We start from the raw sequence: 48,410 nt of genomic DNA on the forward strand, positions 1-48,410 counted from the left end.
TAAAGTTAGTTTGTCTAGCATCTAAAAATAAAAATTGACGTTTCACGTTGTTTGTTTCGTTCAGTTTTCAAAGAACTCATCCGTCGCTCAGAAGCGACTTTATCAATATAACATTTCGTTATATTTTCGTCAACAACTTTTTTCAATAAGTTGTTTTTCGTTTGTTTTGCTTGTTACCTTTCGTGGCAACGAATATAAATATACCAGTTTGATTATTAAAATGCAATAGTTTTTCTAATAAAATTTTTAACTTAGTAAAAAAGTATAAAAACAGCACATTTCTTCTATATAAATATAATTTCTCGCACCATCAAGAGCTACTATCCCTGCGTAGCTCATACTCAAATAAAAAAAGCTTTGGAGAAATCTCCAAAGCTTAGTCTTGTTTATGACGCATAGCAGGGAATAATAATACATCACGAATAGATGGTGCATTCGTTAACAACATAACAAGACGATCAATACCAATTCCTAGCCCACCTGTAGGAGGCATACCGTACTCAAGAGCTTCAATATAATCATCATCCATCATGTGAGCTTCATCATTACCTTGTTCGCGCTCTTTTAATTGCGCTTCAAAGCGTTCTTTTTGATCAATCGGATCATTTAGCTCAGTGAATGCATTTGCATGTTCACGTGCAACGATAAATAATTCGAAACGATCTGTGAATCGTGGATCTTCGTCATTCTTTTTCGCAAGTGGCGAAATTTCTACCGGATGACCGTAAATAAATGTTGGTTGAATTAATTTATCTTCTACTTTTTGTTCGAAGAATTCGTTTATAATATGACCAACTTCCATCGTATCCTTAATACCTACATTATGTTCTTTTGCAAGTTCACGCGCTTCTTCTACACTCATTGGATTCCAGAAATCTGCTCCAGAATGTTCCTTGATTGCATCTACCATATGAAGACGTGTCCATTCTGGTTCTAGATTAATTTCATAATCACCATATTGGATTGTTGTTGTACCTAGTACTTGCTTCGCAATATGCGCAACCATATTTTCTGTTAGTTTCATAATATCTTTATAATCAGCATACGCTTCATATAATTCAATCATTGTAAACTCTGGATTATGACGAGTTGATACACCCTCATTACGGAATACACGACCGATTTCATAAACTTTTTCTAATCCACCCACAATAAGGCGTTTTAAATGAAGTTCAATTGCGATACGCATATATAATTCCATATCTAACGCATTATGGTGCGTAATGAAAGGACGCGCAGAAGCTCCACCTGCAATTGCATGCATCATAGGTGTTTCCACTTCAAGATAACCATTGTCATCTAAGTATCTTCTCATTTCACGAATGATTTTACTGCGAGTAACGAATGTTTCACGGCTTTCCATACTTGTGATTAAGTCTAAGTAACGTTGACGGTAGCGTTGTTCAACATCTTTTAATCCATGATATTTATCCGGTAACGGACGAAGAGATTTCGTTAATAGTGTAAAGCCCGTTGCCTTCACCGAAAGTTCTCCAACGTTCGTTTTGAACACTTTACCTTCAATACCTACTAAATCACCTAAATCTGCTGTTTTAAATAATTCGTACTCTTCATCTCCAACAGCATCTTTACGAACATAAATTTGAACTTGTCCATGTAAATCTTGAATATGTGCAAATCCAGCTTTTCCTTTACCGCGTTTTGTCATAATACGACCAGCGATAGAAACAGAGATTTCTTTCTCTTCTAATTCTTCTTTAGAGAACTCTCCATATAAGCTTAATAAGTCATTTGTTGCATTTGTACGTTCAAATCGTTTACCAAACGGATCGATTCCTTGCTCACGTAAGTTATGTAACTTTTCACGACGAACAAGCAATTGGTCGTTTAATTCTTCGTGGTTCATGTTATCCATGGTATTGATATCACTCCAGCTCTATTAATTTTTACAATATATACAGTATAGCATTTTCTACTCAACTAGAAAAACTGCCAGCAACTAGCTGGCAGTTCTTCTTTCTTTCACGTAATTATAGGAAGTGTATAGAAGAATGTCAATCTTCCCTATCTATTATTAACCAACGTGAATTGTTTGTTGTTTCGCTTCTACTTCTTCTACAAATGCACCTAATACATTCGCAAGGTCCTCACGCGTATTACAAGCATTGATACCATTACGTACAGTTGCATTACCACGAACACCCTTTAAATACCAGGCTGCATGCTTTCTCATCTCTCTTACAGCGACATTTTCGTTCTTTAAATCGATAAGACGATCTAGGTGCAACATACATACGTCAATTTTCTCACGCACTGTCGGTTCCGGCATTAATTCACCTGTTTCCAAATACTTTACCGTACGATAAATCATCCACGGGTCCCCAAGGGCAGCGCGACCAATCATAACACCGTCTACACCAATTTCATCAAGCATACGCTTTGCATCTTGTGGCGTTTCGACATCACCATTTCCGATAACCGGGATATTTACAGCTTGCTTTACTTTTTTAATAATATCCCAATCCGCTTTCCCTTCATACATTTGTACTCGTGTACGTCCATGAACCGCTACTGCTTGTCCGCCAGCACGCTCAACAGCTTTTGCATTCTCAATTGCAAAAATATGATCTGCATCCCAACCAATACGCATCTTAACTGTAACCGGCTTTTCAACAGCATCTACAACTGCCGCTACCATTTCATATATTTTATTTGGGTCTAAAAGCCACTTTGCTCCCGCGTCACACTTAATGATTTTCGGTACTGGGCAACCCATATTAATATCAATAATGTCTGCTGTCGTATATTTATCTACGTATTTCGCAGCATCTACAAGAGTTTCTTTCTCTCCACCAAAAATTTGTAAACTTAATGGCTTTTCTCTTTCATCAATATATAACATATCTAATGTTCTTTTGTTATTAAGTAATATCGCTTTATCACTTACCATTTCAGCACAAACTAAACCTGCACCAAATTCTTTTACTGTTAAACGGAATGCAGAGTTACACACTCCCGCCATCGGCGCTAATACAACCGGGTTTTTCATCTCAATATTTGCAATCTTTAACACTCGACTTACTCCTTCCTTCATAGTCACTTCGGCATTAATTCCTCCACTGAAACCTTTAATGCCTTAGCAACTTCCACTACAAAATCTTGGGAAGGCGATCGATTCCCTCTCTCAACTTCACCTAAAACAGATACAGATACCCCTAACTCTTTCGCAAAACCTTCTTGTGTATAACCTTTTAGCTTTCGAAAAGCACGAATGCGTCTTCCCCATTTTTCTGCTTCCATACCGTTACTCCCTCTCGCCTTTTCATTTCTTCTACTTGTGAACGTGAAATGTTTTGTTTTATATCTTGATTAATCTCTAACAACGGAACGATAACAAAAGCTCTTTCGAACATCCGCGGATGCGGAACAATAAGATTCTCTGCTTCAATATTTTCTTGATTATATAGTAAAATGTCAAGGTCGATGGTCCTCGGACCCCATCTAATTTCCCTTTTTCTTCCTAAATCATTCTCTACTCTTTGTGTAATTTTCAATAATTCTTGCGGTGATAAATTGGTAGAAATTTTTATAACTAAATTTAAAAAGCAACTTTGGTCAGTATAGCCAACTGGCTCTGTTTCATATACAGATGAAATATCGTTAACTTGGATATACGGGTTTTTGTTTAAAAACTGAATCGCTTCAGTTAAATACGTATAACGTTCTCCGATATTTGAACCTAATGCAATGTAAGCTATATTATTCATGGACGTTCTCTCGTAATTTCCACTGCTACAGCACGATAATGCCCAGGTATCGGCGGATCTGGTTTAATTACTTTAATTGTACAGCGGAAAATACTCTCATATTGTTTTAATATATCTGCAGCAATATTTTCAGCGATACTCTCTACAAGCTTATACGTTCTATCTTCAACAACTTTTCTACATAAATCGAAAAGCTCTCCATAATTGACAGAATGCTCTAAGTCATCACTTTCTCCTGCCTGTTTCAAATCCAACTCCACCGTTAAGTCCACTTTAAATCTCTGACCCAATTTATTTTCCTCTGGGAATACACCATGATAACCGTAAAACTCCATATCATGAACATAAATTTTATCCAATTACTTTACCCCCTTACCAATCATCGCATCCATCATCTTAGCCATACGTGCCATTTCCTTCACATCATGAACACGAACAAACTCACAACCCTTTTCAATGCCGAGACAAACGGTAGCTCCTGTTCCCTCAAGACGTTCCTCTACCGGTAAATCTAACACATGTCCAATAAAGGACTTTCTTGAAGTACCTAAGAGAACTGGATAACCCAGTACGTTTAACTGTTCTAAATTACGCATCGCTTCTAAATTTTGTTCAGGTGTTTTAGCAAAACCGATGCCTGGGTCTAAAATGATATTCTCATCTCGCACCCCAGCATCTTTAGCAATTTTGATGCTTTCATATAAATCAGCAATCATATCAGCCATTAAATTGCGGTAATTCATGTTATCGCGATTATGCATCAAGATAATAGGTACATCATAATGAGCTGCAACTTCAGCGATTTTTGGTTCCGCCTTTGCTCCCCAAACGTCATTAATAATATGAGCGCCAGCTTCGATTGCTTGTTTTGCAACTTCAGCTTTATACGTGTCGATAGAAATAGGCAACTCCACTTCTTTTGCAACCGCCTGAATCATCGGAACAACTCGCTTTATTTCTTCTTCCACCGATACTTTAGCAAAACCCGGGCGAGTAGATTCACCGCCGATATCAATAATATGAGCACCTTCATCTCGCATTTCTTTCGCATGGCGCACCGCAGCCTCTACCTCGTTGTAACTCCCACCATCAGAAAACGAATCTGGTGTTACATTTAAAATCCCCATAATTAAAGTTTTTTCATTTAAGTTCAATGTATATTCGCCGCAGCGCAAATCATAATCCCACTTCAAACTACACATCTCCTCTTCGCAATTCATTTCTGCTCCACAATTTCTCTCTCTGCATTTCATAAAGACTCATAAACCTTTTTGTAACCATACCTACTTTACCCGGGAAATCTCGTCCCTCTATATGATAAAGCGGGACAATTTCTTGAATCGAGTTTGTTACGAAGACTTCATCAGCTGAAAGTAATTCATCTTTTGTAAAGAAACCTTCCTTCACTTCGATGCCCAGCTCTTCAGCAACCTTTATAATAAACGCACGAGTGATACCATTTAAAATCCCTGTTTTTAGCGAAGGTGTATACAAAATATCACCTTTCACGAAAAAGAGATTCGAAACAATACCCTCTGCAACATAACCTGTTTCAGTAAGGAAAATACCTTCCTTATTCACAACATTTCCAATTTCACGTTTCCCTAAAATGTTATTTAAATAATGATGAGACTTTAAGCGAGACGCACCCTCTGGTGTATTTCGCACTTGTTTTAAAACAACCCCTTCTTTTTCCACTACATCTTCGGGGGCTGCTAAAGGTTTTATAAAAACAATAACAGACGGCTCTTCATACATTTCCGTTTGCAATCCAATTTCATCTATACCCGCTGATACATTAAAACGTACATATGCATGCTCTAATTCATTCTTAACGAGTAAATTCTGCAAAATAAGCAGTACTTCATCTTTCGTCATTGTCCATTTAATTTGCAATGCATCCAGTGCATCTATTAAACGGTCATAATGATCATCCAATAAGAAAGGATGACCATTATAAATACGAAATGTCTCAAAAACTCCAAGACCATATAAATAACCATGATCATAAGGAGAAATTCTCGCTTCACTTGCTTCTACATACTCACCATTTACGTAAATTAACACGATGTCACACTTGGGCTGTATTTACGAATGAAATTCTGCAACAACTCTTTCCCGTGGGAAGTCATAATTGATTCTGGATGGAACTGTACACCTTCAATCGGTAATGTTGTATGACGGAGCGCCATAATTTCCCCTTCTTCTGTCCAAGATGTTACCTCTAAGCAATCAGGTAACGTCTCTTTCTTAACGATAAGGGAATGATAACGTGTCGCAGTAAACGGATTAGGGATATCCGAAAAAATCGTCTTTCCGTCATGATGCATAAGCGACGTTTTCCCATGCATTAAGCGCTCCGCACGTATAACCTCTCCGCCAAACACTTGTGCAATGGATTGATGTCCAAGACAAACCCCAAAAATCGGAATCTTCCCAGCAAAGTATTGAATAACCTCCATACTAATACCTGCTTCATTAGGACTACACGGACCTGGCGAAATCATTAAAAAGTCTGGTTTCATATTCTCAATATCTGAAATAGTCACTTCATCGTTACGTTTAACAACAAGCTCTTGTCCAAGTTCTCCAAGAAACTGCACTAAATTAAATGTAAAAGAATCATAATTATCAATCATTAATATCATTTCTCTCACCTAACCGTTTCTTCGCTACGTTCTTTTGCACGCCATAAAGCAATCGCCTTTTTTAACGACTCTTTATATTCATTTTCCGGATTCGAATCAATTACAATTCCCGCTCCTGCTTGTACATGCGCTTTTCCATCTTTAGCAAGCAGTGTTCTAATTACAATATTCAATTCTGTATCTCCAGAATAACCGATCCACCCGATTGAACCTGTGTAAATCCCTCGACGAACAGGTTCTAATTCTTCAATAATTTCCATCGTACGTATTTTCGGAGCACCAGTAATTGTTCCCCCAGGGAATACAGCCTTCACTAAATCAAAAGCATCTTTATCTTCTTCCACCTCACCACGCACATTAGAAACAATATGCATAACATGTGAGTATTTCTCAATTACCATAAATTCATCTACTTCTACAGTGCCATATTTACAAACACGCCCTAAATCATTTCGTTCTAAATCCACAAGCATGACGTGCTCTGCTCTTTCTTTTTCATTCTCAATTAATTCTTTTGCTAATTCTTCATCCTCTTGCTCATTCGCCCCTCTAGATCTCGTTCCAGCAATCGGTCTTGTACTTACTTCGGTTCCCTCTTTCTTAATTAGCAACTCTGGCGATCCACTAACAATTTGAAAATCCCCGAGCTCCAAGTAACCCATATATGGAGATGGGTTAATCTCACGAAGACTTGTATAGATTTCTAGTGGGTGTGTTTGTAACGTTCTTTCTTGCCTTGTCGACAAGTTTACTTGGAACACATCACCAGCCCCAATATATTCTTGAATACATTCAACCGCCTTCATAAAACTTTCTTCTGTAAAAGCAACTGTTTCACTTTTCTCTTCAGGACATGCAAAAGGTATATTCACTTCTGGCGCTTCTGGCGCCCAAAGAATCTTCCATTCATTTAATCGCTCTTTTGCCTCCTCATGCTTATCTACATAATGTGTAATAATCCATAATACTTTTTCTTTTTGATCATAAACAAACACATCATCAAATAATAAAAAGAATATATCAGGTATATTAATGTCATCCTCCGCATGGGAAGGGAGTTTTTCAATATAACGGATGCAATCATAACTAAAGTAACCAATTGCACCACCTTGAAATGGAGGGTATTCCGGATTATAGTCCGTTTTCCATCGCTCCATATATTCCTGCATTAAATCTAATGGGTTTCCTTGTTTTATTGTTTCCTTACCACTTTCGCTTATATGTAACGTTTCACCCTTCCCTCGGATTACCGCTACTGGGTTCAACCCCACAATGTTATAACGACCGCCACGTCCACTCTCTAACAAAATATGTTGCGGTTTATCCTTAGAAAGAAATTTATACTGCTTAAAGAAATCTAACTGATATGGAATAGAAAGCGCTAAAGATTTTCTTCGTTGCATATCAACACCCCGTCTTCTTTTATCCCACCCTCTTAGATTAACCACCTCAAACTATATTCGTTATATATATAAAGTGGTTATACTCGAAGGCTAGTGAAAATAAATTAATTATACTACCTCTTATTTTACATGAAGTTTTCTAGTCATTCACTCTTTTCCTATTTCCAATCCAAAAAGAAAAAGCATCCTTTTCAAGGATGCTTTTTCAATCACATATAATTAAGACTCAAATTGATAAAGCGGTGTACTTAAATAACGTTCACCGTTACTTGGGATAATAACAAGTACTTTTTTCCCTTTACCTAACTTTTTCGCAACTTCTGTCGCTGCATAAATAACTGCTCCAGAAGAGATACCCACTAAAATACCTTCCTCTTTAGCCACTCTTCTTGCATATTCAAATGCTTGCTCTGCTTTTACTTGAATAATTTCATCATATACCTCTACATCCAATGTCTCTGGGATGAATCCCGCGCCGATTCCTTGGATTTTATGTGGACCCGGTTTCCCACCAGATAGTACTGGTGAATCCGCAGGTTCTACTGCATAAATTTTAATATCTTTATACGCTTCCTTCAGCACTTCACCAGCACCAGTAATCGTTCCACCTGTACCAATACCTGCAATAAACGCATCTAATTGGTCACCCATTTGTTCAACAATTTCTGGCCCTGTTGTTAAACGATGAATTTCTGGATTCGATTGGTTTTTGAACTGTTGTGGTATAAAGTAGCCATGCTCTTTTGCTAATTCAGTCGCTTGACGAATCGCTCCACCCATTCCTTCAGGCCCTGGAGTCAATACTAATTCCGCACCGTAAGCACGTAATAAATTACGACGCTCAATACTCATTGTTTCTGGCATTACTAAAATTGCCTTATATCCTTTAGCGGCCGCTACCATCGCTAAACCAATTCCTGTGTTACCACTTGTTGGCTCAATGATTGTATCGCCTTCTTTTAATAATCCTTTTTTTTCAGCATCTTCAATCATAGCTAATGCAATACGATCTTTAACACTGCTCCCTGGATTCATAAATTCTAATTTTAAGTATATATCTGCGCTGTTTGATTCTACGATGCGGTTCAACTTAACGATCGGCGTTTTCCCGATTAATTCTGAAACTGATTGTGCCACTCGCATTCCTGTCACTCCTAACACCGAGTATTTTTATTGGTTTTATCTATATTTAGATTTTGTCAGAAAATTCCCTGTTTGTCAATCTATTTAGAGGGTGGATTCCCTCACTTCCCTTATTACAAACTCTCAATTAAATTTGTAATATCTTCTTTAGAGAACTTGTATCGCTCATTACAGAAATGACAATGAACTTCTGTCTCTTCTTCTTCTTCGCGAATTTGCTCTAACTCTGTTTTACCTAAACTAATTAACACACTCTCAATACGTTCGCGTGAGCATGTGCAATTAAATTGAACATCCATCGTTTCTAATACTTTCACTTTATCTTCTCCAAGAACTGCATACAGTAACTCTTCTGGAGAAAGCCCTTGTTCAATTAACGTTGATACAGGAGGAATCTTCTGCAAACGATCTTCAATGAATGCAATTGTTTCTTCCTGTGCACCTGGCATAATTTGAAGGATAAATCCACCCGCCGCTAATACGCTGTCATCTCCATTTACAAGAACGCCAACTCCTACAGAAGAAGGTGTTTGCTCAGAAACTGCAAAATAATACGTGAAGTCTTCCCCTAATTCTCCTGAAACAATTGGAGATTGACCAATAAACGGCTCACGCATGCCAATATCTTTAATTACTGTTACAAATCCCTCAGTACCTACCGCTTGATATACACGTAATTTCCCTTGTTCCGTTCCTTCAAAATCAACATGTGGATTCGTTACATAACCACGTACATCCCCATTTGCATGAGCATCTACTAAGATAGGACCAATCGGACCATTACCTTCTACCTTAATCGTTAACTTTTGGTCACCTTTTAACATCGCGCCCATCATTGTACCTGCAGTTAAAGAACGACCAAGTGCTGCCGAAGCTGTTCTCCATGTATCATGACGTCTTTGTGCCTCACTTACTGTGTTTGTAGTACGCACACTATACGCACGCACTTCTCCATCAAATGCTAACGCTTTTACTAAATAATCTTTCATACTCATTTATTCACCTTTCTCATGCTGTAAATTTGCATTACGCTCGTATAACATATACAAACCTTTTAATGTTAAAAATGGATCTACAACGTCAATTACATTCGATTCTTCTGAAATTAATTTCGCCAATCCACCTGTTGCAATAACTTTCGGTTCTTGTTTAGCTTCCTCTTTCATACGCTTAACAATACCTTCCACTTGTCCAACATAACCATAAAGAATACCAGATTGCATTGCACTTACCGTATTCTTTCCAACAACACTGCTTGGTTTTGTAATTTCAATACGAGGAAGTTTTGCTGCTCTACTATATAAAGCCTCTGCTGAAATCATAATTCCTGGCGTAATAACTCCACCCATATAATGCTTTTCTTCGTTAATATAACAATATGTAGTAGCCGTACCGAAATCGACAATAATAAGCGGACTTCCATACAAGTGGATTCCTGCTACCGCATTTACAATTCGGTCCGCGCCTACTTCACGTGGATTTTCATATTTAATATTTAGCCCCGTTTTTATTCCAGGACCTACTACAAGCGGTTTAATTTTAAAATACTTTTCACACATGCGCTCTAATGCAAACATAATTGGTGGTACGACTGAAGACACGATAATACCTTTCACATCTTCAAACGAAAGACCTTCATGCTCAAGCAACTGCTTTACAAGCATTCCATATTCATCTTCTGTCTTATGACGATCTGTTTCCATGCGCCAATGTTGACGAAGTTCCCCCTCTTCAAACACGCCTAGCACAGCATTTGTGTTCCCTACATCCAATACAAAAATCATATTCTCACCACTTATCTTATTTAATCTATATTTGTGCAGTATGTATAAAACTTATAAAAACATCATATCACACATACTTATATAATCAGCTTTTCTATCCTCATCATTTTACAAAAAGATTACGCTCTATTTCAATTTTTAATACCAGATTTACTTAAATTTTTTTCTACTTCATTTCGTTCCACAAATAAAAAAAGGAGTGACTATCGTCACTCCTTCATCTCTTACTTATCTTCTGATTCTTCATCGTCCTTCTTCATATTGATGTTTACTTTCACATCATCTGAAGATGTTGGACGCTCTGGCAATCTGCCGTAATCATATAAATGATTGATTTGCTCTGCATCTAACGTTTCTACTTCAAGTAACGTTTTCGCAATAATATCTAGCTTATCACGTTTTTCAGTAAGAATTTGTTTCGCGCGAGCATAACATTCTTTTATAATAGTTTGCATTTCCACATCGATTTCATGTGCAATTGCATCACTGTAGTTTTGTTCTGAATGGAAGTCTCTTCCTAAGAACACTTGACCACCTTGTGAGCTACCGAATTGCATCGGTCCAAGCTTATCACTCATACCGAATTCCGTAACCATACGTCTTGCAATACCAGTCGCACGTTGGAAGTCGTTGTGAGCACCTGTACTTGCTTCACCAAACACAATCTCTTCAGCTACTCGACCACCAAGTAAACCAGTGATTTTATCAAGTAACTCTGGTTTTGTCATGAAGTAACGATCTTCTTTCGGAAGCATTACTGCATATCCACCAGCTTGACCACGAGGGACAATTGTTACTTTATGAACGATATCTGCTTCATCAAGGACAACACCAATTACAGTATGGCCAGCTTCATGGAATGCAACGATATTACGTTCTTTTTCAGAGATAACACGACTTTTCTTAGCTGGACCTGCAATAACACGATCCGTTGCTTCATCAATGTCACTCATATCAATTTTCTTCTTATCTTGACGCGCAGCCACTAAAGCAGCTTCGTTTAATAAGTTTTCAAGATCCGCACCAGAGAACCCTGGTGTACGAGTTGCAATTGCTCTTAAGTTGATATGATCATCAAGCGGTTTATTACGAGCATGTACTTTCAGCACAGCTTCACGGCCATTTACATCTGGACGATCTACTGTAATTTGACGGTCAAAACGACCTGGACGTAATAACGCTGGATCAAGAATATCAGGACGGTTTGTTGCAGCGATGATAATAATACCTTCATTTGCACCGAATCCATCCATTTCAACAAGTAATTGGTTCAACGTTTGCTCACGCTCATCATGGCCACCACCAAGACCTGCGCCACGTTGACGTCCTACCGCATCAATTTCATCAATGAAAATGATACAAGGAGCATTTTTCTTTGCATTTTCGAATAAATCACGTACACGTGATGCACCGACACCGACAAACATCTCTACGAAATCAGAACCACTGATAGAGAAGAATGGAACGCCTGCCTCACCTGCAACAGCACGTGCTAGTAAAGTTTTACCTGTACCTGGAGGTCCTACTAATAGAACACCCTTCGGAATACGGGCACCAACTTCAGCGAACTTACGAGGATCTTTCAAGAATTCAACTACCTCAACAAGCTCTTGTTTCTCTTCATCCGCTCCAGCAACATCTCTGAAACGAACTTTTTTCTTTTCGTCATTATATAACTTCGCCTTACTTTTCCCGAAGTTCATAACACGGCTACCGCCGCCCTGAGCCTGGTTTAATAAGAAGAAGAATAAAATGAAGATAATGACGAACGGAATGATAGAAGTAAAGAACGTTACCCAAGCACTTGTTTCTTCTGCCGGTTGATACTTAACTTCAGCACCTTGCGCTTTGTCATTAATTTTCTTTTGTAATTCCTCAGTATTTGGTGCATAAGTAACAAATTGTTCTCCTTGGCTAGAGTTGTTAAATTGTCCTTTTACCTCAAACACACCATTTTTCGGTTGAAGTTGCACATTACGCACTTCACCCTTTTCTAGTTTAGTAATGAATTTATCGTAGCTAACTGATGTCGTTTTTTGTGTCGAACCATTAAAATAGCTCACGATTCCAATTACTACTAGGAATATCAGTAAATAAAAGATGGTATTACGGAAGATACGATTCATTCCTAACCTCCTCTCACGGCATAAACACTATAGTAAATCGTAACATAGAAAAACTTTCCTATACAATTGTGACGCCTGTATTTAATTAATTTGAGTAAACACTTGGTTTTAATACTCCTACATAAGGAAGATTACGGTACTGCTCTTTATAATCTAATCCATACCCTACAACAAATTCATGTGGAACAGTAAACCCAACATAATCCGCTTTCAAATCTACCTTACGGCCTGTCGGCTTATCTAATAACGTAACAATTTTTACAGACTTCGCTTTACGATATTTGAATAGGTCTACTAAGTAACTTAGCGTAAGACCGCTATCAATAATATCTTCAACGATTAAAATATCGCGACCCTCTACAGAAGTATCAAGGTCTTTTAAAATTTTCACTTCGCCTGTTGAAACAGTAGAGTGACCGTAACTAGATACAGCCATAAAATCCATTTCAAGATATGTATCTGTTCTCTTTAATAAATCTGCCATGAATGGCATTGCGCCCTTTAATACACCAATCGCAAGAGGTATTGTGTTTTTATAATCCTCTGCAATAACCGCACCTAATTCGCGCACCTTTTCTTGTATTTGTTCTTCAGAAATTAATACTTTTTCGATATCTTGATTCATCATTTCATTATCCTCCCGGAAGACTCCTTGCTTTTGTAGTGAATAATCATATATTTATCCTTCTTTGCCGCCTCTTTCGAGATAGCAAATGCAGATCGCTTCAACAAGGGTACCCAAATAATATTCCCACTTGCATCACAAACGACCGGCCATTCTTCTCTTTTTTCTCTTGGTACTTTTGCTTCGATAAAAATAGTTTTTATCTTTTTTGTGCCATTCATACCTTGTATTGACATGCGATCTCCATTTTCTCTAGAACGAATACGAAGTGGATATGATATATCATTATACTTAGCAACAAATACTGTTTCATTCATGTTACTTGGTATGTCTTCGCTCACCTCTGTTACAAGCTTATCCCCGTTTGATAGCGTAATTGTCCCGGGCACTGATAAATCTTGTAAAAAAGGAGAAACAATTTCTTGTTTAAATCCAAAGCTGCACTCCTCGTATGCGCGAACAATTTTTAAATCACCTGGGAAATCAAGTGAACCCGAAGGTTGTGTCCGCTTAAAAAACTCGATCACTTTGTCAATATGTATAGAAGAAAGAGAAGATGGAATCTTATATTCATAAAGATAGTTTAATATTAGTTGAATCCCTCTTCTTTGTAAAGGCATAGACATGGATTCAAAGGCAGGAATTGATAAGCTAATTTGTTTATCACTTTTTTTTGTAATTACTTTATTCATTTTCTCAAAAGCTAATTCCTGCAAATACGCCTCATCCTCTTGCATCTGCATGCTAAATTTTTGGAATTTCTCATGCACTTGTGAATTTTCTTCTTTCAAATGAGGAAGAACATATTTACGTAATCGATTCCTTGTATATACTTCCTTTTTATTACTTGGATCTATACGGGGAATTATTTTTAGCTTATTACAGTAATCAACAATCTCTTCCTTCGTTACTCCAAGTAACGGCCTAATTAAATATCCATTATGAAAAGGACGCTTCACTGCAATTCCTGCATATCCTTTCGGAGTACTCCCTCGTACAAGGCGCATTAAAATCGTCTCTACTTGATCATCACCATGATGCCCAAGAGCTACATATCTCGCATCATATTTCTTCATTATTCTTTCCAAAAATGCATATCTGCATTCTCTAGCAGCAACCTGTGCATTCATTCCGTGTTGCTGTTGATATTGCGACACATTAATCCTTATCGTTTCGCAAATAACTCCCAGCCCTTTACAAAGGTCCTGCACAAACTGTAGGTCCTCATGAGATTCATCACCTCTAAACATATGGTCCACATGTGCCACTACAATTTCGAACTGTTTTGCTGCTCTTTTTTCTAACAAATAATATAGAAGAGCCAAAGAGTCAGGACCACCAGAAACCCCTACAACAATTGTTGAACGTTCCTTTAATACATCATGCTGCTTTACAAAGTCATCTACCTTTTCAACAAATGTATCTTTCAACTTCGTAATCACCTTTCATTAAACAAGAACAGCAACGTTAGTTACCTTGTTTATAATGGTACAACTTTTACAAACATTGTGCAAAAAAAAGATATACAAAAATTACATTTTTATCTTACATCATCCGTACATATTCACAAAAGTAATAACATTATCTTTTAAAGTAAAAAAACCTAGGCATCCACCTAGGTTTTTAGAAAGAAACATCACACTTAAAATTTATTGTGCCTGCATTCCTACAATTGGAATCGTAGCCCACTTCGGCATATTTTTCTTCACTTTCGCCACAACGATAGTCATATCATCATTTATATAACCATCACAAGAGCGAATCACCTCTTCCATAATGATATCAGCAATTTCTTGCGGATCTTCGGTTTGTAATTCTTTAATTTTTCGTTTCATCCATAGTTCATGATTTTCTACATGTTGCGCTCCCTCGAAAATCCCATCGCTCATCATAATAAGGATATCGCCCGTTTTTAATTGTTCACCTACTACATCAACTTCAACATCCTCAATAATGCCCATCGGCAAATTACTTGCCTCAATTTTCAAAATATTATTCGCGCGTTTCACAAAACTCGGCGTCGATCCAATCTTTAAAAATTTCGCACTCGCATCCCGCAAATCCACCATAGCTAAATCTAACGTCGTAAACATCTCTTCTGTTGTTCTTAAAGAAAGAATAGAATTGATAGATTTAATCGCTATTTCCTCATCAATGCCTGATTGAAGTATTTTTTGTAATAATTTTACCGTTTCTTTACTCTCCATATGAGCTCTTTGCCCATTTCCCATACCATCACTGATTGCAAGTGCATATTTACCAACACTTAAATCCATCATCGCATAAGAGTCACCAGAAACAAACCCACCGCCTTTTGCAGCTGTGGCCAACCCAGTATCAAGAGAATACGTTTTTGCCGAACCAAATGATATTAAGCTGTGGCCGTTCGGATAAGAAGATTTTTCTTCATGTTTAACAACAATATTTTCCTTTAGAATGTCAGAAAGCATCGGCGCAACTAACTTTTCACATTCTCCATGTTCATTAGATGCAACTGGAATCAACATTTCAATATCAATACTTCCTCTATCTAAACAATATATATCAACATGCTCTACTTCTACGCCAAAATCACGAAACGCTTGCATAATCTGTTCTTCCTGCACTTGATGATTTTCTCGTTCTCTTTGGATCTCCTTAGCAAAATCCTCCATAACTTTTGATACACCTAATAGTTGCTCCGCTACTATTCTACGGTTTTCTTTCATTTGTTTTCGTAATTTTTGTCCTTCATAGAAGTGATCTAATTCACCCGCTACTAAATCCGTCACTTTCTTCCCTCTCACACAATGCTTGTCCCATTCACGAACTAACTTCCGATTATGCTGCAACGTCCCCTCTTCCGTTTCACTCATTATTTGTTTCATATAATCGTACGTTTTGTCGAAATTAACTACCCAGCATTGGTCCTTTTTAAAGCATGTTTGACATGTTTTTGCAGTAATTGTACTTAAGAACAAATCCGCTTCTGTCTCTTTATCTTCCTCCTCCACGTATCCATATACAGAAAAGCTATTAGATAAAGCAGCAAATACATTGGCAAATTGATTAATTTTATTCGCTGTAACATCACGCATCCTTCTTAAATACTGTTGTTGATCTTGCGAATGTTCCTGTGTGCCTGGCATGAATTTAGCAATACGATCCATAACAAGTTTCGGTGTTAATAAGAAGAACATAATCGCCACACCAGATTCAATTAAAGTTGTCACAATGTTTGTTTGCTTGTCTACATATAGCGTAATCAAGCTCGTCCCAATTAATAAACCTAAACTAACACCTAAACGCTTCCCTTCTTTTAACAAACCACCAAGCAACCCAGAAAAAGCAAGTAGACTAAGTTGAGACAAACTGGAGACATTGGCTAAACTTAATATTAATCCAGTGACGACCCCCACCGTAGATCCTGTAGCAGCCCCCGCAATAAATGCAAACACGAGCACTAAATACCTAGTAAAAATATGTTGAATAGAAGCGTCATATACAAACCAATCTGTTGTACCTGTTAAAACAGATGCTAGTAATATAATTAAACAAACAATTTCTTCTGTCTCTAGCGCTTGTTGTTTACCTTTTCGTTCTACTAAAAGCGGAACACTTTGTAAAAATATCATAGTTAATACGAAGCTAAGCCCTGCCTCAATCGTACTAACGAGTAGATCGTACATGGTGACAGTTTGTTGCGCGAAATATACGACAACTAAATGTGCGGTTAATGCGGAGATAAATACTTGGAATGGAACAAGTCCAACAGTTTTACGTGTAAACCGACTAAAGAAGATATTATAAATGAAGAAAGTAAAAATAGATGCAAAGGTAAAGAATAAATTATCTATCGAAACTGAAAGTGCGCCCCCCATAAGAGCCAAGAACGCGAGCGGCATTTTATCCCGCTTCATAACATAAACAGCAGCAAAAAACGGCAGTGCAAACGGCAAAATGTTTGTTAATATATATGCTCGTCCCAAAAGAAAACCAATAACAACAATAATAAATCCCCATCTAAAGAAAACCTGTTCAAACTTCATTCGCAACTTACTCGTCCACTTTACTGCTCCAAGCTGACTCTCATTCATTGCCAATGCACTTGTATTCATAGTATTCCTTCCTGCTTTAGGCATATTTTTAACACCACCTGCATAGTTTAATTACTGTCATTATAAAAGATGATTATTGGGATTTTTGTCAAAACAACAGTTTTCACTTTTATAATCGTTCGACTTTTTATTCGAAATAACTCTACATATATACACGTTATGTAATTTATTCTCACCATTTTAATTGAACATTCAGAAAATATAGGGTGATTTTGTAGAAGTGTTGTATGTCTTAATTTATTTAACAAAAAAAGATCATGCAAATTTGCATGATCTTTTTAGGATGACCCGTACGGGATTCGAACCCGTGTTACCGCCGTGAAAGGGCGGTGTCTTAACCACTTGACCAACGGGCCGTTAAATTAAATATAGCGGCGGAGGGGATCGAACCCCCGACCTCACGGGTATGAACCGTACGCTCTAGCCAGCTGAGCTACACCGCCATGTCGTCTTATTTAACGGACAATTAGTATCTTACCTCAGATATATTTTAAAGTCAACACATCTTGAAAACTTTTTTTAAAATATATTTTCACATATAAAAAAGCACCCCGAGCAATCGCCCTGGGTACCTCTCTATATGCTAAGAATTAAACGTTCTTATTATCCGCGACGTGCGCCACGGCCACCACGTTTAGATTCTGTGTTACGCTTTAAAGAAGTTAAACGATCTTCACTGTCCTTTAAGAAACGTGCCATCTTTTGCTCGAATGTTTCTTTTGGAGCTCGTTCGTTACCGCCGCCACGGTTATCTCTGTTGAAAGAACGATTACGTTGTGGACGTCCAGAACGTTGTTGATCGCCACCGCCACCGCGTTGGTATTCACCACGTGGACGATCTCCTTCTGTTTTTTCACGCTCTTTCGCTTTTTTAATAGATAGACCGATCTTACCATCTTTTTCAACGTTAATAACTTTTACTTCTACTTGGTCGCCCACTTTTAAGTGATCGTTAATATCTTTCACATAATTATCAGCAACTTCACTAATATGAACAAGACCCGTTAAGCCTTCTGGCAGCTCCACAAAAGCCCCAAAATTTGTAATACCTGTTACTTTACCCTGTAACTTGCTGCCTACCTCGATTGACATAAAAAAAATGCTCCTCCTTAGTGGTTAAAAAGTCAAATTTTACTTTATTATATATAATCCTAAAATATAGTGTCAATAAGACATACTCTACTTAGAAACAGGAAAAATTATCTCCCCTTTTCCAGAGAAGAAATAATCCCTTCTAGCAATCTTTAATACGTACTCTTCATCATTTAACTTTTGAACTTCGTCTTTTAGACTCTTTTCTTTATTCGTTAATGAATCCAGTTCTTTTTTCATGTCCTTAACTTTTGCTTCTTTTGCTCTAATGGAACTGTTTTGTTGATAAAACGTTACACCAATACTCGCAATAATTGTAAAAGCAAAGACAAGAAAAACCGCTAAACGGCGATAAAGTCGCTTCCTGTTCTCATCCGTTTGTATTATATGCTCTTTAACAGGATTTGGACTCTGTTTTTCGATTGTTCTTTGTCTCAGTTCCCTCATTTCCGAGGTCCCCCTAACTTCTTTTTTATACGCCCCCATAATTGGAAGATGTGTCCCTTCAATTTTGCTATATATTGCAGGAACCCTACATGTTTCATTATAAAAAGTTTAACACGATTAGGGAGAAGTTTCCATATGAGCGAAGCAATAAATCGAACAGGCCAGAAAAAAACTTTCCATATGAAAAGTAATATCCAAATCACCATTTTCCATAACACATGTCCAATTGAAAGCAGTATACGAAATAAGAATAATATAAATGCAATAAATAGCTGCGCTATAATAATAACAGGTTTTATCATGAGTAGCTTTATAATTTGAACAAAAAAGTGTGTTGTTTGCATAAAAATATAGATGAGAAAATTTAACAGTCTCATGTATATTGCTTTCAATAAGCTTTGATATGCCGCAAAACCACATAATAATGCCAAAAATACATATATACGTAGTTCAGCTTCATTTACAAGAAGCAGTACATAAAAAACGAATAATGCTTGGACAATCCAAAATAGTATATCATGTATAAATACAAGCCAACGTTTACGTTCTTGCCGCTTTAAAAATCGTTGGTATGTATCTAAAGACGCTCCAATCCAAGCACCCATTCCGATCATTGAGAGCATCGTATACAACTGAATTGTTAGACTCATTTAAACAACTTACTAAAGAATCCTTTAGTTTTCTCCCCTTGATTCTCATCAATATACAGCATCTCATGAACTTTCCCTTTAATCGATACAACACCTTTTTCTACATCTAAATTTTTCATTTGCAAATTTTGACCACGAATTGTTAAAAAACCCATTACGGTCTCAAGTAAAAACTCCTCGCTATCAAAACTCTCTACCTGCTTTACACCGGTAATATCAATTACACGCCTGCCACGCATAATAATATCATGCTCTACCGAAATATTTTGTTGATTAGAAGACATAGGTGAGTAACCATTATCCACGTAAATCCCCCCATAGATTTATACTAGCTAATAGTAATGTATGAAGGGATAATTGATTTTAGAACAAGCCTTCTTCAGCCTTTACTTTTTCTTCGCGAACTAAACTATACATATTTGCTGCATCTTCTTTTTTAGTCGTTTCTTTCAATTCGTTTATTTTTACAGTTACTATTTTTTGACCAAAACGAATTGTTAATTCATCAGCTACTTTTACATCTGAACTCGCTTTTGCCACTTGACCATTAATTGATATTCTTCCTTGATCAGCTACTTCTTTCGCTAATGTTCTTCTTTTAATTAAACGTGATACTTTTAAAAACTTATCTAGACGCATATCAAATCCCCCTATTAACGCTCTGTTTGTTTTGCCTCTTCCCATAAAACGTCTAACTGCTCTAATGATAAATCTTGCATCTCTTTATTCATTTCAGCTACCTTTGCTTCCATGTATAAGAAACGACCGACAAATTTCTCATTCGTTGAACGTAACGCCTCTTCGGGATCTATTTTATAATGACGAGCTATATTCACAAACGCAAATAGTAAATCGCCAAATTCACCTAACATTTTCGCCTCATCCATATTTGTAACTTCTTGTTGGAACTCTTGCCATTCTTCTAAGGCTTTCTCTATCATCGGTTGTACATCAACCCAATCGAAACCAACTTTGCCAGCTTTTTTCTGGATTTCATAGGCGCGTAGTAACTGTGGCAAACTTTTTGGAACCCCATTTAAAACAGATTCTTTCACGAATCCTTTTTCTTGTTTTTTAATTTCTTCCCAATTGGCAATTACTTCATCGGCATTATTTACATCCGTATTCCCAAATACATGCGGGTGGCGGCGAACCATTTTCTCAGATAAAGTTCGAATAATATCATCTATAGAGAACCAACCTTCATCCTCCCCGATTTGAGCATGCAACATAACTTGTAATAATATATCACCCAGTTCTTCTACTAAGTGATCATCATCCTCTTCATCAATTGCTTCCAACACTTCATAAGCTTCCTCAATTAAATACTTCTTTAAAGATTGATGTGTTTGCTTTTTATCCCACGGACAACCATCCGGTCCACGAAGGTCTGCAATAATTTCTCTAAGCACATCAAACTGTTGATACAAGGACGCACGTTCTTTAACTGGTGGTACATATACACTCGTTAAATTATTCAACTCTGTTTCATGATCTAACATGTACAACGGCACCTTTTTAACTTGTTCAAATGAAGTCCCTGCAGCTGTTACGATATACACTTCATAATCATCTGATAGCATCTCCATTAATGTTAATTTCACATCAGATGCAACGAATGCGTCATATACTTGGCAAAAGATTAAATGTTGACGTAATTCTAATTGTCCTCTTTCAAATGATGTGGCGTCAATTAATTGGAATCCTTCAATCGGATCAATCTTTAGACTCGCAAACATAGGATCAAGGAAACTTTGTCCACCTTCAATGCGCACTTCAACATTCGCTACTTCACCTTTTTCCAACAGTAGCTGAACCGTTCTTTCCGCTACAAGCGGATGCCCTGGCACGGCATAGATGATTTCTGTGCCTTCAGCTTGTTCTAACAATGTATTTGCGATTGTTTCATATACAATTTCAAATGTATCATACGCTTCATATACACTGTCAAAGGCTGTATATTGTATACCTTCTTTCTCCAACTCTTCTATAACGGGATGTTCCTTCGTTCTAACAAACATGTGATCTGCTTCTTTTATTTTTCGATATACACCCATCGTTAACTGATCTAACTCACCAGCACCTAATCCTAAAATAGTAATGATTCCACTCACAACCTGCCACCTCTATCCACTCTTCTTCAATGAACCTTCTTTTTTCTCTTTTTTCATAAAGGTTCCTATTTCCGCTTTTGTAAATACACGTAATTTTAAAATTAAAAACACATATGTTAATCCACCGATAGCTACACCTAACAATGCCTCAAGTGTTGCAATTCCTCTATGCCTTGTATCAATTACCAATCCAGACATTTGCATCAAACGTATAAATATTATTAATACAAACCCCATACCGATACCACTAATAACTACACCTAACATATTACGCTTATCGATAAGCGATTCGGATACAGCTTGCATAAGTAATGCACTATTTAGCACAGAAATTACAATTAACGCAACTAGTGTTGCAATTGCAGCTCCCTTCACACCAAAATACGGCATTAATGTATAATTTAAAGCTAACTTTAAACAACCCCCAAATATAACGAATATTGCTGGTTTTAATGTTTGTCCTAACCCTTGCAAAATAGAAGCAGTTGTAATCGACAATGAACTAAATAAAATAGATAAAGATAAAATGGATAAAACATCTGACCCATCACTATTTTCAAACAACATAATATTCGTAGGCTGAATAATACAAGTTAATCCAATGGCAGCTGCAAATCCAATAACAAATGTTATTTTCATTGCTAACTTTACCTTTTCTCGAATAAAGGAAAGATCTCCTCTTTCCTTCGCCGCCGTAATAATTGGAATAAGTGACAATGAGAAAGAAGTTGTCACGACAGTACCTAATTGCATAAGCGGGATACTTCTGTCGTAAACACCTTTTAATACCTTTGCACTTTCAGCTTGCTCTCCTGCCCCAATAAGTAAGGAATAGAAGGAAATGGAATCAGCCATTTGTATAAAAATAAGCACTAAGTTACTAATACAAATCGCCAATCCCTGCCAAAACAGAATTTTAATGATCCTCTTTTTTCCCTTAATTCTCTTTACACTCTTGAAAAATATAGAACGAAAGTCATGACGCATATAAAGTACAAGTACGATAATCCCAATTAGTCCGCCTGCGATTGAACCTAACATAGCACCTGCACCGACTGTATATAAATCAAATCCGCGAGCAATTAGGAATAGAGATAAAAATACAATAATAGAAACACGAATTGTTTGTTCTATCACTTGCGAAACAGCTGTTGGCATCATATTATTGAACCCCTGAAAATATCCTCTTGCTACAGATAAAAACGGCATCAATATGAATGAAAATGAAATAACACGTAATAACTTATCTAAGTGTATATCACCCATGGCTGCTGCAATTGTTTCGGCACCAAAAAACAATGTAAAAAAGCCTACGAAACCAATTCCTAATAAAAACCAAAAAGATACACAGATAATTTCTTCTGCTTCTTGTTGTTTCCCTCGCTCTAATCGTTCCGCAACCATTTTTGAAATTATAATGGGGAACCCATAAGTAGCTAAAATTAAACAAAATCCATAAAACGGATAAATTTGTTGGTAAATATAAAAACCAATATCACCCGCTATATTTTGATATGGAATACGGTAAAAAGCGCTTAATACCTTTGTAACAAAACTTGCGATTGTTAATATAATAGCCCCACGCCAAAAGGCTTGATACTTCTTCGATTCCATACAAGAAAACTCCTTTTTCTATTCTCACCCCTCGTATTATATCATAAAGAAAAGGACAAGCTTCCTTGCCTACACGAGTAATAATACGTTCGTGCAACGCTAGAAATGTTCAACGAAAAAAGGTAGCAAAGCGCTACCTTCATTCAATATACATATATCTCCAAATATTTAATTTCTCAAAAAGAAATATCATAATTAGGAAAGATTGCTACTTCTAAAATTCGATATAGCCTTACTGCTCCATTTGTTTCGCTAAAAAGCTTGCAGCTGTATTTACTGACTTATGCTCTACTTCACTTATAATATCCTCTTTAGAGAAGATAACAACAGCTCCAATTGGATCCCCATTCGCAATAATCGGACCAATTGTATAGGAACTCACTTTTTCTGTTACTCCATCAATAATTGAAATTTCGCTTTCATCTGTCATAATTACAGACTTACGCTCTTCCATTGTCTTCTCAATTAAATCGCCAACACTTTTATTTAAGTATTCTTTTTTAGATACGCCTGCTACTGCGATAATAGAATCACGATCGCATACAAGCACATTATGTCCTAAGCTATCGTATAAAGCTTCCGTATATTCCTTTGCAAAATTACCTAGTTCACTAATTGGAGAATATTTTTTCAAAATCACTTCTCCATCGCGATCAACAAATATTTCTAGCGGGTCTCCTTCTCGAATACGTAAAGTTCTACGAATTTCCTTCGGGATTACTACCCTACCTAAATCATCAATTCGACGTACGATTCCAGTTGCTTTCATTCTAATGCTGCCTCACTTTCTACTGATGATCAAAGTGGTGAATTTACCTGTTCATGTAAAAATCACCAACTGTTAGACATAGTATTTTACACATTAGTTCTTCTATGCACGCCGAATTGTATTTTTTTATCTTATATTAGGCATTTATGACTTCTTTTTTTACATCTGGTAGGCCTTTTAATAAATTTTCAGCAATTGTTAACCACTTCGATGTCTCTAAACCATTTGTTTTCATAACGATTTTCAATTGCGACCCTTCCATTCCTAGACCAATCATACGTCCAAAACTATTTCCAAGCATGAATAATTTTCCGCCATCAATATTTTGACTTGCTTGTTCTGAGAACAGAATGGTCACTTCAAATTTATTTTGCTTAATTAACTCAATTTGTTCTTTCATTGCCAATACTTTAATATTTGCAATTTGCAATAAGTAACCAACTTCTTGCGGGTAATCACCAAATCTATCTATCATCTCTTCCTGCAACTCTTCAATATCCTCAACTGCAGAAACACCTCTAAACTGTTTATACATCATAATCTTTTGTTTACTATCTGAAATATAAGCATCTGGTAAATATGCATCTACTTCTAAATCAATTTCAACATTAACTGTATTTTCAACCCCATCTGTTCCTCTACGCTGTTCAATTGCATCTTTTAACATTTGAGAATATAGATCAAATCCGACAGAATCAATAAATCCATGCTGTTCGGCTCCTAACAAGTTACCTGCACCACGAATGGATAAGTCTCTCATCGCAATTTTGAAACCTGACCCAAGCTCTGTGAACTCTTTAATGGCTTGCAGACGCTTCTCTGCAACTTCTGATAACACTTTATCTCGTTTGTATGCAAAGTATGCATATGCAACACGATTAGAACGTCCAACACGACCACGAAGCTGATACAGCTGCGATAATCCCATACGATCTGCATCAAATACAATTAACGTATTTACATTCGGAATATCTACACCCGTCTCAATGATTGTTGTACTTACAAGAACATCATGCTGCCCTTCTAAAAACGATAGCATAACAGACTCTAATTCACCTTCGTTCATTTTCCCATGTGCATACGTTACACGCGCGTCTGGAACTAACATCGAAATTTCATCTGCTTTTCTTTCGATATCCTCCACACGATTATATAGGAAGTAAATTTGCCCACCTCTTGCAAGCTCTCGTTCTATCGCTTCTCGCATTAACGCTGGATTATACTCTACTACATACGTTTGGACTGGGAAACGATTTTCTGGTGGTGTCTCAATAACAGATAAGTCACGCACACCAAGCATAGACATATGGAGTGTACGCGGAATCGGAGTTGCCGTTAATGTTAACACGTCAACATTTGCTTTTAATTGTTTAATTTTTTCTTTATGCGTTACACCAAACCTTTGTTCTTCATCAATAATAAGAAGACCTAAATCTTTATAAGTAACGTCTTTAGATAAAATACGATGCGTTCCAATTACGATATCTACCGTACCATCTTTTAAGCCTTTAATTGTTTCATTTTGCTGTTTTCTCGTACGGAATCTACTTAATAATCCTATATTGATTGGATAATCTTGAAAACGCTCTCGAATTGTTTCATAGTGTTGTTGTGCAAGGATCGTTGTCGGCACTAAAATTGCAACTTGTTTTTCATCCATAATTGCCTTAAATGCCGCACGGATAGCTACTTCCGTCTTTCCATATCCTACATCACCACAAAGAAGCCTATCCATCGGACGTCCACGTTCCATATCTTTCTTAATCTCGTCAATAGAGCGTAATTGATCCTCTGTCTCTTGATATGGGAAAGAAGATTCAAATTCTTGTTGTTCTGCTGTATCTGGTGTATATGCATAACCTTTTGAAGCTTCGCGCTCAGCATATAGTTTAATTAGGTCATCCGCAATGTCTTGTACAGATTTTTCAACTTTCGTTTTGACCTTTTTCCAATCATTTCCGCCCAATTTATAAACTTTAGGATCCTTACCTTCAGATCCTACATATTTCTGCACTTGGTCAATTTGTTCAATTGGAACGTATAACTTATCATTACCTTGATATTTAATATTCAAGTAATCTTTATGAACACCATTAATCTCTAGTGTCTCGATACCTAAGAATTTACCTATACCATGATTTACATGAACTACATAATCTCCAACTTTTAATTCCGAATAACTTTTAATACGTTCAGCATTAGATAACTTCTGCTTACGTTGTGATTTTTTAACTTTTTTATGAAAAAGCTCTTTTTCAGTAATAACAACAAGCTTTTGCATCGGCATTTCAAATCCTGCATGTAAATCACCTACAGCAATTTGCAACCTTCCAGGCAATAATATATCTGTGCCCTCTACGATATCTGCCTCAATATCATAATCACTTAAAATATGTTGTAGTTTTTTTACACGTTCATCATCTGTGCCGAGCACAACAGTCGTAAAATGCCCTTCGTTCCATCTATCAATTTCAGTTTTCAACAACTGCATCTGCCCATGGAAATCTTGCATTGTTTTACATGTCACATTCACAATGTTTTGCGGATGTGTATGTGCTATATGACGTAAGAATAACGTTAAATATACAAAACTTCTTTTTTTATGATGAAGAAATTCCTCAAACGAGTGTGAGAAAGATAAATCTTGAATAATTGTTCCCTCACCAAGAAGTGATATATACCATTCCGCCTCCTCCGTTTCAAGATGTGATGCCGTTTCTTGAATACGGGAAATCTCATCCAAAACTACAATACCATCTTCTGGTAAATAATCTATCAGACTAGCAGGTGCTTTATAGAAAATAGATAAATATTTAAACATCTGTTCTATACTTTGCCCGTTTTTTAACATCTCAACTTCATGACTTACCGTTTCAAGCACTGTAGTCTTCAATTTATCATCGGAAAGTTTTTGCATCGTCTTAGTCAAGCCTTCCTCAAGATGCTCAATTCCCGACTTCAATTCTTCCTGTGAAAATAAAAACTCTGTTGCTGGACCAAATCTAACACTTTCTTTTTTATCTTGAGAGCGCTGTTCATCCACATCAAATAATCGAATAGAATCAACTTCTGTATCGAAAAATTCAATACGAAATGGTAACTCTTCAGTTAATGGGTAAATATCTAATATTCCCCCGCGCAAACTGAATTCCCCAGGAGCTTCTACCATCGACTTACGCTCATAACCAATATGATGTAAAGTATGCAAGAATGTATCTAAATCAATCTCTTGCCCTAGATTGATTTCGATTTGCCTTTGCTTCCACAACTCTTTCATTGGTAAAAATCTGCGTAGTCCTGCAACTGGCGCTACAATAATCCCGTTCTCTCCTGCCGCTAAACGATTCAATACTTCAATACGTTGCGCCTTCAATTCTGGGCTTGCAACACCAATTTCCGATGCTATCAATTCATTTACTGGGTATAACCACACATCTTTTTCACCAAGTAACGCCACTAAATCTTCATGCACTTTTTGTGCTTGATATAAATTATGCGTCACAATAAGTTGTGATTTTTTTGTTTTTTTATATAAGGCCGCCATTAATAACGAACGAGAAGAGGTTGCCATACCTGATACAAGTTGTTCTTTTAAACCATCTTCTAGTCCATTAATAACCGATTGGATCTCTTCATTTTTATAAAATTGCTCTAATAAACCTATCATTTTCAAAACCCCTCTCAACATAAAGAGCAAGCCACTATATTTTATGCAAATATTTTGGAAAAAGAAAACAGAAAAATGCTTTGGACATGCCAAAGCGACAACATTTTATTGCAGAAATTTTTCATATTCATAATACTCAGGATAAGATGCGAGCGTTTCTTGACACGATTCACAAATCGTTTTTATATATATATTTCCATTCTCATGAAAATGAATCATCTCTACTACTTCTTGCTCTGTTAGTTGAAATAAAACGTCGCTATACACTTTTTCTGCAGTAACGGAGCCTACATTACTCCCGCAATGTCTGCAATAATAATACCCTTCCATACTAGCCTCCTAAAAATCTAATTACTACTAGTATGGGTAAAAACAAGACAAAATATTCCCAATCATAACCTTAACTATTGAAGGTATTCATGATTTGAAGAAAAGGTTTATTTAACCATTCTTCACATGCATCCGCTGCTTTTTCAATAGAATGACTCACATCAGGAATTTCTTCCGATGTAAAACGTCCTAATACGTAATCTACTACCTTCATGCCATTTTTCGGACGATCAATTCCCATGCGGATACGTTGAAACTCTTGTGTTCCTAAATGTGAAATTGTTGATTTCACACCATTATGTCCACCAGCACTACCTTTCATACGAAGGCGTAATTTACCTACAGGGATGTCTAAATCATCGTACAGAACAACGAAGTCCTCAACATCAATTTTATAGTAATCCATGAGTGGTCGAATACTTTCCCCAGATAAATTCATATATGTAAGTGGCTTTAATAAGATTACTTTTTCTCCATTAACAAATCCTGCACCAAATACTCCTTTAAATTTTTGTTCATTCAAAGAAATATTCCAACGCTTTGCAAGTTCATCAATCGCCATAAATCCAATATTATGCCTTGTTAATTCATATTCTCTACCTGGGTTCCCAAGTCCTACTATCAATTTCATTCTTGTACCACTACTTTCTTTTTTCGATACGAAAAGACGTAACCAATCTTGGTTACGTCTCATTCTATCCAATTAATTGAATAATACACTTACAGATTCTTCTTCGTATACACGAATGATTGCTTCTCCGATTAGTGGAGCAACTGAAAGTTCATGTACTTTGTCGATTTTCTTCTCTTCTGGTAATACGATAGAGTTCGTTACAACTAACTCTTTAATATTTGAGTTTTGGATACGCTCAATTGCTGGACCAGATAATACTGGGTGTGTACAGCAAGCATATACTTCAGAAGCACCGTTCTCAACAAGAGCGTTTGCTGCTAATGTAATTGTACCAGCTGTATCAATGATGTCATCAATTAAAATTGCTGTTTTACCTTCAATATTACCGATAATGTTCATTACCTCTGATACGTTCGGACGAGGACGACGCTTATCAATAATAGCGATTGGTGCTTTTAGGCGATCTGCCATTTTTCTAGCACGAGTTACCCCACCGTGGTCTGGTGACACGATTACGATATCTTTAAGACCTTTTGTTTCAAAGTAATCTGAAAGAATCGGTACACCCATTAAGTGGTCAATTGGGATATCAAAGAACCCTTGAATTTGTGGAGCATGTAAATCTAGAGTGATTACACGAGTTGCACCTGCTGTTTCAAGCAAGTTTGCTACAAGTTTCGATGTAATTGGTTCACGAGAACGCGCTTTACGGTCTTGACGCGCATAACCATAGTAAGGAATAACAATATTAATTGTTTTTGCAGATGCACGTTTTAATGCATCGATCATAATAAGTAATTCCATGATATGTTCGTTTACTGGGAAGCTTGTAGATTGAATAATGAATACATCGCAACCACGGATACTTTCTTCAATGTTAATTTGAACTTCTCCATCACTAAAACGATCAACAGAACATTTTCCTAGTCCTACTCCAATGTGCTTTGCAATTTGCTCAGCAAGTTCCTTATTAGAGTTTAAAGAGAATACTTTCAAATTAGAATTTAGATATTGAGTCGACATCTAGATTAACCCTCCACATTATGATTTTTTCTTATTCAGCAATTGATCAACATAGTCCTCTTTGTTAACTTGACGTGCACGTGCTACAGATAATGCTTTTGATGGAACATTCTCTGTAATTGTAGAGCCTGCTGCCACATAAGCACCATCTTCAACTGTTACAGGAGCGACAAGGTTTGAATTACATCCAATAAATACCCCGTTACCAATCACAGTTTTGAATTTATTCTTACCGTCATAGTTCACCGTAATTGAACCACAACCAAGATTCACGTCTTCTCCAACTTGTGCATCCCCGATATAACTTAAGTGTGAAGCTTTACTTCTATTACCAAAAACAGTTTTTTTGATTTCCACGAAGTTTCCAACGCGTACTTCATCTCCAATAACTGAATCTGGGCGAATATGTGCAAATGGACCAACCGATACTTCTGTACCAAGTTTACTATCATGTACAGTAGATTGTCGAATTGTCGTACGATCTCCAATTTCACTATCGCGAATTACTGTGTGCGGTCCAATTTCACAATCAGAACCAATTACAGTATTCCCCTCAATAATTGTTCCTGGATGAAGAACTGTATCACTACCGATAATTGCATCAGCAGAAATATACGTGTTACTTGGATCAATAATTGTAACACCATTTACCATGTTTTTACGGTTGATACGGTTTTTCATAATAATTTCCGCTTGCGATAGAGCGACTCTGTCGTTAACACCTAACGTTTCATCGAAGTGCTCTGTTTGATAAGCCGATACGATATGACCTTCATTTTTTAAAATCTCAATAACATCTGGCAGGTAATATTCACCTTGTACGTTATCATTTGAAACTTTAGAAAGTGAGGCGAATAAAGCTTTATTATCAAAACAATACGTACCTGTATTGATTTCTTTAATAGCTAATTCTTTCTCATTTGCATCCTTATGCTCAACAATCTTTTCAACATGACCATTCTCATTACGAACGATACGACCATAGCCAGCAGGTTCTTCTATGTAAGCTGTTAGCACCGTTGCCATTGCCCCTGCTTCTTTATGCTGCTGAAGCAATGCTTCCATCGTTTCAGCAGTTATTAGCGGCGTATCACCACAAATAACTAAAGTTGTTCCTTCTTCATTTGCAAGTACACTTGCAGCTTGATCGACAGCGTGTGCTGTACCAAGTTGTTCTGCTTGTAATGCAAACTCACTTACGTTTCCTAGCTGTTCTTGTACCATTTCAGCACCATGTCCTACGACTGTTACAAGTTTCTGCAATCCTAATTGCGTTACTTGATCGACAACATGTTGTACCATAGGTTTTCCACATACAGGATGAAGCACTTTGTATAGCTTAGACTTCATACGTGTGCCTTTGCCTGCAGCTAGAATCACTGCAAATCTGTTTGACATATAGACCCTCCATCGCAACCTATTTATCCATTAACGATATTATCCTAAATCATCATATATTTCAAGAAACACATTTTAACTATTAAATTTTACCATAATTCTCATACGATGTTTTACTCTTTAGTATCTTTTTTAAGAAATAAGCTATACTATTTAAATTGATTTTGAAAAAATTAGAAGTTTCCTTCTTCATTTTAATGAATTCTGAATTTTCCGCACGTAAAATGTATAAAACTCCAAAAAAAAAAACAAACTCCTGTAAATGCTTACAGGAGTTTGTTGCAAAATTATAGGGATTTCTTTAAAAAGCCCTTTTCATTCGAATTTTACGAAGCACCCGCTTCTTCAAACTCAACCTCTTCTAACTCGCCTAAACGATGATACTCTGTTAAAACCGCATCTTGAATTTTAGAGCGTGTACCAGAATTAATTGGATGTGCAATGTCACGGAATTCTCCATCTGGAGTACGTTTGCTTGGCATTGCTACAAATAATCCATTATTACCATCAATTACACGAATATCATGAACAACAAATTCATGGTCTAGAGTAATAGAGGCAATTGCTCTCATGCGGCCTTCTGTGTTTACGCGGCGTAATCTTACGTCAGTCACTTCCATCTTGTGTTCACCACCCTTTTCTAAATAAGCGATATATTTGTATAAATTCCACAAATTTTCTATTTTCCCTTTAATTTTTTAAAAATTTTTAAGATAAAAATTTTTAATTTAATTGAATATAGAGATTAGTGGAGGTTATCGCTTACAAAGAACTACTTAACTAGGGCAATTACTTCGATTTCAACTGAAACATCTTTCGGTAATTTTGCTACTTGTACACAAGAACGAGCTGGCTTATGAGTAGAGAAATAAGAGCCGTATACGTCATTAACAGCATTAAAATTATCCATATCTTTTAAGAATACTGTTGTTTTTACTACTGAATCAAATGAAGCACCTGCTTCTTCTAATACCGCTTGTAAATTTTGAAATACTTGCTCTGTTTGTACTGTCACGTCTCCTGCTACAAGCTCTCCACTTGCAGTTAACGGAATTTGTCCTGAACTGTAAAACATATTATTTACAATAATCCCTTGTGAATATGGTCCAATTGCTTGTGGTGCATTGCTTGTTTGAACAACTTTCATATTTTTCCACCCTTTTATTATTTATTTTTACTCTTTAAAAATAGTGCACGAAAAGCAGTTTGTCCATCTATTTTATAATTTATAAATAGAATAAAAAAAAGATAAAGCGATCTGCTTTACCTTTTTACTCAGCCTCTACAAGCCCTTCATCAAATGGTGCCAGTGAATAATTTCCCTTTTCCACTTGAATCGCTTTTTCTTTCACATCAACTTCTGATAGACGAATTAATGATACAAAATTATTAATTAGTCGTTCTTCAATATCCGTGGATTCTACTAATACACCAATACCAACAACATTAGCCTTAAACTCTTCTAACATACTCATCATACCTTGAATTGTCCCGCCAGCTTTCATGAAGTCATCAATAATTAAAACATTTGATCCCTCTGGAAGGCTACGCTTTGCTAACGTCATTGTTTGAATTCGCTTAGAAGAACCTGATACATAGTTAATACTAACAGTTGGGCCTTCTGTTACCTTATTATCTTTCCTTGCAATTACTACCGGTACATCTAAGTAATTTGCCACCGCATAAGCAAGTGGAATCCCCTTCGTTGCCACCGTCATAACCGCATCAATTGGTTGCCTAGCAAAAACAGAAGCAAACAAACGACCTGCGCCATTAATATGGCGAGGATTACTTAAAAGATCTGTCATATATAAGTAACCACCAGGCAAAATACGATCTGGATTTTCAAATAAGCTACAAAGCTCACCAATAATTAGATTTGCCTCTTCCTCACTTATATATGGTATATATTTCACTCCTCCTGCTGCTCCTGGTACCGTTTGCAATGTGCCGACCCCTTGTTGTTCAAACGTTTGCTTAATAATAACTAAATCTTCACTAATGGAAGACTTAGCTGATTGATACCTTTCAGCAAAAAAAGTGAGAGAAACTAGCTGACGAGGGTTTTGTAACAAGTAATACGTCATATCGACTAATCTTGTACTTCGTCTAATTTTCATACTCTCACCTCAAATCACGAATATTCTAAACAAATCATAACGTATTATACGTCTTTATTCAAGCGTTTCTCGCTCTCCTAATAAACGTACTGCGTATACTTGTTCACAAAATCCTTTTAATCCGTTATATATACGATGCATTCGCGAATCATGGTGCACAAGACCAAATACCGTTGGGCCACTTCCACTCATTAATACAGCATCCGCCCCAAATCGCTTCATCTGTGCCTTAATACGTGCAACTTCAGGATGCATCGCAAACGTTACATCTTCTAAAACATTACCAACAGTATCACAAATCCCTTTGTAGTCCCCAGCATTTATGACGTTAACCATTTTATCTACATTTGGATGTGTAACTCGATTTAACTTTAAATTTCCATACACATCAGCAGTAGATACACCAATATGGGGTTTTGCTAAAATAACCCAACAAGAAGGTGGAGTTTTTATGTGCTCAATTTGCTCTCCTCTTCCAGTGGCAATTGCTGTCCCACCATATACACAAAACGATACATCTGATCCGATTTTTGCGCCAAGCTCTGCTAACTGATCAATTGTAAGCCCTAAATTCCATAATTTATTAAGACCACGTAATGTCGCTGCTGCATCACTACTTCCACCTGCTAATCCAGCTGCTACTGGAATCGTTTTTTCAATAGTAATAGATACGCCTTTTTTCACATTAAACTTCTCTTTTAATAATTTCGCCGCTTGATAAGCTAAATTTCTTTGGTCGTCTGGGACATACCGATTATGGGATAAAATTTCAATACGGTCTTCTGCTAATTCCATTAGTTCTAAACGATCCGCTAAATCAATTGTTGTCATAATCATTTTCACTTCATGATATCCGTCTTGTCTTTTTCCCAGTACATCTAACGACAGATTAATCTTTGCTGGTGCTTTCACTAGTAGCTTCAATCTATTCACCCACTCTATGTACTCAATCTTTTATCGTTTATTTTACCATAAATTTATAGTAAGACGATGACACTTCCCTAATTATAACGAAAAGCATTCAGAATGAAACTACTTATGTAAAATGATGGCACCTTTTCGAGTACAAAAAGCCGAGGAATCACTCCTCGGCTACCGTAGCATAGAAAGTATCTTACAACTACTGGTTTTGTTTCATTAATTGCTGTTCTGCAATTTCTATAGCACGTTTCACCATGTTACCAGCATCTTTCGCACGAATTCCGCCCCAGCCTTCTTTCTGAACAACATCATAAAAGCCTAGCTCTTTTGCAAGCTCTTCTTTAAATTGATTTGACATGACACCTCTTCGTCTACTCAATGCAGAGTCCCTCCTTATTTTGCTACGGTATAATTAGTATGCAAAATAATATAGCTTTTCATTTGTGGGAATATATGTAACGATACATGAATTATAAAATCACTTCATTATGAGGTTCACCATAAAACGTTAACTCTACTGTCTCTGTTAAAACATCCGCATAGCTATATGATACACGTTGCAACGCATCTTCTTGCTGATCCAATTGTACAACAAAAACAGAACGGTACGTTTCTGCAAGTACACCTGATTGTTCTACTGTTTTTCTTCTCCCACTATTCGCCTTTAACATCAGTCTCTGTCCAAGATGGTGATCTAATTCGCTTTTAATTTCATCTAAACGTTTTGACATATACTTCGTTACACCTCGCTGTAATTTAGATTGAACACTTAAAACACGATATATCTATCCCAATTATTAACCGCAACTCACAGACAATATCATTATAAAAGCATCATGCGTTCAAATAGATAGAAGAAATACTATATTGTAAAAGTATCATTATGTAGTCTGCGCGTTCTTGTCTCTTTTTATCCAAGCTGATTTAAATCCTTCCCATACAAAAAAGCAAGATACATATGTACCTTGCTTATTCTTCATAATGTTGAAAGGGTAAGCCAGTTCGTAAAATCCCCCTCGTCTCAATCCCGCCAAGTCCCTTTTCGCCAGTAATCGTATTACGTACAACATCCCATACATTTACTCTTTCCATAAATGACGTAAAACTAATTTTACCAACCACATATACAGGATCTAGTGCGTGAATATTAATTCTAGATGGTGAACTAGCAAAGTTAGCACCCGCTCGAATTAATGCTTCAAAGTGTGATTGGCATGCCCCAGCAAAAATAACGAGTTGATCCAATGATGGATATTTTTTTCTCACTTCTCGAACAGCCTGTACAAAATGCCTTGAATGCCTATATGCTGCTAAATCTCCCTTTACCCCTTTTGATTTTGTATATGCATCGTGCCCCGTAATAACTAAAATGTCTGGACGAAAATGATCTATTAAATCTACTACCTTTTCATGCATCTCTGTTTCTTTACAATGAATACCTTGTACAGGAACACCAATTTTATTATATAAGTCTAAGCACTTGCGCAAATATAACGGGTCACCATCTATATGCAATACGCGTCCTGGCATTTGAAAATAATTCACCTCACTTGTATATCCACCCGTTGAAGTGTGTTCATGCCTTTGTTTCATTAATACATAATCTTGTTGAAACAAACGATACGTACGCTCCATCGTTTCTTTCTCACGCTTCGCTCTTTTTTTATGCTCTCGTTGATCTATACTAATTAAATCTTCAAGTGGCGCATCTGCCACCAGTCTAATTTCCTCTCCAAATAATATAGCTATCTCGCCTTTTATTTCTATAATACGAAAAAGGATATCCCTATTATGAGAATATCGTTCCACTAATTCTCCAACATGTAAAGCCATTCTCCTACCTCCAAACTCGTTAGGCCATCTTACCTGTTTTTAAAGTATGAATGTAGGAGAGGAAAGGTGACAAAAGGGACAGTTCAAGTTGAACTGTCCCTTTTCTATTCTTATGACAATTTATGAAGAACTAATGCATTACTTAATGTTGCAAACTCTTCGATAGATAGCGTTTCGCCTCTTCGTTTTGGATCAATTCCCACTTCTGTTAAAATTCGATCCAACAGCTCTTTATCTTTCGGGAAACCATTTAAATTATTTGATAAATTATTCATTAAAGTTTTACGACGCTGTGCAAAACTTGCTCGTACTACTTCAAAGAAGAATGTCTCATCTGTTACTTCTACAACTGGTTTTGGGCGCTTTAGGAGACGAATAATCGCAGAATCAACATTTGGTTGTGGCACAAACACTGTACGTGGTACAGTCATAACTGTTTCCACTTCTGTATAATACTGAATAGCAATGGATAAAGAACCATACTCTTTCGTTCCAGGTTTAGCAGCTAAACGATCTCCAACTTCTTTTTGCATCATAACAACAAATCCACGAACCGGTAATTTCTCTTCCAACAATTTAAATAAAATTGGCGTTGTAATATAGTACGGTAAGTTCGCTACTACCATTACATCTTGCCCTTCCTCAAATTGCTCACTAAACACCTCATGTACATCTGCCTTTAGTACGTCTTTATTTATAACTGTAACGTTGCTATATGGAGCTAACGTCTCATCTAAAATCGGTAATAACCTCTGATCAATTTCAAAAGCTACTACTTTTTTAGCACGCTTCGCTAATTGTTCTGTTAACGCACCGATACCTGGTCCAATTTCAATTGCACCACTTTCTGAACCAATTTCAGCGTGATCGACAATACGATTTAATACATTCGTATCAATTAAAAAATTTTGTCCTAAACTTTTTTTGAATGAAAATCCATACTTTTCAACAATGTCTTTCGTACGATTTGGCGTTGCGATATCCTTCATTTTCTTTCCTCCTGTATGACTTGCTTATAAGCTTCTGCAAACGATTCTTTTGAAACTTGAAACATTTGTAAACGTTTATGTAACTGTTTTGCGTTTGTATAACCAATCTTTAATAGCTTACCCATTCTTTCTCTGCGACTCTTTGCCATTTCTCCGCCCACTAAGCCTGCATCGACTAAATCGCTCCAACTGATTTCACTTGTGTAAGCTTCCATTTCTTCATGTATATTCTCTAAAGCACGGCGAATTGATTCATTAGAAGCATGTTCAATCCCGACACCCTTTTTCCTTTTGGCAAGTGCTTCTTCCTTCGGTAAAAAAGCGTGTTTACATCCAGGCACCTTATCAGAAATAATTTTTCGAATACGCTCTCCAGGATAATCCGGATCTGTGAAAATAATAACGCCCCGTTTTTGCAGCGCTAATTTAACTTGCTCAATAACATGATCACCGATTGCTGAACCGTTCGTTTCAATTGTATCCGCATCAACAGCACGCTTAATCGCAACTGTATCATCTTTACCTTCTACAACGATAATCTCTTTAATTTTCATGCTTGCCTCCACACTCGTTTCGTCTCTACTTAGTAAAACAAAAAAATGACGACTTTTCCATTATTATTTTCCCCATTCTTACATTTTAAAAAATAGAATGTCCAAAACTTTGTTCTCTCTCCTTATTGTAACACTTCCTCATTCGCCCTTATTTTTTCACAAAAATAAAAAAGAATGGGTTCTCCCACTCCTTTTTATTCAACACCAAATAAAGCTTTTGCATTTTTTGTTGTTATTTCTGCTACTTCCTCATAAGAAATTCCTTTTAAATTCGCAATTTCTTCTGCTACGAGTTTTACATAACTCGGTTCATTTCGTTTTCCTCGAAATGGATGTGGTGTTAAATATGGACAATCTGTCTCTATTAACAATTTCTCTAACGGAATCTCCACAGCAACTTCTTTCGGCTTCTTAGCATTTTTAAATGTAACTGGTCCACCTAACGAAATTAAAAAGTTCATATTAACACATCGCTCTGCTACTTCTACGCTGCCGCTAAAGCAATGCATAATGCCTCCCACTTCAGCTGCATTCTCTTCTTCTAGAATATCAACAATATCTTGAGTTGCATCGCGATTATGTATAATAATCGGCAATTTCACTTTTTTAGCCAATGCAATTTGTTTACGGAATACTTCCTTCTGTATTTCTTTTGGAGACTTATCCCAATGATAATCTAATCCCATCTCTCCAAGCGCAACGACTTTAGGATGAGAAGCAAGTTCTTCTAACCAAGCTAGATGTTCTTCTGTCATGTCAATTGCATCAACTGGATGCCATCCAACCGCAGCGTAAATAAAATCATAAGTTTCAGCTAATTCAATCGCCTTTTTTATCGTTACTTCATCAAAACCAACAACAACTGTATAGGTAACTCCCGCTTCTTTCATTCGTGCAATAACCTCTTGCAAATCTTCTTCAAATTGCTCTGCATTCAAATGTGAATGTGTATCAAACAACATAATACATAACTCCTTTTATATTGAAATCAAGTTTATTCTAAAAAATAAGCTCTTTAATAACTTAACGATAACAATACTATAATTTTAATGCAAAAATAGAGAGTGTAAAAAGAAAAAAGACGCTTCACACATGTTACACGTGAAACATCTCTTTTCTTGTCTTAATTACTTGATTTTTGTACCGTTTGGTAGATTTTGGTCGATTGATGCTAATGACAATACGCCATTCTCTTCACCCGCTAAAATCATACCTTGTGATAATTCACCGCGTAATTTTACAGGTTTTAAGTTTGTTACACAAATAACCTTTTTACCTTTTAGGTCTTCCGGCGAATAGAATTTTGCAATTCCTGAAACAACTTGACGCTTTTCTGTACCTAAATCCAGCTGAATTTTTAACAACTTATCTGCTTTTTTCACAGGTTCAGCTGATAGTACTTCAGCTACACGTAATTCTACTTTAAAGAAATCATCAATTGTAATTTCTTCTGCTTTCGGTTCTTCTTCTTTTTTCTCTTCTACTTTAGGAGCAGAGCTTTTCATTTGTTCTTTAATGTACCCTACTTCTACTTCCATTTCTAAACGAGGGAAAATCGGGTTTCCTTTTTCTACTTTTGTTCCAGCTGGAATACAGCCAATTGTAGATAGGCTTTCCCAAGATTTATGTGCCTCTTCAGTAAGTCCAAGCTGAGCAAACATCTTACTTGGTGCTACTGTTAGGAACGGCATAAGCATAATACCTGTTTGACGAAGCACCTCTGCTAAGTGGGCCATTACAGAAGCTAATTTTTCACGATCATTCTCATCTTTCGCTAATACCCACGGTTGTGTTTCATCAATATATTTATTTGCACGGCTAACCAATTGCCAAATTGAGCTTAACGCTACAGAGAATTCCATATTCTCCATTGCCTCTTCTACTTTTTTCAATGTATCTTTTGCAAACGTTACTAACGTTTCATCGAATTCCGTTACATTTTCTTTAAATGCAGGGATTTCTCCGTTAAAGTACTTATCAATCATAGCTACTGTACGATTTAATAAGTTACCTAAGTCATTTGCTAAATCGAAATTAATGCGCTCCACAAATCCTTCTGGTGTGAATACGCCATCAGATCCGAATGGAACTTCACGAAGCAAGTAATAACGTAATGCATCTAATCCGTAACGATCGATTAAAGTAACTGGATCTACTACGTTTCCTTTTGACTTACTCATCTTTCCATCCTTCATTAAAATCCAACCATGAGCAAAGATTTTTTTCGGAAGAGGTAAATCTAATGCCATTAAAATGATTGGCCAATAAATTGTATGGAAACGAACGATTTCTTTTCCAACTAAATGTACATCAGCTGGCCAGAATTTCTTATACATCTCTTCATTTTCTGTTCCATAACCTAATGCTGTAATGTAGTTAGATAATGCGTCAACCCATACGTAAATAACGTGTTTCGGGTTACCTGGAACACGAACTCCCCAGTCAAATGAAGTACGAGAAACAGCTAAATCTTCTAGGCCTGGTTTAATGAAGTTATTAATCATCTCATTCTTACGAGACTCTGGCTGAATGAAATGTGGATTATCTTCATAGAATTTTAATAGTCTGTCGACATATTTACCCATTCTAAAGAAATACGATTCTTCACGAACAAGTTCTACATCATGACCACTATCTGGGCTTTTTCCTCCAACTACTTTTTCCCCTTCCATAATTGGATCTACTAATTGATGCTCTGTATAGAATGTCTCATCTTGTACAGAATACCAACCTTCATATTCATCAAGATAAATATCACCTTGATCTACTAGTTGCTTGAAGATTTTTTCAACAACATCTTTATGACGATCTTCAGTTGTACGAATAAAATCATCATAAGATATATCCATTTTCTCCCAAAGTTCTTTAATTCCTGCAACAATGTTATCCACATATGCTTGTGGTGTAACATTTAATTCTTCTGCTTTCTTTTGGATCTTCTGTCCATGCTCATCAGTTCCTGTTAAATAATGAACATTGTATCCTTGCATACGCTTATATCGTGCCATCGCATCTCCTGCTACTGTTGTATAAGCATGTCCAATGTGTAATTTTCCACTTGGATAATAAATTGGGGTAGTAATATAAAAGGACTTATTTTCCTCTGTCATTGTTTTGGACCTCCCGGATAACCTCATATGTATTTATAAATAGTATATCAAAAACTTATATATAAAGTGAAACTTTAATCTGTGGGGGTTTTGTTCACTCCCGCGGATTATTAGCCCGCACCAATCAGGCTTTTATGAGCAATCCGACTCCAACTTAACTTCTTTGCTCCAGCCAAATTTAAAATTTAGAATCTTACTGCTTGGCAAATAGCGAGATAAAAACGAGTTAATACTTAATATCTTTATCATCTATTGCTCATATTTCAAGAAAATATACAGTCCTTACTTACAATCTATAAACTTTTCTGAAAATAAAGTGAAATAATAGTAGAAATTACTCTCATTCTATTATATATAAGAAGTAAGAAATCTATAAATCTTTTTAAAAAATATAGAATTAAAGAATTGACGGAAATGTAAATGATTGGTATCATATGTCCATAGGGTATTTTGTCGAAAAATGACGAATCTAGAAAATAGACTCGAAACTTATAAACTATTTCTTTAGGAGGAAAAGAATTATGAAATCTACTGGTATCGTTCGTAAAGTTGATGAATTAGGTCGTGTAGTAATTCCAATCGAATTACGCCGCACTTTAGGTATTGCAGAAAAGGATGCTCTTGAAATCTACGTTGATGACGAGAAAATCATCTTAAAAAAATATAAGCCAAACATGACTTGCCAAGTAACTGGTGAAGTATCTGATGGTAACCTATCTTTAGCTGAAGGTAAAATTATCTTAAGCAAAGAAGGCGCTGAGCGAATCTTAAACGAACTTCAAGATTATATCGAAACAGCAAAATAAGCTTCTCAATTATGAGAAGCTTATTTTTTATCGACATGATAGATTTGATATACATCGCGTTTCGACAAATCTCGATCTTTAGCGACTGTTTTTATTGCCTCTTTTGAATTCATACCTTTTTCGTTTATATAATGTTCAATATGATCATATACCGAAATAGATTCCCACCATTGTTCTTCCGGGGTAGGTTCTTCCGTTGAACCAGCTACTAAAATACAAAACTCGCCACGAACTTCATTTTGTTTCGCCCACTCAATTGCTTCCTCAACTGTTCCACGAATAAATTCCTCAAATTTTTTCGTTAACTCTCGACATAATACAATTTCTCTATTTCCCAACACTTCTTGCATTGAGATTAAAGTATCATCTAAACGATGGGGCGCTTCATAAAACATCATTGTAGTTTGTACATAACGAAGCTTCTCTAACTCCATTTTTCTTTCTTTTTTATTTCTTTGTAAAAATCCATAGAAATAAAATTGTTTTGTTTCAAGACCTGATGCAATTAATGCTGTAAGGGCTGCATTTGCCCCAGGAAGCGGGATTACATGATACTGTTCTGCTACAGCCTCTACAACAATATCGTAACCTGGATCGGAAATACAAGGCATACCAGCATCACTAACAAGTGCTACAGTCTTCCCTTCGTCTAACTTCCCTAATATTTTCTTACCACTTACTTCCTTATTATGCTCATGGTAACTCATAACGGGGGTTTCAATTTCGAAATAATTACAAAGTTTTTTCGTTTGTCTCGTATCTTCAGCAGCAATTAAATCAGCTTCTTTTAAAATTCGGATTGCACGAAATGTCATATCTTCTAAATTTCCAATAGGAGTTGGTACTAAATATAAAACTCCCTTTTCATTTTGTTGAAAGCTTTTTTGTTGCCACATAGCGTTCTCCTTTTTGCATATATTCTTCTTTTTGTTTTCTATTTAACTGCTTAAAATAATACTCTGCTTGCATAGCTGTACGCTTATCTTCATGAAATTCTATGTATTTTAAAACAACAGGAAGTCTAGCACGCGTATACCTAGCCCCTTTTCCACTATTATGGGTCTGAATCCGCTTCTCTATATGATTTGTATATCCAGCATAATAACTTCCGTCAGAGCACTCTACAACATAAAAACAATGCTTATTCTTCTCCATATAAAATTGAACGAATCTCCTTTGTATATTCATTATTTGCTTCATATACAAAAAGAGGGGGCAATATTTTCAAATCTGCGTTTCCATCCTTAATTCCTTCAATTAACAATGTATTCGCTTCTTTCCCTGCCTTAGGATAAACAAATCGCACACGCTTTGGTTCAATTTTGTATTTACGCATTAATGTAACAATATCTAGCAAACGACCTGGACGATGTACAAATGCTACTTTCCCACCTTGCTTTACTAACTGACTACTTGCAGATACAACATCCTCTAATGTACACATAATTTCATGACGAGCTATCGCTAAATGTTCATTCATATTTTTCTCAGAAGTTGCAGGTGTTTGAAAATAAGGGGGATTACATGTAACTACATCATATTGATGACGTCCAAGTTTCTCCGGCATATCTTTCAAATCCCCATGTATTAAGTGAATTCTTTCTTCTAACTTATTGTATTGAACGCTTCTGATTCCCATATCATATAAACGTTCTTGAATTTCTACACCTGTAATGTTTCCCTTTGTTCTGGTACTTAATAAAAGGGGGACAACTGCGTTACCTGTACACAGATCAAGTACATTACCTTTTTGAATCGGCACCCAAGCAAAGTCTGCAAGTAAAACAGCATCTAACGAGAAATTGAATACTGATGGGCTTTGTACAATCTTCATATCTTGCGCTAATAAGTAATCTAAACGTTCATCTTCATATAAATTCATATGTTACTCCTTTTCTTACACTTAACCTACCCTATTTCATCTTCTACTAATAAAAAAACATATTTCATTCTACTCTCATGTATAAAAAATTACCTTTCCAATTATCATTGGAAAGGTAATTTCACTTTTTATTTAAAAATGACAGGCAGAATAAACAATCTCCCTCTTTACGTACACTTCCATAATGCAGATTACAAATATGAAAACCTTCTTGATATAGCCTTGCTAAATTATCATAGCCTTCGCCAATATCAGTTGTCTTCGGCTTCACTTCTTTACGTTTTTGAGTTTTTTGTTTTTCCTTAATCTGCACTTCTTCAAAGCGGTGTCGCAAATTTTCATTTTCCATTTTTATATGTTGGTTCTCTTCCAACAACTCTGCAAGATGTTGTTTTAATTCTCCCAACTGTTTGTATAAATGTCCAATTTGCTCTTCCATACTAGAAACCGATGCAAAAATATCTTTTTTCTCCACAAGCACCCACCTCATTAATCTGTGGTTTGACTCGAAACGACCCCTTTATTCACTAACTCATCTAACGTATATTCTACTATCCGTTCCTTGTCTACTAGTTCCACTTGAATTAATCTTTCTAAAATATTTAATCCGATAACACGGCCAGTACCATGCGGGGTTTGTATACGTTGATCTAAATCAGGAAGTTGTTCCTTTGCTGCCTCATATTCATCATTCTCATATTTTAAGCAACACATTAAGCGACCACATAAACCAGAGATTTTTGCAGGATTTAATGATAAATTTTGATCCTTTGCCATCTTAATGGATACAGGTTCAAAATCTCCTAAAAAAGTAGAACAACAAAGCATACGACCACACGGACCAATACCACCAAGCATCTTCGCTTCATCACGAACACCAATTTGTCTTAGTTCAATTCTTGTCCTAAAAATTGCCGCTAAGTCCTTCACTAGTTCGCGGAAATCAATCCGACCATCCGCAGTAAAGTAGAAAATAATCTTATTGCGATCGAACGTATACTCTACATCTACAAGTTTCATATCAAGATTATGCTCTACTACCTTTTGCTGACAAACTTGATATGCTTCTTTTGCAGCATGTTTGTTCTCTTCAACAATGGTACGATCATTTTCATTTGCAATACGAATAACCTTTTTTAGCGGTAATACAACGTCGTTTTCATCAACTTGCTTTTTGGTAATAACTACTTTTCCGTACTCAATACCTCTTACTGTTTCTACAATTACAAACTCATTTTCAGAGATATCGAACTGATTCGGATCGAAGTAATACACCTTTCCGGCCTTCTTAAAGCGAACACCTACTACATCATACAAAACGGTCATCCCTCCTGCAACCGCAACACTAACTGTTCGAACACAAGCTGCGCATTTACATTAGCGTTGATTCTATTTTTTGCCTCTAATATATTAAAGAGAGCTGATACAATGCGCTTCTGAGCATAGGAGAAAGATTCAAACATCTCTTTCTGCTCATGAAAAACAAGACGATCTTCTTCTCCAAGTTGAACATATAATAAATCCTTATAAATAAGGAGCAACATATCTAAACCTTGCTGTAATTGTTCTTTCTCTCTAAAGTGTTTCCCCCATTTTTCTTGTACAAAAAAAATAGAGGCTTTATCCTTTTCGAGCGCTTCACATAATTTTATCACTAAAGCTCGTGCTTGTGCAAACCATTCATCACTACATAAAGCTAAAGCTTCATCAAAACTATTCGTGAGTTGCGCAGCAAGTGTCGATAAAGATGCCGTAATACCTTCATCCTGTAATCTTCTAATTAAAGATTCCGTAGGTAACGGTCTAAATGTAACAACTTGACAGCGAGATAAAATCGTATTTAAAATTTGATGACTTTGTTCAGTAAGTAAAATAGCTGTTGTATCACTACTTGGTTCTTCTAAAAATTTTAAAAGTGTATTCGCTGCATTTGCTGTCATACGATCTGCGTGCTCAATAATATATACTTTTTTATTTGCTTCTAATCCTGTTTTTGAAAACTCTTCTTGTAAATCATGAATTTGCTGTTTCTTAATAGATAATCCGTCTGGTTTTACAATATGTAAGTTAGGGTGGTTACCTGAATCAATTCGCTTACAATTTGTACATACGTGACAAGGCTCTACCCCATTCCGCCCAGAACAGAGAAAACTCTTTGCCATTTGAATTGCCGTTGCAAACTTTCCAGTCCCTTTCCCTCCCTCTAACAAGTAAGCGTGGGATATACGCTCTTTTGCAATGCTATTCATCAACATTTTTACACCGATGGGTTGTATAGCAGAAAGCTGCTCCCACGTCTTCGTCATAATGCATACCTCACTTATTTCATTCTTTCCTTCTATTATAACAATTTATCTTCTATAATCTTAACAACTTCTTCTATAAGTTTTTCCATTGGTTGATCAGCATTTACCAATACAATACGATCTGAGAAACGTTCTACAACTTGTAAATATCCTTCACGGACACGTTTATGGAAAGAGATATCTTCCATATCTAATCGATTTACTTCACGTCCTGCATCTTTTTCAATGCGAGCTAAACCAATCTCTGGTTCAATGTCTAGGTAAATCGTTAAACTAGGCATACAGTCCTCTGTTGCGAAACGATTTATTTCAAATACTTTATCCATACCTAACCCTCTTGCATATCCTTGATACGCTAAAGAGCTATCTATAAAACGATCACATAATACAAGGTAGTCCTCGTTAAGTGCCGGCATAACCTTTTCCACCAAATGTTGTCTACGTGCAGCAGCATACAAAAGCGCCTCTGTACGTGCTTCCATCATCGTATATTCTTGTTTATGTAAAATTGTTCTAATATCCTCTGAAATTGCAATGCCACCTGGTTCTCTCGTCGCCATTACCTTTTGTTCTTTTTGTTCAAAGTACGGCAATAAACTTTTAATTAACGTTGTTTTACCCGAACCTTCTGGACCTTCAATTGTTACAAATAATCCCTTCATTCTAAAACCTACTTTCTATATCATACACTTTCATATATTTCGTGCTACCTTGAAAACGAGCGCCTGATTGCTCTAAATACATAATTTGCTCTTTATGTTCTGAAGTAATTCTTTCTCCATACATAATCAATGGAATTCCAGGTGGGTACGGAATTACCATTTCTGCCGCTATCATCCCAACTGCTTCTTCTACAGATACTACTTTTGTTTCATATCCTTCCAGTTGTTTATATGTATACGGTAAAGGAGAAAATTCTCCTTTATAAGTATAACGAATAGATTCCTTCTTGTCTTTCACCTCATAATATTGCAATGCCCCTCGGATCATCTCTATAGCCTTCATATACTCCTTATTTACTTGCAAGGGCAAAATAAATAGGACATTATATGGATCCGCCATTTCTGTATATATACCGACCTTTTCAAATACAGACTGTAATTCGTATCCTGATAACTGACAACGTGTCTGTACAGTAACCTTTAACTCGTCTTGTAATGGATATTGTAAAATAGCTATTTGTGGAATAGAACACAATTCGTCTTTAAATCCCCGTAAAAACTCGACAATTTCATCATGTCCCTTTTCTTTTATACGTGCTATTGTAAAGCGTGCAATATCAAGAGAAGTCATAATTGGATACGATGGACTACTAGATTGTAGCATACTTAAATAGGTAGAAACTTTTTCTTCTTTCACTAAGCGACTATTTATATGTAAATAGGAACCCATTGTCATCGCGGGTAATGTTTTATGTGCAGAATGAACTACAATATCTGCACCATATGCTAATGCTGACTTTGGAAATGCTCCCCCTAAACAAAAATGGGCTCCATGTGCTTCATCTACTAAAACAGGGATTTTATGTGCATGTGCATAAGCGATGCTTGCCTCTAGATCCATCCCCATACCATAATAATTAGGATGCGTTAAAATGAGTGCTTTAGCATTTGGATATTTTTCAATTGCTTCCTTAATAATTTCATCATGAATTCCCACTGGTACATTATAAGCTTCATCAATCCATGGATCTAAAAAAATTGGATTTGCGCCCGCTAATTTTAAACCATTAATAATTGATTTATGACAATTTCTTTGTACAAGAACAATATCATGTTCTTCACAACAAGACAAAATCATTGCTAGGTTCCCTACTGTTGAACCATTAATTAAAAAATAACTTTTTTTCACTCCATATACATCAGCTAATAATTGTTGTGCCTCATCTATACATTCAAACGGACTATGTAAATCATCTAACCCAGACAACTCAGTTACATCGATAGATAGTATATCTTTAAACTCCCCTACAGCTTCCTGAGGGAAGTTTAAACCATTTTTATGACCTGGAACATGAAAGGATAACGGCCCTCTTTCTTTAAACTCTGTTAATGCCTCATATAAAGGTATGCGATTTTGATTCATCTATATCTCTTCCTTATTATTTCATTCTTCCTCTATTATACAGAACAAAAAAAATAATAGGCATATGCCTATTTAAAAATATGATACTTCTAATTTCCGAAGCTGTTTTAAATAATATATATACTTCGGATCATTTGTCTCCGTATTCACCATATCCTTTTCACATTCATAACATATTAAATTATTATAAACATATATCCCTTCTTTTCTTTTTGTCTCACAAACAATACAAACTTCATTTTGTGCTTTCATAACCTTCCCTCCCTATTTAAATGGACATATTTTATACTTCTATTCCTTAACAATTTACAGAAAAATATACATCCACCTCTTATATAATATGATTAACCCTTGGGCAACGTGTTTGTATTACCATTACTTCTTTTTTCGTACTGTTTGAAAACAGAAAAAAACACAAGTCAAAAGACTTGTGTTTTTAGTTGCTTGGCGACGTCCTACTCTCACAGGGACAAGGTCCCAACTACCATCGGCGCTAGAGAGCTTAACTTCCG

50 protein-coding genes and 2 tRNA genes are annotated in these 48,410 nt (G+C 36.3%); 1 reads left to right on the top strand and 51 read right to left on the bottom strand.

The features are described from left to right. Positions 1–376 precede the first annotated feature (376 nt). From lysS to metG, 42 genes are all read right to left on the bottom strand, one after another. The gene (lysS, locus tag AC1Q8N_RS27730) at positions 377–1,876 is read right to left on the bottom strand and encodes a lysine--tRNA ligase (RefSeq protein ID WP_000369672.1); all 1,500 of its coding nucleotides are present in this window, start codon (positions 1,874–1,876) and stop codon (positions 377–379) included. A gap of 159 nt (positions 1,877–2,035) precedes the next feature. Then, positions 2,036–3,034 (bottom strand): tRNA dihydrouridine synthase DusB, encoded by a 999-nt coding sequence (gene dusB / locus AC1Q8N_RS27735; RefSeq protein WP_142330314.1) that lies wholly within the window; start codon positions 3,032–3,034, stop codon positions 2,036–2,038. A gap of 23 nt (positions 3,035–3,057) precedes the next feature. Continuing rightward, entirely contained in the window at positions 3,058–3,261 is a 204-nt protein-coding gene (locus AC1Q8N_RS27740) for a helix-turn-helix domain-containing protein (protein WP_000387029.1), read from the bottom strand. Beyond that, complete coding sequence (folK, locus tag AC1Q8N_RS27745) at positions 3,213–3,728, bottom strand: 2-amino-4-hydroxy-6-hydroxymethyldihydropteridine diphosphokinase (RefSeq protein WP_001059453.1); 516 nt, start codon at positions 3,726–3,728, stop codon at positions 3,213–3,215. Before folK ends, AC1Q8N_RS27740 begins: the two co-directional genes overlap by 49 nt. Next, on the bottom strand, positions 3,725–4,087 hold the full coding sequence (gene folB / locus AC1Q8N_RS27750; RefSeq protein ID WP_493521497.1) for a dihydroneopterin aldolase: 363 nt from the start codon (positions 4,085–4,087) through the stop codon (positions 3,725–3,727). The genes folK and folB overlap by 4 nt, the downstream gene beginning before the upstream one ends. Continuing rightward, the gene (gene folP / locus AC1Q8N_RS27755; RefSeq protein WP_048542168.1) at positions 4,088–4,948 is read right to left on the bottom strand and encodes a dihydropteroate synthase; all 861 of its coding nucleotides are present in this window, start codon (positions 4,946–4,948) and stop codon (positions 4,088–4,090) included. Beyond that, complete coding sequence (pabC, locus tag AC1Q8N_RS27760) at positions 4,923–5,795, bottom strand: aminodeoxychorismate lyase (RefSeq protein ID WP_098079893.1); 873 nt, start codon at positions 5,793–5,795, stop codon at positions 4,923–4,925. The genes folP and pabC overlap by 26 nt, the downstream gene beginning before the upstream one ends. Then, positions 5,789–6,376, bottom strand: a complete 588-nt coding sequence (gene pabA, locus AC1Q8N_RS27765) for an aminodeoxychorismate/anthranilate synthase component II (protein ID WP_000602298.1) — start codon at positions 6,374–6,376, stop codon at positions 5,789–5,791. Before pabA ends, pabC begins: the two co-directional genes overlap by 7 nt. Before the next feature lie 5 nt (positions 6,377–6,381). After that, positions 6,382–7,779 (bottom strand): aminodeoxychorismate synthase component I, encoded by a 1,398-nt coding sequence (gene pabB, locus AC1Q8N_RS27770; RefSeq protein WP_098142387.1) that lies wholly within the window; start codon positions 7,777–7,779, stop codon positions 6,382–6,384. A 219-nt stretch (positions 7,780–7,998) separates the two neighbouring features. Further along, positions 7,999–8,922, bottom strand: coding sequence for a cysteine synthase A (gene cysK / locus AC1Q8N_RS27775; protein ID WP_048542170.1), 924 nt, complete (start codon positions 8,920–8,922; stop codon positions 7,999–8,001). Between the two features lie 113 nt (positions 8,923–9,035). Further along, positions 9,036–9,911 carry a redox-regulated molecular chaperone HslO gene (gene hslO / locus AC1Q8N_RS27780; protein ID WP_048542204.1) on the bottom strand — a complete coding sequence of 292 codons (876 nt, stop codon included), beginning with the start codon at positions 9,909–9,911 and terminating at the stop codon, positions 9,036–9,038. Between the two features lie 6 nt (positions 9,912–9,917). Then, a complete protein-coding gene (locus tag AC1Q8N_RS27785; RefSeq protein WP_000578367.1) occupies positions 9,918–10,706 on the bottom strand; it encodes a type III pantothenate kinase in 789 nt (262 codons plus the stop codon). Between the two features lie 224 nt (positions 10,707–10,930). After that, entirely contained in the window at positions 10,931–12,832 is a 1,902-nt protein-coding gene (gene ftsH, locus AC1Q8N_RS27790; RefSeq protein WP_001079657.1) for an ATP-dependent zinc metalloprotease FtsH, read from the bottom strand. An 85-nt stretch (positions 12,833–12,917) separates the two neighbouring features. Next, positions 12,918–13,460, bottom strand: a complete 543-nt coding sequence (hpt, locus tag AC1Q8N_RS27795; RefSeq protein WP_000981845.1) for a hypoxanthine phosphoribosyltransferase — start codon at positions 13,458–13,460, stop codon at positions 12,918–12,920. Continuing rightward, positions 13,457–14,887 (bottom strand): tRNA lysidine(34) synthetase TilS, encoded by a 1,431-nt coding sequence (tilS, locus tag AC1Q8N_RS27800; RefSeq protein ID WP_000655443.1) that lies wholly within the window; start codon positions 14,885–14,887, stop codon positions 13,457–13,459. Before tilS ends, hpt begins: the two co-directional genes overlap by 4 nt. A gap of 219 nt (positions 14,888–15,106) precedes the next feature. After that, on the bottom strand, positions 15,107–17,578 hold the full coding sequence (gene spoIIE, locus AC1Q8N_RS27805) for a stage II sporulation protein E (RefSeq protein WP_001123543.1): 2,472 nt from the start codon (positions 17,576–17,578) through the stop codon (positions 15,107–15,109). Positions 17,579–17,838: 260 nt separating this feature from the next. Further along, positions 17,839–17,910, bottom strand: a tRNA-Glu gene (locus AC1Q8N_RS27810). A 13-nt stretch (positions 17,911–17,923) separates the two neighbouring features. Continuing rightward, positions 17,924–17,997: transfer RNA gene (locus tag AC1Q8N_RS27815), tRNA-Met, on the bottom strand. Between the two features lie 160 nt (positions 17,998–18,157). Beyond that, positions 18,158–18,646: a S1 domain-containing RNA-binding protein gene (locus AC1Q8N_RS27820; protein WP_000021454.1), complete on the bottom strand. Its 489-nt coding sequence runs from the start codon at positions 18,644–18,646 to the stop codon at positions 18,158–18,160. A gap of 87 nt (positions 18,647–18,733) precedes the next feature. Continuing rightward, a complete protein-coding gene (divIC, locus tag AC1Q8N_RS27825) occupies positions 18,734–19,093 on the bottom strand; it encodes a cell division protein DivIC (protein ID WP_048542177.1) in 360 nt (119 codons plus the stop codon). Beyond that, on the bottom strand, positions 19,090–19,743 hold the full coding sequence (yabQ, locus tag AC1Q8N_RS27830; RefSeq protein WP_000059764.1) for a spore cortex biosynthesis protein YabQ: 654 nt from the start codon (positions 19,741–19,743) through the stop codon (positions 19,090–19,092). The genes divIC and yabQ overlap by 4 nt, the downstream gene beginning before the upstream one ends. Then, positions 19,740–20,048, bottom strand: a complete 309-nt coding sequence (gene yabP / locus AC1Q8N_RS27835; protein ID WP_048542180.1) for a sporulation protein YabP — start codon at positions 20,046–20,048, stop codon at positions 19,740–19,742. The genes yabQ and yabP overlap by 4 nt, the downstream gene beginning before the upstream one ends. Positions 20,049–20,106: 58 nt before the next feature. Then, on the bottom strand, positions 20,107–20,382 hold the full coding sequence (locus AC1Q8N_RS27840; RefSeq protein WP_001234876.1) for an RNA-binding S4 domain-containing protein: 276 nt from the start codon (positions 20,380–20,382) through the stop codon (positions 20,107–20,109). 14 nt (positions 20,383–20,396) lie between these two features. Beyond that, on the bottom strand, positions 20,397–21,857 hold the full coding sequence (gene yabN / locus AC1Q8N_RS27845; RefSeq protein WP_493521498.1) for a bifunctional methyltransferase/pyrophosphohydrolase YabN: 1,461 nt from the start codon (positions 21,855–21,857) through the stop codon (positions 20,397–20,399). Positions 21,858–21,869: 12 nt separating this feature from the next. Then, positions 21,870–23,471: a putative polysaccharide biosynthesis protein gene (locus AC1Q8N_RS27850; RefSeq protein ID WP_098633781.1), complete on the bottom strand. Its 1,602-nt coding sequence runs from the start codon at positions 23,469–23,471 to the stop codon at positions 21,870–21,872. A gap of 232 nt (positions 23,472–23,703) precedes the next feature. Then, positions 23,704–24,240 carry a stage V sporulation protein T gene (gene spoVT / locus AC1Q8N_RS27855; protein WP_048542186.1) on the bottom strand — a complete coding sequence of 179 codons (537 nt, stop codon included), beginning with the start codon at positions 24,238–24,240 and terminating at the stop codon, positions 23,704–23,706. A 136-nt stretch (positions 24,241–24,376) separates the two neighbouring features. Next, the gene (gene mfd / locus AC1Q8N_RS27860) at positions 24,377–27,907 is read right to left on the bottom strand and encodes a transcription-repair coupling factor (protein ID WP_098642919.1); all 3,531 of its coding nucleotides are present in this window, start codon (positions 27,905–27,907) and stop codon (positions 24,377–24,379) included. A gap of 105 nt (positions 27,908–28,012) precedes the next feature. Next, a complete protein-coding gene (locus AC1Q8N_RS27865; RefSeq protein WP_000399441.1) occupies positions 28,013–28,237 on the bottom strand; it encodes an anti-sigma-F factor Fin family protein in 225 nt (74 codons plus the stop codon). 70 nt (positions 28,238–28,307) lie between these two features. Beyond that, positions 28,308–28,868 (bottom strand): aminoacyl-tRNA hydrolase, encoded by a 561-nt coding sequence (pth, locus tag AC1Q8N_RS27870; RefSeq protein WP_080377450.1) that lies wholly within the window; start codon positions 28,866–28,868, stop codon positions 28,308–28,310. Positions 28,869–28,940: 72 nt separating this feature from the next. Beyond that, positions 28,941–29,894, bottom strand: a complete 954-nt coding sequence (locus tag AC1Q8N_RS27875; protein WP_000107420.1) for a ribose-phosphate diphosphokinase — start codon at positions 29,892–29,894, stop codon at positions 28,941–28,943. An 18-nt stretch (positions 29,895–29,912) separates the two neighbouring features. Then, a complete protein-coding gene (glmU, locus tag AC1Q8N_RS27880) occupies positions 29,913–31,292 on the bottom strand; it encodes a bifunctional UDP-N-acetylglucosamine diphosphorylase/glucosamine-1-phosphate N-acetyltransferase GlmU (RefSeq protein WP_000071045.1) in 1,380 nt (459 codons plus the stop codon). 326 nt (positions 31,293–31,618) lie between these two features. Further along, positions 31,619–31,912, bottom strand: a complete 294-nt coding sequence (spoVG, locus tag AC1Q8N_RS27885) for a septation regulator SpoVG (RefSeq protein WP_000454041.1) — start codon at positions 31,910–31,912, stop codon at positions 31,619–31,621. A 152-nt stretch (positions 31,913–32,064) separates the two neighbouring features. After that, a complete protein-coding gene (locus AC1Q8N_RS27890) occupies positions 32,065–32,439 on the bottom strand; it encodes a RidA family protein (RefSeq protein ID WP_493521499.1) in 375 nt (124 codons plus the stop codon). Between the two features lie 124 nt (positions 32,440–32,563). After that, positions 32,564–33,412 carry a pur operon repressor gene (gene purR / locus AC1Q8N_RS27895; RefSeq protein ID WP_000702482.1) on the bottom strand — a complete coding sequence of 283 codons (849 nt, stop codon included), beginning with the start codon at positions 33,410–33,412 and terminating at the stop codon, positions 32,564–32,566. A gap of 54 nt (positions 33,413–33,466) precedes the next feature. Next, positions 33,467–34,336, bottom strand: a complete 870-nt coding sequence (gene ispE, locus AC1Q8N_RS27900) for a 4-(cytidine 5'-diphospho)-2-C-methyl-D-erythritol kinase (protein ID WP_000772096.1) — start codon at positions 34,334–34,336, stop codon at positions 33,467–33,469. A 196-nt stretch (positions 34,337–34,532) separates the two neighbouring features. Continuing rightward, on the bottom strand, positions 34,533–34,712 hold the full coding sequence (gene sspF, locus AC1Q8N_RS27905) for an acid-soluble spore protein SspF (RefSeq protein WP_001985066.1): 180 nt from the start codon (positions 34,710–34,712) through the stop codon (positions 34,533–34,535). Between the two features lie 91 nt (positions 34,713–34,803). Continuing rightward, complete coding sequence (veg, locus tag AC1Q8N_RS27910) at positions 34,804–35,064, bottom strand: biofilm formation stimulator Veg (RefSeq protein WP_000044349.1); 261 nt, start codon at positions 35,062–35,064, stop codon at positions 34,804–34,806. A gap of 238 nt (positions 35,065–35,302) precedes the next feature. Beyond that, positions 35,303–36,166 (bottom strand): sporulation peptidase YabG, encoded by an 864-nt coding sequence (gene yabG / locus AC1Q8N_RS27915; RefSeq protein WP_001173738.1) that lies wholly within the window; start codon positions 36,164–36,166, stop codon positions 35,303–35,305. A 110-nt stretch (positions 36,167–36,276) separates the two neighbouring features. Further along, positions 36,277–37,155: a 16S rRNA (adenine(1518)-N(6)/adenine(1519)-N(6))-dimethyltransferase RsmA gene (gene rsmA, locus AC1Q8N_RS27920; RefSeq protein ID WP_000651555.1), complete on the bottom strand. Its 879-nt coding sequence runs from the start codon at positions 37,153–37,155 to the stop codon at positions 36,277–36,279. Further along, positions 37,152–37,709 (bottom strand): ribonuclease M5, encoded by a 558-nt coding sequence (gene rnmV, locus AC1Q8N_RS27925; RefSeq protein ID WP_000692830.1) that lies wholly within the window; start codon positions 37,707–37,709, stop codon positions 37,152–37,154. The genes rsmA and rnmV overlap by 4 nt, the downstream gene beginning before the upstream one ends. A gap of 194 nt (positions 37,710–37,903) precedes the next feature. Further along, a complete protein-coding gene (locus tag AC1Q8N_RS27930; RefSeq protein WP_048542189.1) occupies positions 37,904–38,671 on the bottom strand; it encodes a TatD family hydrolase in 768 nt (255 codons plus the stop codon). Between the two features lie 165 nt (positions 38,672–38,836). After that, positions 38,837–40,819 (bottom strand): methionine--tRNA ligase, encoded by a 1,983-nt coding sequence (gene metG / locus AC1Q8N_RS27935; RefSeq protein ID WP_048542191.1) that lies wholly within the window; start codon positions 40,817–40,819, stop codon positions 38,837–38,839. Between the two features lie 521 nt (positions 40,820–41,340). On the opposite strand from metG, the gene abrB reads away from it, so the two are divergent. Further along, the gene (gene abrB / locus AC1Q8N_RS27940; RefSeq protein ID WP_000843039.1) at positions 41,341–41,625 is read left to right on the top strand and encodes a transition state genes transcriptional regulator AbrB; all 285 of its coding nucleotides are present in this window, start codon (positions 41,341–41,343) and stop codon (positions 41,623–41,625) included. Between the two features lie 20 nt (positions 41,626–41,645). Here abrB and rsmI read toward each other — a convergent pair whose 3' ends face one another. The 9 genes from rsmI to AC1Q8N_RS27985 form a co-directional block, all read right to left on the bottom strand. Next, on the bottom strand, positions 41,646–42,521 hold the full coding sequence (rsmI, locus tag AC1Q8N_RS27945) for a 16S rRNA (cytidine(1402)-2'-O)-methyltransferase (RefSeq protein WP_493521500.1): 876 nt from the start codon (positions 42,519–42,521) through the stop codon (positions 41,646–41,648). After that, positions 42,490–42,780, bottom strand: a complete 291-nt coding sequence (locus AC1Q8N_RS27950) for a GIY-YIG nuclease family protein (RefSeq protein ID WP_000414343.1) — start codon at positions 42,778–42,780, stop codon at positions 42,490–42,492. Before AC1Q8N_RS27950 ends, rsmI begins: the two co-directional genes overlap by 32 nt. After that, a complete protein-coding gene (locus AC1Q8N_RS27955; protein WP_088079977.1) occupies positions 42,767–43,507 on the bottom strand; it encodes a tRNA1(Val) (adenine(37)-N6)-methyltransferase in 741 nt (246 codons plus the stop codon). The genes AC1Q8N_RS27950 and AC1Q8N_RS27955 overlap by 14 nt, the downstream gene beginning before the upstream one ends. Before the next feature lie 121 nt (positions 43,508–43,628). Further along, on the bottom strand, positions 43,629–43,982 hold the full coding sequence (gene yabA / locus AC1Q8N_RS27960; RefSeq protein WP_000412057.1) for a DNA replication initiation control protein YabA: 354 nt from the start codon (positions 43,980–43,982) through the stop codon (positions 43,629–43,631). 14 nt (positions 43,983–43,996) lie between these two features. Next, positions 43,997–44,824 carry a PSP1 domain-containing protein gene (locus AC1Q8N_RS27965; protein WP_000272429.1) on the bottom strand — a complete coding sequence of 276 codons (828 nt, stop codon included), beginning with the start codon at positions 44,822–44,824 and terminating at the stop codon, positions 43,997–43,999. Positions 44,825–44,829: 5 nt separating this feature from the next. Continuing rightward, a complete protein-coding gene (gene holB, locus AC1Q8N_RS27970) occupies positions 44,830–45,813 on the bottom strand; it encodes a DNA polymerase III subunit delta' (RefSeq protein ID WP_046954526.1) in 984 nt (327 codons plus the stop codon). 35 nt (positions 45,814–45,848) lie between these two features. Continuing rightward, positions 45,849–46,475, bottom strand: coding sequence for a dTMP kinase (gene tmk / locus AC1Q8N_RS27975; protein ID WP_097917657.1), 627 nt, complete (start codon positions 46,473–46,475; stop codon positions 45,849–45,851). A gap of 1 nt (position 46,476) precedes the next feature. Then, positions 46,477–47,898: an aminotransferase class I/II-fold pyridoxal phosphate-dependent enzyme gene (locus AC1Q8N_RS27980; RefSeq protein ID WP_098631493.1), complete on the bottom strand. Its 1,422-nt coding sequence runs from the start codon at positions 47,896–47,898 to the stop codon at positions 46,477–46,479. 72 nt (positions 47,899–47,970) lie between these two features. Beyond that, the gene (locus AC1Q8N_RS27985; RefSeq protein WP_048542201.1) at positions 47,971–48,150 is read right to left on the bottom strand and encodes a sigma factor G inhibitor Gin; all 180 of its coding nucleotides are present in this window, start codon (positions 48,148–48,150) and stop codon (positions 47,971–47,973) included. Between the last annotated feature and the right edge of the window lie 260 nt (positions 48,151–48,410).

The sequence above is a fragment of the Bacillus sp. GW823-FHT06B01 genome (assembly GCF_058952315.1).

Excerpts from the sequence above, each read along its gene's own strand:
- lysS (WP_000369672.1), bottom strand. The coding sequence starts at position 1,876 with ATGGATAACATGAACCACGAAGAATTAAACGACCAATTGCTTGTTCGT.
- AC1Q8N_RS27740 (WP_000387029.1), bottom strand. The coding sequence starts at position 3,261 with ATGGAAGCAGAAAAATGGGGAAGACGCATTCGTGCTTTTCGAAAGCTA.
- folK (WP_001059453.1), bottom strand. The coding sequence starts at position 3,728 with ATGAATAATATAGCTTACATTGCATTAGGTTCAAATATCGGAGAACGT.
- folP (WP_048542168.1), bottom strand. The coding sequence starts at position 4,948 with ATGAATTGCGAAGAGGAGATGTGTAGTTTGAAGTGGGATTATGATTTG.
- pabA (WP_000602298.1), bottom strand. The coding sequence starts at position 6,376 with ATGATATTAATGATTGATAATTATGATTCTTTTACATTTAATTTAGTG.
- pabB (WP_098142387.1), bottom strand. The coding sequence starts at position 7,779 with ATGCAACGAAGAAAATCTTTAGCGCTTTCTATTCCATATCAGTTAGAT.
- cysK (WP_048542170.1), bottom strand. The coding sequence starts at position 8,922 with ATGCGAGTGGCACAATCAGTTTCAGAATTAATCGGGAAAACGCCGATC.
- hslO (WP_048542204.1), bottom strand. The coding sequence starts at position 9,911 with ATGAAAGATTATTTAGTAAAAGCGTTAGCATTTGATGGAGAAGTGCGT.
- AC1Q8N_RS27785 (WP_000578367.1), bottom strand. The coding sequence starts at position 10,706 with ATGATTTTTGTATTGGATGTAGGGAACACAAATGCTGTGCTAGGCGTG.
- ftsH (WP_001079657.1), bottom strand. The coding sequence starts at position 12,832 with ATGAATCGTATCTTCCGTAATACCATCTTTTATTTACTGATATTCCTA.
- hpt (WP_000981845.1), bottom strand. The coding sequence starts at position 13,460 with ATGATGAATCAAGATATCGAAAAAGTATTAATTTCTGAAGAACAAATA.
- spoIIE (WP_001123543.1), bottom strand. The coding sequence starts at position 17,578 with ATGCCTAAAGCAGGAAGGAATACTATGAATACAAGTGCATTGGCAATG.
- AC1Q8N_RS27820 (WP_000021454.1), bottom strand. The coding sequence starts at position 18,646 with ATGTCAATCGAGGTAGGCAGCAAGTTACAGGGTAAAGTAACAGGTATT.
- divIC (WP_048542177.1), bottom strand. The coding sequence starts at position 19,093 with ATGAGGGAACTGAGACAAAGAACAATCGAAAAACAGAGTCCAAATCCT.
- yabQ (WP_000059764.1), bottom strand. The coding sequence starts at position 19,743 with ATGAGTCTAACAATTCAGTTGTATACGATGCTCTCAATGATCGGAATG.
- AC1Q8N_RS27840 (WP_001234876.1), bottom strand. The coding sequence starts at position 20,382 with ATGCGTCTAGATAAGTTTTTAAAAGTATCACGTTTAATTAAAAGAAGA.
- AC1Q8N_RS27850 (WP_098633781.1), bottom strand. The coding sequence starts at position 23,471 with ATGGAATCGAAGAAGTATCAAGCCTTTTGGCGTGGGGCTATTATATTA.
- spoVT (WP_048542186.1), bottom strand. The coding sequence starts at position 24,240 with ATGAAAGCAACTGGAATCGTACGTCGAATTGATGATTTAGGTAGGGTA.
- mfd (WP_098642919.1), bottom strand. The coding sequence starts at position 27,907 with ATGATAGGTTTATTAGAGCAATTTTATAAAAATGAAGAGATCCAATCG.
- AC1Q8N_RS27865 (WP_000399441.1), bottom strand. The coding sequence starts at position 28,237 with ATGGAAGGGTATTATTATTGCAGACATTGCGGGAGTAATGTAGGCTCC.
- pth (WP_080377450.1), bottom strand. The coding sequence starts at position 28,868 with ATGAAATTGATAGTAGGACTTGGGAACCCAGGTAGAGAATATGAATTA.
- AC1Q8N_RS27875 (WP_000107420.1), bottom strand. The coding sequence starts at position 29,894 with ATGTCGACTCAATATCTAAATTCTAATTTGAAAGTATTCTCTTTAAAC.
- glmU (WP_000071045.1), bottom strand. The coding sequence starts at position 31,292 with ATGTCAAACAGATTTGCAGTGATTCTAGCTGCAGGCAAAGGCACACGT.
- spoVG (WP_000454041.1), bottom strand. The coding sequence starts at position 31,912 with ATGGAAGTGACTGACGTAAGATTACGCCGCGTAAACACAGAAGGCCGC.
- AC1Q8N_RS27890 (WP_493521499.1), bottom strand. The coding sequence starts at position 32,439 with ATGAAAGTTGTTCAAACAAGCAATGCACCACAAGCAATTGGACCATAT.
- purR (WP_000702482.1), bottom strand. The coding sequence starts at position 33,412 with ATGAAAATTAGACGAAGTACAAGATTAGTCGATATGACGTATTACTTG.
- veg (WP_000044349.1), bottom strand. The coding sequence starts at position 35,064 with ATGTCAAAACGTTTAGATGAAATTAAAAGCGAATTAGATCACCATCTT.
- yabG (WP_001173738.1), bottom strand. The coding sequence starts at position 36,166 with ATGGCTTTACATGTTGGAGAATTAGTGGAACGATATTCTCATAATAGG.
- rsmA (WP_000651555.1), bottom strand. The coding sequence starts at position 37,155 with ATGAAGGATATCGCAACGCCAAATCGTACGAAAGACATTGTTGAAAAG.
- rnmV (WP_000692830.1), bottom strand. The coding sequence starts at position 37,709 with ATGAAAATTAAAGAGATTATCGTTGTAGAAGGTAAAGATGATACAGTT.
- AC1Q8N_RS27930 (WP_048542189.1), bottom strand. The coding sequence starts at position 38,671 with ATGTTGTTTGATACACATTCACATTTGAATGCAGAGCAATTTGAAGAA.
- metG (WP_048542191.1), bottom strand. The coding sequence starts at position 40,819 with ATGACAGAGGAAAATAAGTCCTTTTATATTACTACCCCAATTTATTAT.
- abrB (WP_000843039.1), top strand. The coding sequence starts at position 41,341 with ATGAAATCTACTGGTATCGTTCGTAAAGTTGATGAATTAGGTCGTGTA.
- rsmI (WP_493521500.1), bottom strand. The coding sequence starts at position 42,521 with ATGTGGCAACAAAAAAGCTTTCAACAAAATGAAAAGGGAGTTTTATAT.
- AC1Q8N_RS27950 (WP_000414343.1), bottom strand. The coding sequence starts at position 42,780 with ATGGAGAAGAATAAGCATTGTTTTTATGTTGTAGAGTGCTCTGACGGA.
- AC1Q8N_RS27955 (WP_088079977.1), bottom strand. The coding sequence starts at position 43,507 with ATGAATTTATATGAAGATGAACGTTTAGATTACTTATTAGCGCAAGAT.
- holB (WP_046954526.1), bottom strand. The coding sequence starts at position 45,813 with ATGACGAAGACGTGGGAGCAGCTTTCTGCTATACAACCCATCGGTGTA.
- tmk (WP_097917657.1), bottom strand. The coding sequence starts at position 46,475 with ATGAAGGGATTATTTGTAACAATTGAAGGTCCAGAAGGTTCGGGTAAA.
- AC1Q8N_RS27980 (WP_098631493.1), bottom strand. The coding sequence starts at position 47,898 with ATGAATCAAAATCGCATACCTTTATATGAGGCATTAACAGAGTTTAAA.
- AC1Q8N_RS27985 (WP_048542201.1), bottom strand. The coding sequence starts at position 48,150 with ATGAAAGCACAAAATGAAGTTTGTATTGTTTGTGAGACAAAAAGAAAA.